Genomic DNA, 57,671 nt, shown 5'->3' on the forward strand with positions numbered 1-57,671 from the left:
GATATAGTCTAAATTTGTACGCTTTCAATCGTTCCATTAGATACACCACCTATCTATTTATGATTATTCGCTTGATTGGGGAAAACTTTGAACATAATGTGTATAGGGTCTTATCATAATTCCACGCAACTAAAGTAATCAGATATTTCATTATCAATTACTTGTCTACGCTATTTCGTTGCCAAAATAAGAGGATAGTGAAGAAGGTATTCTAAATGACTATTTGTATCTAATGCCATTGTTATACTAACGCTTTTTATGTAGAATGAAAATAACACAAGTAAAACCAAAAGGCAATTCGCAATGTATATCAATTTTCAAGTTACCAAAAGTAACCAATATACTGGACGGCATTCATCACCCACCTATCGAGGATGGGCGACTTCTGCCTAAACTAAGTTAAATATATGAAAACAAGACAGTCTTATCTAGATTGAGATAATGATTGTCTTGTTTGCGTTTAAACAATTATGATGGATCAGATTTGTCGTTTTTATTACTTTTGCTGGATAGCCATTGAATCAAAAAGCCACATAATATACCGAGCAGTACGCCAATAAATGCGCCGGCGATGAGTGGTAAATCGAATGCGTACTGTAATACAAAACTGAGGACAACCGCAAAAATAATAATCAACAATGAAAGATAGTTGTCTTTTAGTGTTTTCATCTGTTTCACTCCTATTTCTCTATTATAGCATCTCTCAATGAAAGGTAAATCCTTCATAAACAAGCTACGTGTCAAATTTCAACTTGACCATCTGTGTTAAATTTACTATGATAAGTCAGAAATCAAACGATAAAGGTGATGTCATGAATAAAAAGTTATCGATTGTGCTTGTTGCGGTTATCGCAATCATTGTGTTGGGGTATCAATATCTGAATCAAACTGGGCCATTTTCGGATATGAGTGCTGACGATACGGCAGAGACATACACGGTTAAACGTGTCATTGATGGCGATACGATTATTGTCAGCAAGCCGGGTCAAGAAGATATACGTGTTCGTATGATTGGCGTGGATACACCTGAAACAGTGAAACCGAACACACCTGTGCAACCATATGGTAAAGCAGCGTCGGACTTTACGAAGAAACATCTAACGAATCAGAAAGTGCGCTTAGAATATGACCGTGAAAAGACGGATAGATATGGTAGAACTTTAGCGTATGTATGGTTGGGTGATGATATGTTTAATGTGATGTTGGCGAAAGAAGGGCTTGCACGTGCAAAATTTTATGCACCGAATGATAAATACCGTATTTTAATTGAACAGGCACAAAAAGAAGCACAGAAAAAGCAATTAAATATTTGGGAACGTTAAAAAGTCTTTGTACGGCACAGTTTTGTGTTGTACAAAGACTTTTATTTTAGCTGTCCAGCAAAGCAAATGCAGATATTCAATAGGTTTATTTGCTGACTTGATAATACGTACATTATACGTCAGAAAGAATTGATTTTTGAATTTGATCAAAGTTTTTTAAGATTTCATCCATTTTTTCGTATTGCTCATCCGTAAATGTAATATAAACTTTACGTTCATCTTCCGTAGAACGTTCTTTACCGATAATACCCATTTCTGTTAAAGCTGTAAGAGATTTATGTACTTCCATTAAACTGAAATCGATGGATTGTTTCACTTTATGAAGTGAAATACGTTGACTATTTGCAGATTTTAAATGATAGAGAAATAAAATATCATTAAGTTTGAGACCATATTGCTTTTTAATTTCACTAATAATTTTTTTTCGATAGGATTCATAGAAAAAAATCAGTTCAGAATCCATTGAGTAACCGTTTTTCATTTCTTCACTCCTTATGCTTACAATATGCACTATACATCATATTATATTAAATTTTTTATACTTTTAAAAGCTTAACTTTCAATATTGCTAAAAGAAAGACATATATTATTAAAATATACAGAGGTATAATATATCTACACATGGAATTTTACACACAAAACAAATTAATTTCAATATTTTTATAATAAGATAGAAGAATTAAATATAAATTTTTAAAGAACAAATAATTATTGATGATTTATATTTTTATTAGAGATGACATTATTAAAAAATAATGTTGTATAGACAAATTTCTAAGATAATAATCTCGTTTTTGAATAAAATTTTAGAATATGCGTGGGCAAATGAAGCATCCTTTTAGGTGGGGGATAAGTGCGTAATTTTATTTGAAAAAGGTCAAATAAAAACGCGCCTTAAATTTTAATAAGACGCGTGTAATTTCATATATTATAAGTAACAATTTTCGTAACAAGCTTTAACAGCAGCTTCGGCATCTTTGTTTGAAATACCGAACATCATAGAGATTTCAGAAGACCCTTGGTTGATCATTTTTAAGTTTATATTGGCATTGGCAAGTGCAGTTGTGATTTTATTGGCTGTCCCAACCATGGCGCTCATTCCTTCACCAACGACCATTAAAATAGCAAGGTCATGTTCAACGTTAAGTTCATCAATATCACATTGTGAACGAATTGCGTTTAACACTTTTTCTTCTTTACCTGCAAGTTGTGATGTACGCATGATAATACTAATATTATCGATTCCAGATGGCATATGATCGAAAGAAATATTATTTTCGGCAAGAATATTTAGTATTTTTACAGAAAAACCGACTTGTCTGTTCATTAAATACTTTTTGATATTAATACTTGTAAAGCCTTTGTCGCAACTAATGCCTGTTACGACTCTACGACGGTTGATTTCTCTATCATGCACAATATAAGTCCCCGGATCATCAGGTCGGTTAGTATTTTTAATGACGACAGGAATACGATAGCGGTACAAAGGTTGTAACGCTTCGTCATGGAATACACCGAAACCTGCATAAGACAATTCTCGCATCTCTCTATATGTGATTTCACCGATAATTTCAGGCGATTTAATAACAGTCGGATTTGCGCGGAAAATACCTGAAACATCTGTAAAGTTTTCATACAGGTCAGCTTTAACACCACGTGCAACGATGGCACCAGTAATGTCTGATCCCCCTCTAGGAAATGTCACGATATGATTTGTTTCTGAATAGCCGAAAAAGCCTGGAATAATAATCTTCTCGGGAATATCTCGAATTTGTTTAATTTTATCGTAACTTGAAGGGAGAATTTGCGCATTTTCAGGTTCGTCTGTCACGATAATGCCAGCATCTTTAGGTGACAAATAAATAGTTGGTACACCTTGTTCGTTATTGTAAGCGGCAATAATTTGTGCATTGAAATTCTCACCGGAAGATTTTAACGCATCTAGCAAGCGTTCTGGTTGATCGGCAAGCGTTTGGATAAAATGTTCGAGCGTTTCATCAATTTGCTTTAAAAGATCTGTCTCAATGCCAAGCTCCGTAATAATATCATTGAAACGTGCTAATATTTCTTGTTTCTTTGATTGGTAATCCAAATCATTAATGACTTTTTCATATAGTCTGATTAAAAGGTCGGTTGCTTTGGTATCCTCAGCGTGACGTTTACCAGGTGCAGACACAATAATAATGCGTCTGTCTTCGTCACTGTTCACGATGTTTAAAACTTTTTTGATTTGTGCTGCTGTAGCTACTGAGCTACCACCAAATTTAGATACTTTCATAATCACTTCAACCTTTCGTTCATATTGGATTTCCTATTCAGTTTCAGACTGAAAAATGGTATGATATACATGAGTTTTTTGAAATTTTTAGAACTTTACAAACTTTGTGAATGAACTTATACTAAACTAAATTTCTGCATATTTCAATATGTAGTCAGAAAATTGTATCAAATAATCGGAGGGATATTACATGAAACAGCTCAATGTTGCATTATTAGGACTAGGTACTGTTGGTTCTGGTGTGGTCAAGATCATCGAAGAAAACCATCAACAGATTAAAGACACCATTCAGAAAGACATTCAAATTAAACATATCTTAGTCCGTGATAAATCAAAAAAACGCCCACTTAATATTTCCCAGTATCATTTGACCGAAGATGTGAATGATATTTTGAATGATGATGATGTGGATATTGTTGTTGAGGTAATGGGGGGTATTGAGCCGACTGTTGATTGGTTGAAAGCAGCATTGTCTCAAAAGAAACATGTAATTACAGCAAATAAAGATTTATTAGCAGTCCATTTACGTGTATTAGAAGATCTTGCGCAAGCGAACGGCGTTGCATTGAAATATGAAGCGAGCGTTGCGGGTGGTATTCCAATTGTGAATGCGATTAATAATGGTTTAAATGCGAATAATATTAGTAAGTTTATGGGTATTTTCAATGGAACATCTAACTTTATTTTAACGAAGATGACAGAAGAAGGTGCACCATACGAAGCAGCACTACAAGAAGCACAAGACTTAGGTTTTGCAGAAGCAGACCCTACAGATGACGTTGAAGGTATTGATGCTGCACGTAAAGTAGTCATTACATCGTATTTATCATTTAACCAAGTGATTAAACTAACAGATGTGACAACTGAAGGGATTAGCCAAGTGACGACAGGCGATATTGATGCGGCGAGAGCGCTTGGATATAAGATAAAGTTGATTGGTAAAGGGACATATACAAACGGACAAGTGCAAGCGTCTGTAAAACCAACACTGATTGCACACAGTCATCAATTAGCTGCTGTTGAAAATGAATACAATGCCATTTATGTTATTGGCGATGCGGTTGGCGAGACGATGTTCTACGGTAAAGGTGCGGGTAGTTTAGCGACAGGTTCTGCGGTTGTAAGTGACTTATTGAATGTATCATTACAATTTGAATCAAACTTACACACGTTACCACCACATTTTGAACTAACAACTGAAAAAACAAAAGAAATGATGGATACGACGGAACCAGAAGTCATTAAAGAAAAGGAAAGCTACTATTTCGTTGTGACGTGTCCTGACGTTTCAGAAAAACAAATAGAAACAGATATTAAAGGGAATCTGCCATTCCATAAAACGTTACAAATGAAACAGATAGAAGCGAATCAATATGCGGTCGTTGTGATAGGCGTGGATGCGCAACCAACAGCAGCGATTGATGCGTTGGAAGGTTACAATGTAGAAAAAATTTATCCGGTTGAAGGAGTTTGATGAAAGATGAAGTTATGGCAAGGTCTTGTAAAAGAATATGAAGCATTTTTACCAGTGAATGAACAAACACCGAATGTTTCTTTAAATGAAGGACATACACCACTGATTTATTGTCCATCTATGTCTGAAATGCTCGGTATTGAATTGTATGTTAAATACGAGGGTGCGAATCCAACTGGGTCATTTAAAGACCGTGGTATGGTGATGGCAGTCACAAAAGCGAAAGAACAAGGGCGTAAAATTGTCATCTGTGCTTCAACGGGTAATACATCGGCATCGGCTGCAGCATATGCGGCGAGAGCGGGTTTGAAAGCAATTGTTGTCATTCCTGAAGGTAAAATTGCGCTAGGTAAATTATCGCAAGCTGTCATGTATGGTGCGCAAATCGTTTCTATTGAAGGTAACTTTGATGAAGCTTTAGAAATCGTGAAAGAAATTGCACAAGATGGCGAAATCGAATTAGTAAACTCTGTAAACCCTTATCGTATTGAAGGACAAAAAACAGCAGCGTTTGAGATTGTTGAACAATTTGAAGGATCAGCACCTGATGTATTAGCTATCCCAGTAGGTAATGCTGGAAATATTACAGCATATTGGAAAGGCTTTAAAGAATACAATGACAAAACTGACAGCGGCTTGCCTAAAATGTTCGGTTTCCAAGCTGAAGGTGCTTCACCAATTGTTCAAAATAAAGTGGTTAAAAATCCTGAAACGATTGCAACAGCGATTCGTATCGGTAATCCAGCGAGCTGGGATAAAGCAGTCGATGCAATCGAGACATCTCATGGCTTGATTGATGCGGTTACAGATGATGAAATTTTAGAAGCGTATCAATTGATGACATCTAAAGAAGGAATTTTCAGTGAGCCAGCAAGTAATGCTTCAATCGCTGGTTTAATTAAGTTACACCGTCAAGGTAAACTTGAAAAAGGTCAAAAAGTGGTAGCGGTATTAACAGGTAATGGCTTGAAAGACCCTGATACAGCAATTGGTTTATTAGAGAACCCAATTCAAGCACTACCTAATGACAAAAACCAAATCATACAATATATTAAGGATGCATTAAAATGACAAAAAATAAATTAAGCCTCAAAGTGCCGGCATCAACAGCTAATTTAGGATGTGGTTTTGATTCCATCGGTATGGCACTGAACAAGTTTCTATATGTGGATGCACAACCGATTCGTGCACGTCAGTGGAAGTTTCATCATGAAGGCCCAAATCTCAACGGGTTACCTGAGGATGAAACACACTATATTTATAAAACGGTACAATATGTTGCAGAAAAATTTAATGTCCAAATACCAACATTAGAAATTAGAATGTATAGTGATATTCCACTTGCACGTGGATTAGGTTCTTCAGCTTCAGCACTTGTTGCCGGATTATACATTGCCAATTTTTTTGGTGACATTGAGTTGTCGAAATATGAGTTGTTACAGTTAGCAACTGAAATTGAAGGGCACCCAGATAATGTTGCACCTACGATATACGGCGGATTAGTGGTTGGTTATCATAATGCAGAAACAAATATTACAGATGTTGCGCATATTGATGTTCCAGATGTGGACTTTATTTTGACGATTCCCGAGTATGAACTAGAAACGAAAAAGTCACGTGCGGTTTTACCGGAAACGTTGAATCATAAAGATGCAGTGAAATACAGTGCGATTAGTAATACAATGATTAGCGCACTGATTCAACATAACTATGAGTTAGCAGGCAAAATGATGGAACAAGATGGTTTACATGAGCCGTATCGTCAACATTTAATTGAAGATTTTGAAGCGGTTAAACAAAAGGCACACGCGTTTGATGCGTATGCGACAGTGATGTCCGGCGCAGGATCAACAATCATGACGATGGTAAAAAAAGAAAAAAGTGGGCCACTTGTACGTGCGCTCCGTCAATCTTTTAAAAACTGTCATTCTGAGCTTGTAACAGTCAATACAGAAGGCGTTGTCAGCCAAGCAATTCATAATTATTAACAACCGAAGCAGTTTTACTTACATCATGTGAGTGAAGCTGCTTTGTTATTTTGACATTTTTATGGCTGAACTTTTTGAATGTATCGTAATTTGAAAAGCTGTTGTAAGATAGAGAGTGAAAAGGAGATAGAGACAATGAAACCAGACTTGATTATATTTGATATGGACGATACATTATTGACGTCACAAAATAAGGTATCCGAAACGACGAAAGATTATTTATTAAAAGTACAGCAACTTGGTTATAAGCTCACTTTGGCATCAGGAAGACCGACAGAAGGGATGTTGGCAGTTGCTAAAGCGCTTGAGCTGGATAAGTATGGCAGCTATATTATGAGCTATAACGGTGGTCAAACGATTGATATTGCCAATCAAACGGTTATTGCTAAACAAAGCGTGTCGAAAGCACATTTTGATCGTATTGTCGATTTTTGTCGTGAACATGACATGCTCGTTTTAACGTATTATGAAGGACAAATCGTTATTGAAGGCACACATAAATATATGGGCGTTGAAGCGGAACTAACGGGTATGCCGATGATTCAAGTAGATGATATTAAAGCACATGTTCAAACTGATGTTCCTAAAGCGATGGCAGTTGCTGATGAGGATAAAATTGCACATATGTTTGCAACAGAAGTAACGCAATTTGCAGATGATTTAGCAGTAACAATTAGTAAACCATTTTTCCTAGAATTTATGAGTAAAGGTGTTTCAAAAGGTGCAGCAATTCGACGTCTAGCTGAACAACGTCAGTTATCCGTTGATAATATGATTGCATTTGGAGATAGTGCGAATGATCTTGATATGATTGAAACAGTCGGTACAGGTGTTGCGATGGGAAATGCACTTGATATTGTTAAAGAGAAAGCGCAGTATGTGACGAAGAGTCATGATGAAGATGGAATTCCATTTATATTAGCGCAGTTATTAGACGTTGAAATTTAAAATGAGCCAAATAAAAACAGTGAAGTGTGATGTTGATGCATCGGCTTCACTGTTTTTTACACTATTTTGCTGTATGTGTCCATTCTTTTTGTCCGCGATGTCGTTTAATATGTGCATAAATATTGTCGGCGGCATATTCTTGATTTGTATAAATTGTAATCGCAAATGCAGATTGATTGTCTTCAAATGGTTCGTCTAAATAAAGTTCTTTAAGATGTTGATAGAGGTTGTCCATTTGTTCATGTGTCAAACTACTGTACTCGCGCAATGTGCGTTTAAGCAGCTGGCCATGTTTTTCTTCTAAAGACTGCACAACAATTACGAAACGTTCTTCCGTTTTAATTACATCATCGAAAAGGTTTGTTTGTCCAATCATACTAAAACCACCTTTATTTGTTGTTACTTTAATTATACCTTATTTAAATAGTGGATAAAATAAAAAAAGGAGCAACATTTATTTCAAATGCTACTCCTGTGTGTGCGTTATTGGTAAGATTCGTGCTCGCTTAAATCAATTTCTTCGAGTGGAATGACTTTTGTTTTATGAATCAACTTATGCACAAAATAAATCACAAATAGAATGATAATAGGTAAAAAGTTTTGTGCTAATACTGGTAAATCAAAATGCATAATCGCTTCTGCAGAACTTCCGAAGATAAGGAAGAGAATCGTTACAAAAACGATGATGGGACCTACCGGGAAAAATGGTGCTTTATATGGTAAAAGCTGATTAATATCTTTTTGCTGTACTTTAATTGCGCGTCTTAATCGAACTTGTGCTAACACACTAGATGCCCATACGAAAGTGATGAGTGCTCCTATAATATTCAATAAGCCGATAACACTTTCTGGATTGAAGTTTGCATAAACTGTCACAGATGTAATAAAAACAAATGTTGTTAATAACGCATTTAATGGTAATTTTGTTTGACGATTGATAACGCCTAAAAACTTTGGTGCTTGTTTGTCTTCACTTAAAGAATACAGCATACGACTTGTTGTGAAGATACCAGAGTTCGCTGCAGATAATAATGTCGTTAAAATAACAGCATTAATAACTGAAGCTGCAAATGCAATGCCAACTTTATCAAATACAATGGTAAAAGGACTTTGTGTAATTGAACTGTTTTTGTTTAACAAAGTTGGATCCGTGTATGCGATAATCCCTGAAATAACAGCAATCGACAATACATAGAATAGTAGTATACGCCAGAAAACTTGTTTAATCGCACGTGGCATAGATTTTCTAGGATTGTCAGATTCACCAGCAGCTACAGCAACAACTTCAGAACCACCAACAGAGAATCCTGCAATCAGCAATACGCTTAAAAAGCCTGATAAGCCACCGACAAAAGGTGCCTCGCCAACTGTATAATTTTCAAATCCGTAATATTTACCGCCTAAAATACCAAAAATCATGAGTATCCCTAAAATAATAAAGATAATAATCGTAATGACTTTGATGAGTGAAAGCCAAAATTCTGCTTCACCAAACGCTTTAACAGTAAATACGTTCAGTAGGAAAATAATCGATAAGAAAATGATACTCCATACTAGGGGAGAGAAGAAATGGAAGGCATCCCAATATGCAATGACATTAGATGCAACAATAATATCGATACTTGTAACAAGTGACCATATTGTCCAATACAACCAGCCCATCGTAAATCCTAATGAAGGGTCAACAAATCGCGTGGAATAACTACTAAATGATCCAGATACAGGATAAAATGTCGCCATTTCCCCTATGGATGACATCAAAAAGTATAACATCACACCGATGATTAAGTATGCTAGAATAGCACCGCCAGGACCTGCTTGAGCAATCACACCACCTGTTGCAATGAATAAACCGGTTCCGATTGCGCCACCGATAGCAATCATTGAAATGTGTCTGGATTGCAGCCCTCTATTTAATTTCTTTTCTTCCATAAACATCTGCTCCTCGTAAAAAATAAAAGATTTCTATCTATTGTACTTGCTATCTCAAGGATATTCAACAACAATTTACAACTTTAAAGCCTTAAAAGCAAAATTTTTCGAAAATTCAATTCAGAAAAGGTATTCAACTTACTTTTATTATTTTCAAAATAGGGTATAATGAACCAAAGGGGTAAATTAGAATTATTATAAATAAGAAAGAAGGTAATTCAAGTGGGTAATCATAATGATTCGAAATTAACAGGTTTATTCGGGCATCCAGTTGGTGACAGAGAAAACTCAATGACAGCAGGTGCACGTGGGCCGTTATTGATGCAAGATTGGTATTTCTTAGAACAAATGGCACACTTTGATCGTGAAGTTATTCCAGAAAGAAGAATGCACGCCAAAGGTTCAGGTGCATTCGGTACATTTACAGTCACTCATGATATTACACAATATACATCAGCAAAAATCTTTTCAGAAGTAGGTAAACAAACAGAAATGTTCGCGCGTTTTTCAACGGTAGCAGGAGAACGTGGTGCAGCCGACGCAGAAAGAGATATTCGTGGTTTTGCGTTGAAGTTTTATACAGAAGAAGGTAACTGGGACTTAGTAGGAAACAACACACCAGTCTTTTTCTTTAGAGATCCAAAATTATTTGCAAGTTTAAACCATGCAGTAAAAAGAGATCCTCGAACAAATATGCGTAGTGCACAAAATAACTGGGATTTCTGGACTTCATTACCTGAAGCATTGCATCAAGTGACAATTTTAATGTCAGATCGTGGGATTCCAAAAGGTTTTCGTCATATGCACGGCTTTGGTTCACACACGTATGCGATGATTAATGATAAAAATGAGCGTGTATGGGTAAAATTCCATTTTAGAACACAACAAGGGATTGAAAACTTCTCTCCTGAAGAAGCAGAACAAGTCATTGCAAAAGATCGTGAATCATCACAAAGAGACTTGTTTGAAGCGATTGAAAAAGGCGACTTCCCTAAATGGAAAATGTATATCCAAGTCATGACGGAAGAACAAGCACGCAATCATAAAGACAACCCATTCGACTTAACAAAAGTTTGGTTTAAAGATGAATATCCATTAATTGAAGTGGGCGAGTTTGAATTAAATAGAAACCCTGACAACTATTTTATGGATGTTGAACAAGCAGCGTTCGCACCGACAAACATTATTCCAGGTTTAGACTTTTCTCCTGACAAAATGTTACAAGGTCGACTTTTCTCATACGGCGATGCACAAAGATATCGTTTAGGTGTTAACCACTGGCAAATTCCAGTAAACCAACCTAAAGGCGTTGGCGTTGAAAATATTTGTCCATTCAGCCGTGACGGTCAAATGCGCTTCTTAGATGGTAATGGTGGAGGTAAAACACACTACTATCCAAATAGTACAGGTGCATTTGAAGATCAACCAGAATACAAACGTCAACCGCTTGCCGTAGAAGGTACAGCATATGAACACAACTTTAGAGAAGATGATGATAACTACTTTGAGCAACCAGGTAAGTTATTCCGTCTACAATCACCAGAACAACAACAACGTATTTTTGAAAATACAGCAAATGAAATGGATGGAACGACTGATGAAGTGAAACATCGTCATATCCGCCATTGTTATCAAGCAGACCCTAACTATGGTAAAGGTGTTGCAAAAGCACTTGGCATGTTAGATGAATTAGATACGATTTTAGGTGACTTAAAATAAGTTGATATGCAATTAAAACACAAAAAATGTTGAGAGCCTTGTTCTCTCAACATTTTTTACAGTTGTCGTATTTTTTGATTAGCAAGTATATGCCATTATTATTTTGTTTCTCTGTGCAACGTGTGCTTATTTAATCTTGGGCAATATTTCATCATTTCAATACGTTCAGGGTTTGTACGCTTGTTTTTTGTTGTAATGTAGTTACGATCTCCACATTCAGTACAAGCTAAAGTTACATTAATACGCATGGTTTTCCCTCCTTTAATGATTATATTTAAACTGAAACCATTACGATTTAATATTTTAGCATGCTTTTTCCAATTTGCCAATATTTTTATGTTGCATTGCTTTAAGAGATTGTGCTAGTATTTAAAACGTAATGATTACGATTTATAAAAAGGTGGTTAAAATATATGGCTAAAAAGTCTAAAATTGCGAAAGAGAAAAAGCGCGAGCAGTTAGTTGCACAATATGCAGAACTACGTCGTGAGTTAAAAGCGAAAGGTGATTACGAAGCACTTCGCAAGCTTCCAAGAGATTCTTCACCGACACGTTTAACGAGAAGATGTAAAGTCACAGGTAGACCACGTGGTGTATTACGCAAGTTTGAAATGTCACGTATCTCATTCCGTGAGTATGCACATAAAGGTCAAATTCCTGGTGTTAAAAAATCTAGTTGGTAATATTTTGCAACCCTTTGTTTACTTTATCCGCTAAAGATAGTATATTATCATATGGATAAAATAAATGAGGGGTTTTTTAAATGAAAATTTTTGATTATGAAGATATACAGTTAATTCCAAACAAAAGTATTGTAAAGAGTCGTTCAGAAATTGATACGTCTATCCAATTTGGCCCTAAACGTTTTAAGTTGCCTGTTGTTCCAGCGAACATGCAGACAGTCATGAATGAAAAATTAGCGGAATGGTTTGCGGAGAATGAATATTTTTATATCATGCACCGATTTGATGAAGCAGCACGTTTACCATTTATTAAACGCATGCAAGAAAAAGGCTTATTCGCCTCAATCTCAGTTGGTGTTAAAGACCCTGAATTTGAATTTGTAGAAAAAATTAAAGCAGAAGGCCTCAAACCAGAATATATCACAATCGACATTGCACACGGCCATTCTGATCAAGTAATTGATATGATCAAGCATATTAAAAAACATTTGCCAGAAACATTTGTCATTGCTGGTAATGTAGGGACGCCAGAGGGTGTTCGTGAGTTAGAAAATGCAGGTGCAGATGCGACTAAGGTAGGTATTGGACCTGGACGTGTATGTATTACGAAAATCAAAACAGGTTTTGGTACAGGTGGTTGGCAATTAGCAGCAGTAAACTTATGTAGTAAAGCTGCACGCAAACCAATTATTGCCGATGGTGGTATTCGTACGCATGGTGATATTGCAAAATCAGTACGTTTTGGTGCTTCAATGGTTATGATTGGTTCATTATTTGCAGCACACGAAGAATCACCAGGTGAAACTGTTGAGATGGACGGTAAAAAGTATAAAGAATACTTTGGTAGTGCGTCTGAATATCAAAAAGGTGAGCGTAAAAACGTAGAAGGTAAAAAAATGTTTGTAGCACATAAAGGTGCATTGCAAGACACATTAACAGAAATGCAAGAAGACTTACAAAGCTCAATTTCTTATGCGGGTGGTAAAGATATCGACGCATTAAGAAAAGTAGACTATGTGATCGTTAAAAACTCAATTTTTAACGGCGATAGAGATTAATTTAATAGAAATGAAAAAGCTCCGAAATCCAACGCTTTTGTGGATGATCGGAGCTTTTTACTGTTGTTTAAGAAGTGCTTATGAGAGTGTATGTGTCATAATGTATTGGTAGTTTCATGTTATGAATTGCTAAAACGCTTATGATTGTCTGTATAAATTACATCTCTCTGAAAAGACCTACTACTTTACCAAGTACAGTGACATGTTCTAAATAAATCGGACTTAACATGCTATTTTCAGGTTGCAAACGATAGCGGTTTTTCTCTTTGTAGAAACGTTTCACTGTCGCTTCGTCCTCTTCAGTCATCGCCACAATAATATCACCGTTCTCTGCAATAGACTGGCTACGTACGATGACTTTGTCACCATCTAAAATCCCGGCTTCAATCATACTATCACCGACAACGTTTAAAATAAAAAGTTGTCCATTATGTGTTGAAGTAAAATGTTCAGGCAATGGATAATACTCTTCAACGTTTTCAACGGCAGTGATTGGCACACCTGCAGTTACTTTCCCTATAACAGGAACAAAAATCGTCGCTTCCATATTAACGGGTTCTCCCATTAATTCATTCACAATTTCAATTGCACGGGGTTTCGTAGGGTCACGTCGAATATACCCTTTTTCTTCAAGGCGAGATAAATGGCCGTGAACGGTTGAACTTGATGCAAGACCGACAGCTTCTCCAATTTCACGTACACTCGGTGGATAGCCTTTAGATTGTACGACATGTTTAATAAATTCAAAAATTTCACTTTGTCTCTTTGTTAATTCTCTCATTGTTAGCACTCCTTCGTTGAATTTAAAGTTATTATAGCATACTACACGAACAAGAACAAACATTTGTTCGTCTTTTTGTTGACATGGAACGCTTGTTCTGATAAATTACTAATACAAACAAATGTTCTAGGAGCGTTGAGTAATGATACAACATAAAATGACTGAGATATACTTATTTATTATCGTCTTTGTGGCGTCAATTATACTATTTATGGCTTTCTTCATTCTGACAAGCCAAAACAATCAAACAGAACAAACGTACCAGATGACCGATCATTCTCTTAAAAATACAGAACAAACGGTCCCACATCATAATGATGAACAGAGTATGTTTGCAATTACGTTAAGCAAATAATGACTTATTATAGCTTATAGTATCAAGTGTTTGGTTTTTCGTGTCATATCTGATATATTCTTCTAAAGAAAACAACGGAGGTACTATGACATGCTTAGCCAAGAAAAATTAAATCGCATCAATGAACTTGCGAACAAGAAAAAAGAACAAGGTTTAACTGAAATTGAAGCAAAGGAACAATCTAAATTAAGAAGTGAATATTTAGAAACGTTCCGTGGTAGCTTTAAATCACAAATTGAACAAACTAAAATAATCGATCCACAAGGTAATGATGTGACACCTGACAAATTAAAAGAAATTCAAAAGCAAAAGAATTTGCGTAAATAGTTGTCACACATTATTCATGAATTAAATTTACGAATATATGGAATTTCTAGGTATCCGATAGCGCTTTCGGTTATAATATAGACGTGAAGAGAAAAAGAAGGGATGTTATTTTATGTTTGATAAAAAAGATAGTTTAGCAGTGAATACATTGCGTGCTTTGAGTATCGACGCCATTGAGCAAGCGAATTCAGGGCATCCGGGATTGCCAATGGGTGCAGCACCTATGGCGTACACATTATGGACACGTCATCTGAATTTCAACCCTAAAGCTGACAAATATTTTAACAGAGACCGTTTTGTGTTATCTGCTGGACATGGTTCTGCGCTATTATACAGCTTATTACATGTATCTGGCGATTTAGCTTTAGATGAGTTGAAGAACTTCAGACAATGGGGTTCAAAAACACCAGGTCACCCTGAGTTTCGTCATACACAAGGTGTCGAAATTACAACTGGACCATTAGGACAAGGTTTTGCGATGGCAGTTGGTATGGCAATGGCTGAAAAACACCTTGCAGCAAAATATAACAAAGATATTTCAATTGTAGATCACCACACATATGTATTAGCATCTGATGGTGATTTAATGGAAGGTATTTCACACGAAGCAGCTTCTCTAGCTGGACATTTAAAATTAGATAAATTGATTACATTGTATGATTCAAACGATATTTCATTAGATGGTAAGACGAATAAATCTTTCTCTGAAAATATTAAGCAACGTTTTGAAGCGTATGGATGGAACCACATTTTAGTTGAAGATGGTAATGATCTTGAAGCGATCGATCGTGCGATTACAACTGCAAAAGAACAAGCAGGACCTACGATTATTGAAGTGAAGACAATTATCGGTTATGGTTCACCAAATAAATCAAACAGTCACACATCTCACGGCGCGCCACTTGGTGCAGATGAGCGTGCATTAACGTTCGATAACTATGCACTAGATGCAAACAAACAATTCCATGTGGATGAAGTTGTTTATGAAGTGTTCAAAGAAACGATGATTGCACGTGCAGATGCACACGAACAAGCGTGGGAAGAAGACTTCAAGAAATATGAAGCACAATATCCTGAACTTGCGAAAACATTCAAAACCGCATTAGCAGGTGATCTTCCAGAAGACTATGCAGCAGCATTACCACAATTTGAAGTGGGTCACAATGCAGCCTCACGTGCTGATTCAGGTGAAGTGATTCAAGCTTTAAGTGCAGCAGTTCCTTCATTCTTCGGTGGTTCAGCTGACTTAGCGTCATCAAATAAATCAAACGTCAAAGCTGAAGGCGATTTTTCAGCAGAAGACGGTAGTGGCAGAAACATTTGGTTTGGTGTGCGTGAATTTGCGATGGCAGCCGCTGTTAACGGTATGGCAGCACATGGCGGTATTCATCCTTATGGTGCAACATTCTTTGTATTCAGTGACTATGTGAAACCAGCACTACGCCTATCATCATTAATGGGCTTAGGCTCAACATTTATTTTCACTCACGACTCAATCGCTGTTGGTGAAGATGGTCCAACGCATGAGCCAATTGAACAACTTGCTGGTTTACGTGCAATTCCTAACTTAAATGTGATTCGTCCTGCAGACGGTAACGAAACACGTGTTGCATGGAAAGTTGCATTAGAATCTAAATCAACACCAACTGCATTAGTATTAACAAGACAAGGTTTACCAGTGTTAGACGTTAAACCTGCGACAGTTGAGGAAGGTGTACGTAAAGGGGCGTATGTTGTATACGAAACTGAAACAGCACCTGAATACGTGCTATTAGCCACAGGTTCAGAAGTGAACTTGTTAGTTGATGTAGCAAAAGAATTAGCTGAGCAAGGTAAAGGTGTCCGCGTTGTATCTATGCCGAACTGGCACGCGTTTGAACAACAAACGAAAGAGTACAAAGATGCAATTTTATTACCACATGTTGAAAAACGTGTTGCAGCAGAAATGGGTGCAACATTAGGTTGGCATAAATATGTAGGTATGAACGGTAAAGTGATCGGTATTGATCAATTTGGTGCAAGTGCCCCTGGCGACCTTGTTATTGAAAAATACGGCTTTACAAAAGAACAAGTGTTGGCTGAAATCGAAAAATTATAAGCAACATACCGTTTGACTAGGATAAATGAGATAGGGCAATGAGAGTTGGGAAGTACCACTTTCTTGCCCTGTTTCTTTTGCTAGGCAGCTTGATCAATTGAAAAAACACATCTTCATCTGAATTATCTTGAAAACATATGTTTTTTCTAGTAAAATGCTAAAGGATAAAGAAAGTGGGTGAAACGATGGCTACATGGTTAGCAATATTATTAATTGCAGTTGCACTTATCATCGGTCTTGTTGGTGGATTCTTCTTAGCGCGTAAATATATGATGGACTATTTGAAAAAGAACCCACCTATTAATGAAGAAATGTTACGTATGATGATGATGCAGATGGGTCAAAAACCGTCACAGAAAAAAATCAATCAAATGATGACAATGATGAACAAAAATATGGATAAGAAGATGTAATATCCATTCTTTAAATAAGCAAGAGATCGATGTTTTATTGATGCATTGATTCTCTTGCTTTTTGTTATTATGTGTACTTTAATATAGTTATGATTATCGTGACATCTTTCAGTTTGAACGATGATTTGTGCATGTATCCAGTGCAAGCGTCATTGTTCAGCTTGATAGGGTGAGGAGGCAATATATTGAGCTATTTAGTGTTTTCCATAATAGTAGCTTTTATGATGGGGGCAGTTGTGATCGTTGTACGTATGAGGGCGCAACAATACCCAGTGAATGAAAAGAAAATAATTTTACCGCCAGTCTTTATGTCGACAGGTGCTTTAATGTATGTGGTACCTTATTTTAGATTAACGCATACAGAAATTATCGAATCCATTGTGATTGGGATGTTATTTTCAACGGTACTAATGATGACATCGCATTTTGAAGTGAAAGGGAGCGACATTTACTTAAAAAAATCAAAAGCATTTCCAATCGTATTGATTTCTTTATTGATTATTAGAACGGTGCTTAAAGTCTTTCTAGGAAGTTCTATTAATGCGGGAGAGCTTGCAGGTATGTTCTTCCTACTTGCATTTAGCATGTTGTTGCCATGGCGCTTAGCAATGCTATATCGTTATCAGCAATTAAAAAAACGTATGTTGAATAATTCAATTTAAGATTTAATAAATAACATTACTATAAAAAGAAAAACAAAGCAGTTTCATGAGCCGAACGGTATGTGAACTGCTTTTTCTATACTTATGAATGAAAAAAGGTTTTGAGGTGACAAACATGAAGATGATACATACAGCAGATTGGCACTTAGGTAAGCGACTGAATGGTCATAGTTTTTTAGAAGATCAACGCCATGTTTTAAAGCAGTTTGTTGACGCTATGGAAGAAGAACAACCGGATGTTATTGTGATTGCAGGAGATATTTATGATACTGCACATCCGAATAAAAGCGTGGTGACATTGTTTGAAGAGACGATTCAGCAACTTAATCTCAAGATGCATATTCCAATTGTAATGATTAATGGCAACCATGATAGTAAAGAACGTCTCAGTTACGGGGCATCATGGTTTAATAATAGTCAGTTGTTTATTCGTACGACGTTAGCGTCATTTTTTGAGCCGATTCTTTTTGAAGATGTTGCACTATACACGTTACCATTTTTTACAGTGTCAGAAGCACGTGAATACCTTGAAGAACAGGTAGAAAGTTATGAAGAAGCTGTGAAAAAATTTGTACAGCGTGTCCAATCACAACTTGATGTTACAAAGAAAAATGTATTAGTTGGTCACTTTACATTAAATGGCGCTCCTAAAAGTGACTCTGAACGTGATTTGACGATTGGGACGATTGAGGCGGTTTCTCCTAAATATTTAGAAGGCTTCGACAGTGTCTTACTTGGACATATTCATCATCCATTTGCATTAGATTATGATCATATTTTTTATAGTGGCTCGCTATTACAATATTCATTTTCTGAAGTGAATCAAGCGAAAGGGTATCGTGTGATTGAATGGCATGCGGATGGTATGCAACAAACATTCAAACGATTTGTGCCACAATACGAATTAGAAGTAGTTGAAGGAACGTATGAAGATGTGGTTAATGGCCGCTTCGAGCGTAAATCTGATAACAGTTATTTTCATTTTAAATTACGTGAGATGCATCATGTGACGGAACCGATGCAGAAGTTAAAACAATTGTATCCGAATACGCTAGCACTGACACCAGAAGTGTTTGTTGCATCGGTGTCGACAGAGCAAACGCCCCATATTAAGCAACTGCAACCGATGACAATTATTAATCAATTTTATGAAATGCACACAGATACATCATTATCTGACATTCAACAAGCGTATCTTGAAACATTGATGACTGAGCAAAGGGAGGGGAATTAAGTGAAGCCAATTTTGTTACGTCTTGAAAATTTTGGACCATTTGTAGATGAGACGATTGATTTTTCTAAAATACAAGAGAACCAATTGTTTTTAATATCTGGTAAGACAGGGTCAGGGAAAACAATGATTTTTGATGGTATTGTCTTTGCGTTATATGGACGGGCTTCTACAAAAGGAAGAAAAGTAGAGGATTTACGCAACCAGTTTGCGAATCCTAAACTACCACTTAAAGTCACTTTTGAATTTGAAGTGCGCGGACAACGTTACAAAGTCATTCGTACCGCTGCTTATAGAAAACCAGGGAACAAAAGTGATACAAATCCGACATTAGAAGTCTATGTTTATGATACGCATCAATATGTGTTAAAAGAAAGTAAGCGAACAGAAGGTAACCAATATTTATTAGACTTAATCAGGTTAAAAGAGGATCAATTTCGTCAATTGTTTATTTTGCCACAAGGTGAGTTCAAGCGTTTCTTAATTTCAAAAACATCCGATAAACAAGTGATTTTAAGAACGCTTTTCAATACACAGCTATATGATGTTTTAAATCATCAGTTACAAGATAAAACGAAAGATATCAAACATGATATTGAGAAGCAACAAGAAAGAATAGAAGATAGATGGCAAGATTTAGCAACTTTTGACAATGAAGTATTACAAGCATATCAAACATATGCGTCTCAGCAACATGACCGTCTTCTGGAAGTGTTACCAAAATATCGAGAAATAGGTCAAGAAGTCGTGCGCAATCTAGAAAACACGACGACTCAAATGAGTGCAAAAGTTGAAAAAGTAAGAGCTGAGATTGAACAACAAAATCAGCGCGTTGATTTGGAAAAGAAACTCAACGACGTTAATCATCATATTGAGACGTTAGAAGCGGAAAAAACTAAAATCCGTGTGCTTGAAGAACGACTTAAACGCATTACAGACAGTAAGTTAGCTGTGAAGTTATATCAAGATTTAACGAATGAAAAAGTGCAACTTTCTCATTATGAGAAGCAAATCGACGAACAAAAAGACATGCTTCAAGTAGCGCAACAATCATTAGAATTATTGAAGGCAGAACAAACGGACTTAGAAGCAAAAAATGAAACGATAACAGCGCAACGAACATTTGTAAATAACACACTTTATTATTATCAAAATGCGACTGTATATCAGACGCATCAAGCCAATCGTACGCAAAACATAAAAGCACTTGAAACATTAAACACCCAATTAGAAACGTATCAAAAGCAATATCAAGATTTAAAAGCATCGTTAAATGGCGAAGTTGTGGATATAGATAAAGAAAGAATGTATTTAGATCAACTGCAAGAAGCGACACAGGCATTTGATGAGCTGAAGCAAGCACAAAAAGAAGCCATGCAAGCGGAACAGTTAAAAGAGAAAATAGCAAAAGCAACTGCAGAGATTGAGTCATTAGAGGCGAAAATCACACTGAAGCAACAACAAGTGCAACATTTGTCACACAATGATCAAGCGTTGTTGAATCATGAAGAAGCGGTTCATATGTTACGAAGTGAATTGAAAACAGATGAACCATGTCCTGTGTGTCGTCAAATTGTTCGACATGCTGTTGAAGGTACAACAATTGAAGCATTAAAGTCGCAACAACAACAAAATGACCTGTTGGCACAAGAAATCCAACAGATGAGAGAAAAAGTGAATGCAGAACAAGGTTCATTACACTATTTAAAGTCTGATTATGAAAAGGTAGCACATGTTCAATTTGACGTCGCGCAATTTGAAACACAACAACAAAACATTGCGTCACTAACGAAAGCATATGAAACACTACGTGATAGCAACAAGAAGTTGGAAAAGTCATCTAAACGTTTAGCTGACATTGAACAGTCTATCAATCAAGTTAAACAAGAAATTGCATTGAAAACGCAACAACTTGCACGCGACATTGATGCAGTAGAGACATTTGAAAAAGACACGGGTTATGATGATATTCAAGCGTTTGTAAAGGCGCATAAGGCACAAGTGAAACAAATTGATGACTATGAGAAAGTAGTAGATGCGCAGCGAATAAAAATACAAAAATGTGAGAAAAAGATTTATGAGCATACCTCTCAATTAGATAGAACACAAATGATGTTAGAAAAAACGCTGAATGATGTCCAAAAGTTGACAACAGAGTTGGATGATGAACTTGGCCATTTGAAACTTAAAGATGTCCAAGCGTTAAAGCAAGTGGCCGATGAAGTACATTTAGAAGACGAAATAAAAGCTGAAATTAAGCGTCATTCAGATGACTATCAAGTTGCGGTTGCGAAACAGAAGGAATTAAAACAAAGTCTAGCGTCTATAGAAGTTGTTGATATAGAAATATTAAATACAACATTTAAAGCGTTAAAAACGGACTATGATCAACAGTTAAAACAATACAATCAAACAGAAGCACAATTGAAGGCGAATGAAGTGCGCATTCAAGAAATAGAAACACATATTCAATATTTAAAAGATCAACTTTCAGCGCAAAGTGAACTCGTCGAATTATCAGAAATCATCAAAGGGAATAACCATAGAAAGCTGAGTCTTGAAAACTATGTGCTCACATATTATTTGGATCAAATTTTAATACAAGCCAATAAGCGGTTGTTAAATATGACGGGAGATCGTTACCAATTAGTTCGAGGTGAAAAGGCAGGGAAAGGCTTTAGCGGTCTTGAAATAGAGGTTTTTGATTACTATGCCAATCAGTCACGCCCGATCACTTCACTGTCAGGTGGCGAAACATTCCAAGCGTCGTTAGCGTTGGCACTCGGATTATGTGAAATTGTTCAAAATGAGCAAGGTGGTATTTCGCTTGATGCAATGTTTATAGATGAAGGATTTGGTACGCTTGACCAAGAAACGTTAGAGACAGCACTTGATACGTTAATACAACTGCAATCAAGCGGTAGACTTGTTGGGGTGATTTCCCATGTGACGGAGTTGAAGGAGCGTATTCCAGTTATACTAGAAGTCATTTCAAATAATTATCAAAGCCACACAAGATTAACAATACGAGAATAAACAAAAAGGGGCTGGGACATAGGCATCCAGTTTCTTTGATAAAAAGTCGTTAAAATTCAGTTTTGGGATTTTAACGGCTTTTTTATCTTATGTATAAACAAAAAACTAGCACTTATCTGGCTAGTTTCCTAATGTTTACTGCCATAAGTGCTATTCCGAGTTCACATTCAACCTTTGATTGCGTGCGAACGGATAATTTTTGAAAACCCAAATTAGCCTTCAGGTTTCCAAAAGTTGATTCGACATCTATCTTTCTCTTTTTATAGATATCTTTTGTTTTTGGATCTGAAAGCTGCTTATTTGTGAATGCTTTAAAATAATCCCACGTCAGATTTTTATATAGTCGTTTGTTTGTATTAGGATTTGTACTGAATCTCATACACTCACTTCGTAGTGGACATCCAACGCAATCTTCACATTGATATAATTTAAAATCTCTTTGATGACCATATCTGTCTCTTCTTTTACTATAACTTCGGAAATGTAACTCCTTCTTATTCGGACATATATAGTAGTCATCTTTCTCATTGTATATCCAATTGGCAGTGATGAATGGATTCTTTTTGTATTTTCGCTTCTTCTCTTTTAGATACATACTGTAAGTGATTAATGGTGTCTTCTCAAAATCATCAAGTATCATTGTATAATTATATTCACTACCATACCCTGCATCTGCCACAATATACTCTGGAATGTCACCATATAATGCTTCAATTGATTTTAAGAACGGTTCAAGTGTCCTTGTATCGCCAGGGTTACTATAAACGCCATATGCCAAAACGAATTGATTATTTGTCGCTATCTGTAGGTTATAGCCAGGTTTCAATTGCCCATTTCTCATGTGATCATCTTTCATTCTCATAAATGTCGCATCATGATCTGTCTTAGAATAACTTTTTCTGTCACCATAAATTTCCATTTGTTTCTCGTATTTGGTTTTGCGTTCTTTAAAATCTTTGAATGCCTTTTTATGCTTTCTCACTTCGCTTCTTTGTTTTCTAAGTATTTTTCTTGTTTCAACATCTTGGGATGTTTCAATTTCAGAAGTGAGTGCGTCATTTTTGTCATCTAAATACATCTCTATACGATTTAATTCTTCTTTAGTTAAGTCATCTGAAGACTCTCGTTTAATTTCAGGAATAATTTCTTCTGTGATTAACTGTTCATACATAGCGGTTGATTTTTCAACAACAGATTTACTAAAACGTTTTGTATTAGCGAGCCATTGAAACGTATACTTATTCGCATTGGCTTCTATCTTCGTACCATCTATATAAATGGCGTCTTCTGTGATTAGTTTATCTTCTAATAGTTGTGCCCTTAAACCAACATAAAGGACATGCAGAAACTCCATCATATGTGGATTTACTCTAAAACGATTGATTGTTCTGTATGAAGGTGTTTGACCTTGTGCGAGCCACATCATTCGACAACTATCTTTAAGTAGAAATTCAATTCTTCTTCCTGAGAAAACAGAGTGTGCATAGCTATATAAAATGATTTTTAACATCATTTTAGGGTGGTAGGACGAAGGACCTCTATGATTGTAATATTGATTGAAAGTTTCTTGGGGAATAGATTCAACGAGTTTGTTGATAATAGATGCGATATCATTTTCTGGGAAAGAAATTTCAGTTTCGATTGGTAGTGTAAGCTGATTTATGTTATACTCTTTATACATATAAAGCACTCCTTTTTTGTTTTTGTCGTTATTAACAATTATAAAGGAAGTGCTTTATTTTTTTAAATAATATCTATAACGAAGGCCTGATTAAATGTCAAAAAACATTTAATCAGGCCTTCTTCGAAAAAAAGAGCCGGGAATTATGTCCCAGCCCCTTTTGTATGCTTAAACTTATTTGTTGCGTAATAAGTCACGGATTTCAGTTAAAAGAACGATGTTTTCTTCAACGATGACTTCTTCAACTTCTTCTTTAGGCTTCATAATTGTATTTGCAATTTTCACGAAGATGAATAATGCAACTGCAACGATCAAGAAGTCGATGATTGATTGAATGAAGATACCGTATTTAATACCAAATGCTGACCAGTTTTCAGCGAAGTTCACTTCACCGAATAATAATCCGATAAGTGGCATGATGATATTTTCAACTAAAGATGTAACGATTTTATTGAATGCAGCACCCATTACAACGGCTACAGCTAAGTCTAAGACATTACCTTTTAGTGCAAACTCTTTGAACTCTTGTAACATGATATTACTCCTTAATATAAATTATTTATTAAACATAATATATTATACATGATTTTGTTACGAATACAACATACTTTTTTTACAAATTTTTGTTTTCATTTTACACTACGTTGATTATAGTGGTCTATTTTGTTATGGTATATATTGTATTTGCATTTTTTACCTTTTAAACTCATTAAATTTGGGTATATATTTAAAAAGTGCACATTTGAAAATAAAATATTGAAAGGGAGTATGTTAATTTATGAATACTTCAAGTCCAGAACCAAATGGTAAGAAGTTTTCACCTGTTTTCTTAATTAGCGCTATTATTATATTTGTAATTGTACTAATTGGTGTATTTATCCCGACACAATTTGGTGATTTTACAAATGAGATAAAACTATGGATTACAGAAAACTTAGGTTGGTATTATTTAATTTTAACGACTATTATTGTTTTCTTCTGTATCTTTTTAATCTTTAGCCCGATTGGTAAGTTGAAGTTGGGGCGTCCAAATGATAAGCCGGAATTCAATACGGTATCATGGTTTGCCATGCTGTTTAGTGCTGGTATGGGTATCGGTCTTGTGTTCTATGGTGCAGCGGAACCGTTATCTCATTTTGCCGCACCGCCAACTGCAGATCCAATGACGAAGCAAGCTTATGCAGAATCATTGCGTTCTACATTTTTCCACTGGGGATTCCATGCATGGGCGGTATACGGTGTCGTAGCACTAGCACTTGCGTATTCTCAGTTTAGAAAAGGTGAACCGGGATTATTATCTAAAACATTGAGACCTATTTTAGGTGATCGTGTTGATGGACCTATCGGTATTTTTATCGATGTACTTGCAGTTTTTGCGACAGTTATTGGTGTAGCCGTATCACTTGGTATGGGTGCACTTCAAATCGCAGGTGGTTTGAATTATTTATTCGGTATTCCAAATAATATGCTGACGCAAGCTATCATTATCGTTGTTGTTACGATTTTATTCATTATGAGTGCATGGTCAGGTTTAAGCAAAGGTATTCAATACTTAAGTAACTTAAACATTGGTTTAGGTACATTGTTAATGCTTGCGGCTTTAATTGCCGGTCCTACAGTACTTATTATGAATATGTTTACAAGCTCAACGGGTGGCTTACTAGATTCTTTCCTATTTAGTAGCTTTGACACAGCAGCACAAAACCCTCAGAAGAACCAATGGATGTCTGACTGGACATTGTACTACTGGGGTTGGTGGATGAGCTGGAGTCCATTTGTGGGTGTATTTATTGCGCGTGTATCCAAAGGACGTTCAATCCGTGAATTCATTTCTGGTGTTATGCTTGTACCAGTTATTGTAAGTTTCTTATGGTTTAGTGTGTTTGGTGTGTTAGGTATTGAAACAGCTAAAAAACATAAAGAAATTTTTGACATGTCTGTTGAGACGCAACTCTTTGGTGTGTTTAACCACTTGCCAATGGGTATGATTCTATCAATTATCGCATTGTTATTAATCGCGTCATTCTTCATTACTTCAGCAGACTCAGCAACATTCGTTTTAGGTATGCAAACAACAAATGGTTCGTTAAACCCAAGTCAATTTATTAAAGTGACATGGGGTGTTGCACAATCACTTATCGCATTTGTTTTATTACTTTCTGGTAATGGTGATGGTGAAGCAGGCTTAAACGCATTACAAAGTGCGGCAATTATTAGTGCACTGCCGTTCTCTGTTGTTGTGATACTGATGATGATTAGTTTCTATAAAGATGCGAACAAAGAGCGTAAATTCTTAGGATTAACACTTACGCCGAATAAACATCGTCTGAAAGAATATGTAGCGCAAGCACAGCAAGATTATGAAGACGAACTCATTGCTAAGCGTAAAGGATTAAGGGAACAAGAGAAATAAACTTTATATAAGTAGTTAGGATGTTGACGCATTCTAACTGCTTTTTTTTATTTGGAATGACGCATTATGATTGTACGCTTAGATATTAAATATGATTTGAAAATAAAACGAGGTACTTTTATTTATTTACGCTATTGAAAATGATTCTCATTTAATAACTAAAGGTTATCAATAATGTTATATGTCATAAGTAAAAGTTATAACAACTAATTAAAAGAACAAAACTCAAATGCGGTCAATTTAGCGCTTACATAGTTGTTTTCATGCCACGTTAATAATACAATTGATTAAAAGGCATATAAATTTTTCAAGGGGGACATTCAAATGGCTGCAAATTTAAAAGAGCAAGCGAAGAAGTCATTTCAAGTAAACGGTCAAGACATCACGTACTATGACTTGAATGTATTAGAAGAAAAAGGCTTAACTGAAATTAGTCGTTTACCATATTCTATCCGTGTTTTATTAGAATCTGTATTACGTCAAGAAGATGGTTTTGTTATTACAGAAGACCACATTAAAACTTTGGCGACATTCGGAAAAGAAAACGACAAAGGTGAAGTACCATTCAAACCTTCTCGTGTTATTTTACAAGACTTTACAGGTGTGCCAGCGGTCGTGGACTTAGCCTCTTTACGTAAGGCGATGGATGATGTAGGTGGGGATCTAACAAAAATCAATCCAGAAGTGCCAGTAGACTTAGTTATTGACCACTCTGTACAAGTAGATAGCTACGGTAATTCAGATGCTGTTGCACGAAATATGAAATTAGAATTTGAACGTAACTATGAGCGTTACCAATTTTTAAGCTGGGCGACAAAAGCGTTCCAAAACTACAATGCGGTTCCGCCTGCAACAGGTATCGTGCACCAAGTTAACTTAGAGTACTTAGCGAATGTTGTGCATGTTCGTGATGAAGAAGGCGAAAAAGTAGCATATCCAGATACATTAGTTGGTACAGACTCACATACTACAATGATCAATGGTCTCGGCGTACTTGGCTGGGGTGTTGGTGGTATCGAAGCGGAAGCAGGTATGCTTGGTCAACCGTCATACTTCCCAATTCCAGAAGTAATCGGTGTGCGTTTAACAAACGAATTGCCACAAGGTGCAACAGCAACAGACTTAGCATTGCGTGTAACTGAGTTATTACGTCAAAAAGGTGTTGTTGGTAAGTTTGTTGAATTCTTCGGTCCTGGCGTAGACAAATTACCATTAGCTGACCGTGCGACAATCGCAAACATGGCGCCTGAATACGGTGCAACATGTGGTTTCTTCCCAGTGGATGATGAAACATTGAAATATTTACGTTTAACAGGTCGTTCAGCTGAACATATCGATGCGGTTGAACAATATTTAAAAACAAACCACTTATTCTTTAATGTGGAAGAAGTACCAAACTATACAGATGTTGTCGATTTAGACTTATCAACTGTTGAAGCGGCATTATCAGGACCGAAACGTCCACAAGATTTAATCTTCTTAAGCAATATGAAAGAAGCTTTCGAGAAGTCTGTAACAGCACCTGCGGGTAACCAAGGTCATGGCTTTGACGAAAGTGAATTTGATAAGAAGGCAACAATCGAATTTAAAGATGGCCGTAAAACTGAAATGAAAACAGGTGATATCGCGATTGCTGCGATTACATCATGTACGAATACATCTAACCCATATGTTATGTTAGGTGCAGGTTTATTAGCGAAAAAAGCAGTTGAAAAAGGCTTGAAAGTGCCTGAGTATGTGAAAACATCATTGGCACCAGGTTCAAAAGTTGTAACAGGTTATCTTCGTGATGCAGGTTTAACTGAGTACTTAGACAAACTTGGCTTTAACTTAGTTGGTTATGGTTGTACAACTTGTATCGGTAACTCTGGTCCATTATTAGAAGAAATTGAAGCTGCGATTGCTAAAGAAGACTTATTAGTGACTTCTGTATTATCAGGTAACCGTAACTTTGAAGGTCGTATCCACCCGCTTGTAAAAGCGAACTACCTTGCATCACCACCACTTGTTGTGGCGTATGCTTTAGCGGGTACAGTAGATATCGACTTACAAAATGAACCGCTTGGTCAAGATGCTGACGGTAACGATGTGTACTTAAAAGAGATCTGGCCATCAATTCAAGAAGTATCAGATACAGTGGACAGTGTTGTAACACCTGAACTGTTTAAAGAAGAGTATGCAACGGTATATGAAAATAACGAATTATGGAACGAAATCAATACAACAGAACAACCATTGTACGATTTTGACCCAAGTTCAACATATATTCAAAACCCAACATTCTTCCAAGGTTTATCTAAAGAACCAGGTACAATCCAACCATTAACTGGTTTACGTGTTATGGGTAAATTCGGTGACTCTGTAACAACAGACCACATCTCTCCAGCGGGTGCAATCGGTAAAGATACACCAGCAGGTAAATACTTGTTAGAGAATGGTGTATCACCACGCGACTTCAACTCTTATGGTTCTCGTCGTGGTAACCATGAAGTCATGGTACGTGGTACATTTGCGAATATCCGTATTAAAAACCAATTAGCACCAGGTACAGAAGGTGGCTTTACAACATATTGGCCAACAAATGAAGTAATGCCTATCTTTGATGCAGCAATGAAATACAAAGAAGACGGTACAGGTTTAGTCGTATTAGCAGGTAACGACTACGGTATGGGTTCTTCACGTGACTGGGCTGCAAAAGGTACGAACTTGTTAGGTGTGAAAACAGTTATCGCACAAAGCTATGAACGTATCCACCGTTCTAACTTAGTGATGATGGGTGTGTTACCTTTACAATTTAAAGAAGGCGAGTCAGCTGATACGCTTGGTCTTGACGGTCAAGAAACAATCCAAGTTGATATTGATGAAACAGTACAACCAGGTCAACTTGTTACAGTAACTGCAACAAAACCAGATGGCACTGTTGTGACATTTGAAGCGAAAGCACGTTTTGATTCAAATGTTGAAATGGATTATTACCGTCATGGCGGTATCTTACAACTTGTATTACGTAAAAAATTAGCTTAATACCAATAAATATGGCGAGTACAGCATATTGTATGTTGTACTCGCTTTTTTAGGTTGGAATTTTTATGACCATGAATGTCTTTGCTTATGACGAATGGTTGCTTTGTGATAAGATAGTGGATGAATAAGAATTCAGAAAGAGGGCACGCAGAATGATTTATGCATTAACGGAAATTGAAGTACGTTATCAAGAAACCGACCAAATGGGTGTTGTTTACCACGGTAACTATGCGACATGGTTTGAGGTCGCACGTACGGACTATATCCGCAAGTTAGGGCTCGACTATATGGAGATGGAAGCACAAGGGGTGGTATCGCCTGTCACAGAGCTTAACGTGCAGTATAAGAAGAGTGTAGGCTATCCTGAAAAGGTAACTGTAAAGACGTGGGTATCTAAGTTTTCAAGATTGCGCTCACGTTACCAATATGAAATTTATAATGAACAAGGGGAACTGGTGACAACTGGTTATACAGATAACGTCTTGATTACCAAAGATGAAGGAAAGCCAGTTCGTATTGATAAAGCTTTTCCAAATTGGTATGACGTATATAGTGACGTTGATCGACGAAATAAAGCTGGTGAAGCATTAGAAGTTAAAAAAACCAATCAATAAGCACAATGCCTATTGATTGGTTTTTTACTTGTATGTTTAATTTTTAACTTGTGCGTGATAAACGATCTCATCATCAACAATGTCAATCTTTAATTGATGATCTTCATAATACCAGACATCTTTCTCAGCGATAACGACATGTAAATCATCTACGATCGTTTCATAGCCAACTTCATCAATATCTTTGAGAAAGTCGACATTAAATGCAGGACTAAATCCTTGTTTTAATTGAAATTCGCCACCGTAACGGACGACAAAGTGGAGTACTTTACCAGCTTCAGGTAATTCAAGTTCCTCTTTGAACCATTCAACAGCCTTAGGGGTAATTTCTAAATGCATGCGCGAAACGCCTCCTTGTTCATATAAGTAAAGTACGCCTTAATTGTAGCGTGTTTTGTATTGAAATCAACTATCGTGCTTACATCCATTTGATTTTCGGTTCTGTGCCTTTTAAAATACGTTTAATATTACTCGTATGGCGATAGATGAGCAAGCTTGCGACGATAAAGCTAATGCCGAACAAAATGTAATCACGGACGATTAGCGCACCGATGACACAGCAAACTGCTGCAATAATGCTTGACAGTGATACATACTTTGATAAATAAAGAACGACAAAGAAGATCACCATTAGCACTAAAAATAATAATGGGTTAACGCCTAGTAGTACACCGGCACTTGTCGCAACGGCTTTACCACCTTTGAACTTTAAATAAATTGGATAGACATGCCCAATAATCGCGAAAATACCGACGATTAAGCCATGCACATCAACGTTGAACCATAATGGGAAAAATACAACGATGAATCCTTTGAAAATATCGAAAAATGTTACCGCAAAACCAGCTGGCTTCCCGAGTACACGAAAGCTATTCGTTGCACCCATGTTGCCACTGCCAAATTTTCTAATGTCTTTTTTAAAAAATAATTTACCAATAATGTAGCCGCTTGGAATGGATCCAATTAAATAGCTAGCAATAAATAAAAGGCATAATGCCATGTATTTTCACATCCTTTTAGTACCTGCTCTTATTTTAACATAAATTTAGTAAGCGTCATGTATTTTCTATTAACAATGTCATAAATGATTGGTATGGACGTAGAACAATTCCCTTATGTAAGAGATGAAAACATATGAGGGGATGATTGAGACATTTGACATTTATAAGGCATTTGTATACGCTTAAAGTAACTTAATGAGCGAAAGGGTGAACCAACTACATGATTTATTAATCCTATTTTATGAACGTTTTTAATTGAAGGTAAACGAATAATTCAGCAATGATTTGCTGTTTTTTAGACGTGCTTTCAATGACGCGATTCAGGATAGGATTGTACTTCTGTGGTTGCAAATAGCACATCATGCATTTAACGGATATGATGTCGTATTTTGTGCACCTGTATGGATTTTTGCCTCCTATTCTGAATGACAATAGGGGGCATTTATTGTCTCCAAATACGTCTAAGGAGATGATCATATGAGGATTTTATTAGAAGCAACACAACTCAAACACTACGTACAAAGTCGTTTACTCTTGGATATTGATAAACTGCAAGTGTATGAGGGCGAGCGTATTGGTTTGGTTGGGCATAATGGTAGTGGAAAAACATCATTACTGCAAATACTGGACGAACAGCTTTTATCGGATGAAGGGGTTGTAACGCAATATACGAAACGTGCATATATTCCGCAACTTAAGTCTTACGAGATGACGAAGAGTGGTGGTGAAGTGATGCAAAGGCATATTCAACAGGCGCTTGATCAACAACCGGAATTGTTGTTTGCTGATGAGCCGACAGCTAATTTAGACACGGCACATATAGAAGCGCTAGAGCGAACATTACAAGCGTGGACGGGTGCGTTTGTTATCGTTTCGCATGACCGTGCCTTCCTAGATACATTATGTACGACGATATGGGCACTTGAAGAAGGTCAGTTAAAGGTCTATAAAGGCAATTATAGTGATTATGTTGAACAGAAAGCACTGGAACGTCGACAATTACAGCAAGCGCATGAAAAGTATGAAAGAGAAAAGAAGCATTTGGAAGCGGCCATTAGGTTAAAAGAACGACAGGCGGAACGAGCGACGAAGAAACCGAAAAAGCTTACTAGTTCAGAAGCGAGAATCAAAGGGACAAATGTCTATTTTGCCAATAAACAAAAGAAGATGCGTCAAACCGTTAAGGCTATGGAAAAGCGATTGGATAGATTGGACAAGGTAGAGAAAGTGAAAGACGAACCACCACTCAAAATGACGCTACCAAATTCAGAGAAAATAAAACAGCGTGTCATCATACGTGCGGAAGATTTTTCAGGTCGTATGGGTGGACGTGTCTTGTGGCATGCTACAGATTTTAATGTAGTTGGTGGGGATAAGCTCGCCATTGTGGGTGCGAATGGCAGTGGGAAAACGACGCTAATTAAGCAATTATTACGCCAACATTCAACTGTTTCTATATCGCCATCGGTTAAAATTGGTTATTTTAGCCAGAATTTAGATATATTAGATGACGCAAAAACGATTTTAGAAAATATAAAACGTACATCAGAACATGATGAAACATTGATTCGTACGGTACTTGCACGTATGCACTTTTTTAAAGAAGATGTCTACAAACGTGTAGATGTACTAAGTGGCGGCGAACGTGTCAAAGTGGCGCTTGTGAAAATATTTTTAAGTGATGTGAATACGCTTGTGTTGGACGAACCAACAAACTTTCTCGATATGCAAGCGATTGAGGCATTTGAGGATTTATTGCGTGCGTATGCAGGAACGGTCATTGTTGTGTCGCATGATCGTAGGTTTATTGAAAACATAGCGACACGTATTATGATTATTGACAAGCAACAGATCAACTTATTTGAAGGGACATATCAACAATGGAACGAAGCACAAGTAATGGCACAAAACAGCGATGTAAATGATGACAAACTACTGCTAGAGTTAAAAATTGCTGAGGTGTTAAGTCGATTAAGTATGGACCCTTCAGAGGCATTAGAACAAGAATTTCAAGAATTGTTGAAGCAAAAGCGTACACTTGATGAATAAGTGACGCATAAAGTGTTTTAAAGCATCACTTTTTATAAGTTTTCACTTTGTATAATAGGGAGAAAATGGCTTAGGTTCGGCGTTATCTTTCATTTGTGGCTTGCATTTTTGCGGTTTTTATATAAGAATAGCTATTGTATAGTTTGATAAACGAACGTATGTTTGCAGGAGGGGAATTGTGTGTCGACGAAAAAGATGAATAATTATTCGGATGATGCGATACAAGTATTAGAAGGTCTTGAAGCGGTACGTAAAAGACCAGGTATGTATATAGGTTCTACAGATAAACGCGGCTTACACCATCTCGTATACGAAGTCGTTGATAACTCTGTCGATGAAGTTTTAAACGGCTACGGTAATGAAATTCAAGTGACCATTAATGCCGATGAAAGTATTACAATTGCAGACAATGGGCGTGGGATGCCAACAGGGATACATCAATCAGGTAAGCCAACGGTCGAAGTTATCTTCACAGTACTGCACGCAGGCGGTAAGTTTGGTCAAGGTGGCTACAAAACATCTGGTGGTTTGCACGGTGTAGGTGCCTCTGTTGTGAACGCTTTAAGTGAGTGGTTAACAGTTGAAATTCATCGTGACGGCAAAGTATTTGAACAGAAGTTTGCGCATGGTGGTGTGCCGCAGACAAGTCTCGTGAAAAAAGGAAAAACGAAAAAAACAGGGACAATCGTTACGTTTAAACCAGACCCAGAGATTTTTAAAAGTGCGACATCTTTCAACTTTGATACGTTAAGCGAGCGTTTTCAAGAATCAGCGTTCTTACTTCAAGGTTTAAAAATTGTTATGGAAGATAAGCGACATGGCAAAGAAAGACAAGAAGTTTATTACTATGAAGAAGGTATTAAAGCGTTTGTTAGCTATGTCAATGAAGGCAAAGAAGTGCTGCATGATGTTGCGCTATTCCAAGGCACGATGAATGATATTGAAGTCGATGTTGCTTTTCAATATAACGATCAATATTCAGAGAGTATTTTAAGTTTTGTAAACAACGTGCGTACAAAAGATGGTGGCACGCATGAAGTGGGCTTTAAAACGGCGATGACACGTGTCTTTAATGAATATTCACGCCGTATCGGTGAATTGAAGCCAAAGGATAAAAATGTGGAAGGAAACGATATACGTGAAGGTTTAACGGCAATTGTATCAGTGCGTATTCCTGAGCATCTTTTACAATTTGAAGGGCAAACGAAATCAAAGCTTGGTACGCCTGAAGCGAGAAGTGCGGTAGATGCATTGATTGCTGAGCAGTTACCTTATTATTTGGAAGAAAAAGGACAACTTTCCAAAGCACTAGTGAAAAAAGCAATTAAAGCACAACAAGCGCGTGAAGCGGCACGTAAAGCACGTGAAGATGCGCGTTCTGGTAAAAAGAACCGTCGCAAAGATACATTGTTATCTGGTAAGCTGACGCCTGCACAAAGTAAAAATACGGAGAAAAATGAATTGTACCTTGTCGAAGGTGACTCTGCTGGTGGTTCAGCAAAATTAGGACGTGATCGTAAGTTCCAAGCGATTTTACCATTGCGCGGTAAAGTGATTAATACTGAAAAAGCCCGCCTTGAAGATATTTTCAAAAATGAAGAGATTAACACGATTATTCATACAATCGGTGCGGGTGTGGGGAACGACTTTAATATAGAAGACAGTAACTACAACCGTGTTATTATTATGACCGATGCGGATACCGATGGGGCACACATTCAAGTGCTATTATTAACATTTTTCTTCAAATACATGCGTCCACTCGTGCGTGAAGGACATGTGTATATCGCATTACCACCTCTTTACAAACTTGAAAAAGGGAAAGGGAAGCAACGCCGTGTTGAATATGCGTGGACGGATGAAGAATTAGAGAAGTTGCAGAAAAAGCTTGGTAAAGGGTTTACATTGCAACGATATAAAGGTCTTGGTGAGATGAATCCGGATCAACTATGGGAAACAACGATGAATCCGGAGACACGTACGTTGATTCAAGTACAAATTGATGATGAAGTGCGTTCGTCTAAGCGTGTATCGACATTGATGGGTGATAAAGTAGCGCCACGCCGTGAATGGATTGAACGTCACGTGCAATTCGGTATGCAAGAAGACCAAAGTATTTTGGAAAATGATGAAGTCCAAATTTTAGTAAAAGATGAAGCTGACGGGGAGGATGCATAATGGCAGAAGTAATACAAAGTTTACCGTTGGAAGATGTAATTGGCGATCGTTTTGGCCGTTACAGTAAATATATTATTCAAGAGCGTGCCTTACCAGACGTGCGTGATGGTTTAAAACCGGTACAACGTCGTATTTTGTATTCAATGTATTCAAGTGGTAATACATACGATAAAAACTTCCGTAAGAGTGCGAAAACAGTCGGTGACGTGATTGGGCATCTTCATCCCCACGGTGACAGTTCCGTTTATGATGCGATGGTGCGTCTGAGCCAAGATTGGAAGTTGCGTCATGTGCTCGTTGAAATGCACGGGAATAACGGGAGTATTGACAATGACCCACCAGCGGCAATGCGTTATACGGAAGCGAAACTCAGTCAGTTGGCTGAACAGTTATTGCGTGACTTGAATAAAGAAACGGTGGACTTTATACCAAACTATGATGATACAACGATGGAACCAATGGTATTACCTGCGCGTCTTCCACATTTGTTAATCAATGGTTCGACAGGGATTTCTGCGGGGTATGCGACGGACATTCCACCACATAACTTAGCCGAAGTGATTACAGCGACTTTGAAGTTGATCGATAATCCGGATATGACAGTCAAACAGTTGATGAAGCATATTAAAGGCCCTGATTTTCCAACAGGTGGTATTATTCAAGGGATTGACGGTATTCAAAAAGCGTATGAAACGGGTAAAGGTAAAGTTGTTGTACGTGCCAAAACGGAAACTGAATCTTTACGCAATGGACGTAGCCAAATTGTTGTGACAGAAATTCCATACGAAGTGAACAAAAGTAGTCTTGTTAAAAAGATTGACGAGTTACGTGCGGATAAAAAAGTGGACGGCATTGTGGAAGTACGAGATGAGACCGATCGTACAGGTTTAAGAATTGCGATTGAGTTGAAGAAAGATGTCAACGCGACAGCAATTTTGAATTACTTGTATAAGAATACGGATTTACAAGTAGCATATAACTTCAATATGGTAGCGATTAGTGATGGTAGACCGAAATTGATGGGGATTAAACAAATTATTGATTGTTACTTGAATCATCAGATTGAGGTTGTCACGCGTCGTACGCGTTATGATTTACAACATGCAGAAGACCGTATGCACATTGTTGAAGGCTTGATGAAAGCATTGTCTATTTTAGATGAAGTCATTGCGCTCATTCGAGAATCAAAAAATAAGCGTGATGCGAAAGACAATTTAGTCGATAAGTACGCTTTTACAGAAGCGCAAGCAGAAGCGATTGTTATGTTGCAATTGTACCGTTTAACGAATACGGATATTGTCGCATTGCAAGAAGAGCACGATGAACTTGCGAATAAAATAGCAGCATTAAATAATATCTTGAATGATCATAATGTGCTATTAGATGTGATTAAAACAGAACTTTTAGAGATTAAAAAGCAATTTAAAGAGCCAAGATTATCAACAATTGAAGAAAAAATAGCAGAAATTAAAATTGACAAAGAAGTATTAGTACCAAGTGAAGTTGTGATGGTCAGTGTCACAAGTGAAGGGTACATTAAACGCACGTCATTACGTAGTTATAGTGCATCAGGTAAAGATGAAATTGGATTGAAAGCAAACGATTATGTGTTGAAATGTTTGGAAGTGAATACACAAGATACAGCGCTTGTCTTTACCAATAAAGGGCGTTACTTGTCGATACCGGTGCATAAGCTGCCTGAAATTAAGTGGAAAGATCTCGGCCAACATATTTCACAATTGGCATCAATAGATGAAGATGAGGTAATTGTCGCTTGTGATGTTGTTTCAACCATTGATGATAGTGAAGCGGTTATTACGGCAACACGTAACGGTATGATCAAAATGACGACGTTATCGCACTACAAAACAGCGCGACATCTTAAACCACTTGTAGCGATGAAGTTAAAAGAGGATGATGTTGTGATTGCAGCGGTCAAAACAAATGTATCCGCAGTAAGTGATTTTGTGACGCTGTTAACACATAAAGGGATGTCGCTCACATATCCGATTTCAGAGTTGCCGGCGACAGGCTTGCGTACAGGTGGTGTGAAAGCCATTAACTTAAAAGCGGAAGATTATGTCGTAATGGCTGACTTAGTAGGTGAACAAGATACGATTTTAATTGCGACACAACGCGGTGCATTGAAACGTATTGGCTTTAACGTCTTACAACCAGCAAAACGTGCACAACGTGGTCTTACGTTGCTGAAAGAACTGAAAAAGCAACCGCATCGTATTGTTGCGGCACGTGTCTGTCGTGAAGCGGACACACAATACCATTTAGTGTCTGATGAATCTGTTCATGATGGGCAAATTGACAAAATTCATTTATCTGAACAATATACGAACGGCTCATTTGTTGTTGATACAGCGTCATTTGGCGAAATACGTCATCTCTTTATTAGCGAATAATAAAAAAAGAGATAGTCACTTTTGCACAACAATGATAAAATACTACTAGTTGTGTTTATTGAAATATATGAAAATCTAATAGTAAAGAGTGATAACAATGAGAGATTTTGATAGTTTAATTCCTGATTGGTTCAAAGCATTCGTGCAAGTCGGGAATGATTTGATTTGGTCGCAATACTTAATCGGTCTCCTTCTAACAGCTGGTATCTTTTTTACAATCAGCTCTAAGTTTGTTCAAATTAGGTGGATTCCTGAAATGTTCCGTGCGATCAAAGAAAAACCGGAAACATTAGATTCGGGTGAAAAAGGGATTTCATCATTCCAAGCTTTTGCCATCAGTGCAGGGTCTCGTGTAGGGACTGGTAACATTGCAGGTGTTGCAACTGCAATCGTACTTGGTGGTCCTGGTGCGGTATTCTGGATGTGGATCATTGCGATTGTAGGTGCAGCAAGTGCATTTATAGAGGCAACATTAGCACAAGTATACAAAGTACCAGACAAAGATGGTGGTTTCCGTGGTGGTCCAGCATACTACATTACAAAAGGACTTAATCAAAAATGGTTAGGTGTTGTATTCGCAATATTGATCACCGTTACATTTGCATTCGTTTTTAACACAGTTCAATCGAATACTATTGCAGAATCACTCCAAACTCAATATAACGTTAGTCCAGTCATCACAGGTGCAATTCTTGCTGTTATTACAGCCGTTATTATTTTTGGTGGTGTTCGTAGCATCGCAAACTTATCTTCAGCAATTGTGCCTTTTATGGCAATCATCTATGTGGCGATGGTATTGGTCATTTTATTAATGAACTTTGATCAAATTATCCCGATGATTTCTACCATTATTAAAAGTGCATTCGGTATCGATCAAGCTGCCGGCGGTGCTGTAGGTTTTGCGGTATTACAAGGGGTTAAACGTGGTTTATTCTCTAACGAAGCAGGTATGGGTTCAGCGCCGAATGCTGCCGCAACAGCAGCTGTATCTCACCCAGTGAAGCAAGGTCTTATCCAAGCTTTAGGTGTATTTTTTGATACGATTCTTGTATGTACAGCGACAGCCATTATGATTTTACTGTACTCAGGTTTAGAGTTCGGTGAAGGTGCTGTCCAAGGTGTCGCAGTGACACAATCAGCATTGAACGAACATTTAGGTAATGTTGGTGGTATTTTCTTAACAGTTGCGATTACATTATTCGCATTTTCTTCAGTAATTGGAAACTATTACTATGGTCAATCCAATATGGAGTTTTTAACGAAAAGTAAAGCAGCGCTATTTGTTTTCCGTTGTTTAGTCGTTGTACTTGTATTCATCGGAGCTGTTGTTAAGACAGAAACGGTATGGAGTACAGCTGACGTATTCATGGGATTAATGGCAATCGTCAACATTGTTGCGATTATCGCTTTATCTAATGTTGCTTTATCTGTTATGCGTGACTATCAACGTCAACGTCAAGCAGGTATCCGTCCAATTTTCAGACCAGAAGAATTAGAAATTAACTTATTTGGTATTGAATGTTGGGGAAATAAGGCACAAAACCAAAAAGACACAACAGAAAAAATGAATCAATAATTCGTCTATAAGTTGAATGTGGAAAGCATATTGCATTTCTGCATTCAACTTTTATTATTTTTGTTATGCCATACAGTAACAATTGATATGTTTGTTGATGCTATAGTTAAAATAAGGGTTACATATACATTGTTGATATGAATTTCTAAGATTAAACTTTTCAACTGCGCTAAGAGCCGATATAATTTGATTTGAGTGTTAAGAGAGAGATGGTGATAAAGTGAGCGCATATAAAATCGTAAAGGTCCTTAATAATAACGTTTTAATTTGTAAAGATAATGGGACAGAAGTTGTGCTAGTCGGTAAAGGAATTGGATTCAACAAAAAACCGGGAACGATGATGAAAGATTCGGATACGATTGAAAAAGTTTTCAAGTTACAAAATAAATCTGAACAAGATCATTACCTGCAGTTAATGGATCAATCGAACGACGAAGAAATTCGTGTCGTTATTGAATCCGTGCAAATCATTTTGGCACACTTTAATATCGAAAATAATGAGTCCTTTATCGTATCGTTAACCGATCATTTAATCTTTGCGTTGAAACGTGTAAAAAATGGCCAGTTAATCTCGAATCCATTTCTAAGTGAAACGAAGTATAGTTATCCAGAAGCGTATCAAATTGCGAAACGCGTTGTTGCACGGCTAAATTTACAGTTGAATATTGCTTTTCCTGAAGATGAGGTTGGTTTTATCGCCTTACACATTGCGTCACAAATTGAACATGTCAGTGTTGAAAATACGAAACAAGTGACGGAATTGATTAATCGTGCGGTTCGCTTGATTGAGCATGATAGAGACATACGTATTGATGTAACGTCTCTGCAATACCAACGATTTATTCGTCACATGCACTTTTTATTGCAACGTTTAAAAAAAGGCGAACGAGCAACAATTGAATTAAGTTTTGAAAGACTATTGAAAGAACAATATCCGCTATGCTATAATGTGGCTGTAAAAATAATTAAAATGATTCAATCACAAATGGACGTTGATGTTTACGAAGCTGAAGTGGCATATTTAACAATGCACATACAGCAGCTAGTTCGTATGTCTCAACAACCTTAAATCTATAAACGTGTTACTAAGTGAGATTAGGCATGAGTTAAAAAATTGTGAATACTCCTATTCGCAGTTTCTTTACTCATGCCTTTTGTGTTGAAATCATTCAAAATGGAGGTTAGTACAGTGAGAAAAAAGCTTTTTGGTCAATTGCAACGAATTGGTAAAGCGTTAATGTTACCTGTTGCGATCTTACCTGCTGCCGGTTTACTTTTAGCTATCGGTACAGCAATGCAAGGGGACGCATTGCAAGGCTACTTACCATTTCTACAAAATGGTGGCGTACAAAGCGTAGCAGAAATGATGACAGGTGCAGGTGGCGTTATATTTGATAACTTGCCAATTATTTTCGCAATGGGTGTCGCAATTGGTTTAGCTGGTGGTGACGGTGTAGCAGCTATTGCAGCACTTGTCGGTTACTTAATCATTAACAAAACGATGGGTGCCTACTTACACGTAACACCTGAACAATTAGAAAATCCAGCCAATGGTTATGCAAGTGTTTTAGGTATTCCAACACTTCAAACAGGTGTGTTCGGTGGTATCATTATCGGTGCATTAGCTGCATGGTGTTATAACAAGTTCTATAACATCAACTTACCATCGTACTTAGGATTCTTTGCCGGTAAACGTTTCGTGCCAATCGTTATGGCAACAACATCTTTTATTTTAGCATTCCCAATGGCATGGATTTGGCCAATCATTCAAAATGGCTTAAACGCATTTAGTGAAGGATTATTAGATGCAAATACAGGTATCGCAGTATTTTTATTCGGATTTATTAAACGACTATTAATTCCGTTCGGTTTACACCATATTTTCCACGCACCATTCTGGTTTGAGTTCGGCTCTTACACAAATGCTGCTGGTGAAATTATCCGTGGTGACCAACGTATTTTCTTAGAGCAAATTCAAGAAGGTGGCAAGCTAACTGCTGGTAAGTTTATGCAAGGGGAATTCCCAGTTATGATGTTCGGTTTACCAGCTGCTGCTTTAGCAATCTATCAAGCAGCAAAACCTGAAAACAAAAAAGTTGTTGCAGGTTTAATGGGTTCAGCTGCGTTAACATCATTCTTAACTGGTATTACTGAGCCTTTAGAATTCTCATTCTTATTCGTAGCGCCTTTACTATTCTTCTTCCATGCGGTATTAGATGGTTTAGCGTTCGTTACATTGTATTTCCTTGATTTACATCTTGGTTATACATTCTCAGGTGGTTTCATCGACTTCTTCTTATTAGGTATTTTACCGAATAAGACAGCGTGGTGGCTTGTTATTCCAGTTGGTTTAGTTTATGCAGTCCTTTACTACGTTGTGTTCCGCTTCATGATTAAGAAGTTCAACTACATGACACCAGGTCGTGAAGATAAACAAGTATCTGCGCAAACAACAGAAGCTGGCGACTTACCATACGCTGTTTTAGAAGCAATGGGTGGTCAAGAAAACATTAAACATTTAGACGCATGTATTACGCGTCTTCGTGTTGAAGTGAAAGATAAAGCTGAAGTAGACGTTGCACGTTTGAAAGATTTAGGGGCATCAGGTGTCCTTGAAGTGGGTAACAACATGCAAGCAATCTTCGGTCCTAAGTCAGACCAAATCAAACACGAAATGCAACAAATCATGTCAGGTAAAGCTGTTAAATCAACAGTTAACTTAGATGACAAAGATGAAGCAACAGTGGTTGATGCGGCAACAGCTAACAAAGAAAAAGTAAATCACGTTGTCGCGGCGCCGTTAAAAGGTGATGTATTACCATTAAGCGAAGTACCTGACCAAGTGTTCAGTGAGAAAATGATGGGTGATGGTATTGCGATTCGCCCAACAGAAGGTAAAGTTTACGCACCATTTAATGGACGCGTACAGATGGTATTCCCAACGAAACATGCGATTGGTTTAACATCTGAAGACGGCTTAGAACTATTGATTCACGTTGGTTTAGATACAGTGAAATTAGAAGGTCAATGTTTTGATGTACTTGTTGAAGAAGGACAAGAAATCAAAACAGGCGATGTTTTAATGACATTCGACTTAGACTACATTCAAGCACATGCGAAAAGTGATATTACGCCAATTATTGTGACACAAGCAGATGTAACAAACTTGGATTACACAACAGCAACAACTGTTACAGCAGGCGACAAACTTTTTGAAACAAAATAGTAAATAATTAGAGAAAGCTGGGATACGGTGTTGTATGCATGACGTATCTCAGTTTTTCTGTTTTTATGGCGTGTGTTACACTAGGTAATCAAGCGTTTACGTCGTTTTTTTGTCAAATTTCTGTTAGTAGTTTGAATTTGAGGAAAAAAAGTATAAACTATAATTACTTTCCAAAAGGTTGGGTGAAATTTTATGTCAGAACAAGTAACGGAAAAAAAGGAAAAAAAAGCGCATTTTAAAATGGGTGAGAGCCGCTTCATTCAGTTTTTTGGCGGTAGAGATTTATTGTTTGCGTTAGTCGTATTTATTCTTTTCGGTGTCGTTATTTTTATCTTTGATCTTGTGTCTTACATATTTCAACCATTTATTATTATTTTTAACACGATTGCTGCACCGATTATTGTCGCACTCATTCTCTATTATTTATTCAACCCGATTATTAATATATTAGAACGTTACAATATTAAGCGTGTATGGGGGATTACACTTCTCTTTTTAGGTATTATCGGTTTAATTACATTGGCCGTTAATCTCTTGATTCCGATTGTGTCTTACCAATTTGATCGCTTAATGCATAACTTCCCAGCTTATATTAATAAATTGACAAACTTTGCGAATAATATGATGCACATCCCATTTTTATCTGATTATTATGGGGAAATTGAAAAATGGTTGCACAGTTTACAACAAAAAATTCCAACTTTGGCAGATGGTTTTAGCGATAAAGTTCGCGTATTTGCTGAAGCTGTTGTCAATGTAACGGTTGTTATTGTTACTGTGCCATTCGTCTTATTCTTTATGTTAAAAGATGGGCATCGCTTTAAAAACTTTTCAAATAAAATCGTGCCACCGAAGTTTCGTAAAGATGTACATGATTTGTTAGATAAGATGAGTGAACAAGTCGGTTCATATATTCAAGGGCAAATTATTGTATCATTTTGTATTGGTGGCTTACTCTTTATCGGCTATTCAATTATCGGATTAGATTATGCGTTGATTTTAGCAAGTATTGCGGCTGTAACGAGTGTTGTGCCTTATCTTGGACCAACGATCGCTATTTCACCAGCCATTATTATTTCAATTATTACTTCACCGTTTATGTTAGTGAAGTTGATTATAGTCTGGACTGCGGTTCAATTTATTGAAGGGCATTTCATTTCTCCTAATATTATGGGGAAAACCATGCGTATTCATCCATTGACAATCATCTTCGTCCTGTTATGTGCAGGGAACTTACTCGGTGTCGTCGGGGTCATTTTAGGGATTCCAACGTATGCGATTATTAAAGTATTGGTATCACATATTTTCATGTTATTTAAAAGACGCTATAACAAGTTTTATGCAGACGATGCGGGTCCATACGAAATGGTAGAAGACCCAAAAAATCGTGAATATCAAGGAGAATAAATACGTGTGAAAGTTACGTCGATATTTTCTTGATATGATGAGCAGGTTTGTGTGTGCTTAAAATAAGCAGTGGAGCTTAGTTAAAATGCTGTCATTAAGTAAAATATGGCAGTAGGGGTTTGAAGTGAAACGGACGTTTAGCAAGCGCGTTTCACTTCTAGTTACCCTTGTCGGAGCGTATTCCGCTCCCACCATCATGTGTTATTTTCAGAGAGGAGTCGTGTTGTGAGCGTTAATAAGCAACTATTATTGAAGTATTTAAAAGTCATTTTTATTATCGCGTTATTAAGCGTTGTGACGTTCGTTTTATGGAAAGAACTGTCGCATATTGATTTTAAACGTACATTTTTACTGTTCAATCGCATTAATAGCTTTGAGATTGTAGGCCTGTTCTTACTAGGTGCTAGTTCAATTATTTTGTTATCGCTGTATGATGTGATTTTAACGATGCGCTTTCGTCTAAAGCTGTCAAAGTTCAAAGCATTAAGAGTTGGTTATATCATTAATGCGTTTAATAATATCATCGGCTTTGGTGGCTTTATCGGTGCGAGTGTGCGCCTATGGTTTTACCAACAATATACAGATCGCAAAAAGAAACTCGTTCAATTTGTGTCGTATATGCTAACATCCATGTTGACAGGTTTAAGCTTTTTATCATTACTTGTTATTACACATGTGTTAGACGTGCGTTTTCTTGATCAAACGTCTGTCTGGGTAACTGTATTTTTATATGTCATTGCGGCATTGTTGCCAGTGTTTATTATCGTTTCATGGGTTTGGCCAATTGATAAGACGGCACGTTGGCTCGGCGCGAGCTTTACATTGATTTCCAGCGTGGAATGGTTGATGGCGACGATTGTATTTTATTATGCATTGCAATTAGTAGGGGCATCTGTTTCGTTTTCAATTGTTTTAGGTGTCTTCATAGTCGCAGCGATTTCCGGTTTGCTGTCATTTATACCAGGTGGTTTCGGTGCGTTTGACTTAATCATTTTATTAGGCTTCAAATATTTTGGCTTACCAGAAGAAAAAATTGTATTAGCTTTATTGTTATATCGTATCGCATACTACTTCTTCCCATTATTTATTTCATTAATTTTAACAGTATTTGAATTTGGGACAGTGGCGAAAAAATACGTATCAGAGTCTAAATATTTTCAACCAGCAAAAGAATTTTCGGCATTTGTGTTGTCGTTCCAAAAAGATACAGCGAGTTATATCCCTTCCTTTGCATTAAGTATTCTCGTATTTATTATGAGTATTGTGTCTTTACTCAATAACTTTGGGATTATTTTTGACGCAGCTGAATCGAAGCAACATATTTGGTACATCACTTTGTTTATTTTAAATGTGAGTGCCGGAATGATATTATTTCTTAACTTAAAAGGGATTATTTTAAGAAGTAAACGTGCGATATTATTCGCAATTGTTGCGCTAACGATTTTTGTCATATCGAATGTTTTTGTATATGGAATTAAAGGTGTTTCTATTACGACAGTTTTAGCATTATTACTACTCGGTGCACTCATTTTTGCGTATCGTAAATCGCGTATATTAAAACGGCCTATTCGATTAAAAGCTTTCATTTATATGGGCTTTGTTATCGCATTCGTTTTATATCTTAACCAATTGTTGATGAAAGGATTTTTAGAACTAATAGATGTTGAAATGCCGAAAGTGGACATCTTTTTATTAAAATCTGCATTTTGGTTGTCGCTTATCGGTATGTCCTTACTTGTTGTCGCAATCATTAAGTTCTTCCAATGGCGTTATCTTCGACCAAATACGTATAATGATTTTAATGTCGCACAGCAGATTATGGAGACACATGGCGGTCATTTACTAAGTCATCTATTACACAGTGGCGATAAACATGTTTATGTGAATGAGGCACAAAATGCTTTCTTAATGTATCGTTATACACGAGATGCTTTTGTTGTATTAGGCGATCCTGTCGGTGATAAAACGGGATTCTATTCGTTGCTGGAAGAATTTTATAACCATGCAACGTTTCTTGGTGCGGATGTGCTGTTCTACCAAGTTTCGGAAGGACAGCTGCCACTTTATCATGAATTCGGCAATCAATTTTTCAAATTAGGCGAAGAAGCGTTGATTGATGTACCAAACTTTACGGTAGCTGGGAAGAAAAGACGTGGTTTCCGTGCGACGTTAAATAAGTTTGAAACGCAAGGCTATACATTTGAAATTTTAGATACGCCGCTAGATGAAGAAACGTATCAACGATTGCGAAAAATTAGCGATATTTGGCTCGGTCAGCAGTCAGAGTTCTATTTCTCGGTCGGTCATTTCAATCGTACGTATGTCAACAAAGCACCTGTTGCGGTGTTGAAAAATGCTGAAGGACAAATAGAGGCGTTTGCGACGTTAATGCCAGTCGATGGTAAAACAACGATTTCTGTCGATTTAATTCGTTGGAATAGAGACATTGATTTACCGTTTATGGATGGTTTGTATTTACACATGATTTTATGGGCACAAACAGCAGGATATGAGCGATTTAATATGGGTATGGCAACGTTGTCGAATGTCGGTCAAGTACCATACGGTCATATGAAAGAGAAGCTTGTTGGACGCTTTTATGAACATTTCAATGGTTTGTACAGTTTCCAAGGTCTACGTCAATACAAAAGTAAATTTGGACCGAATTGGGAATCACGTTATCTCATTTATCATCGTTCACAAACTGTCTGGGAATGTTTGTTAAGAGTGACGCGTATTATACGTAAAAAATATAGAGTATAGAACAAAAGGTTTTAATCTTTTATGGTGGGATGGCATAGGCTGTCTCACCTTTTTACATATAAAAAATGGGCAGCAACCTTAATCCATGAGATTAGGTGACTGCCCATATTGTATCAGTGATTATTTAAGATGATGTGCTTTCGCAAACGCAGCGCGGTCTGCTTCTTCTTGTGCAAAACGTTCAGGCTGTTTTTTATAAAAATCTTGATGATAGTCTTCCGCTTCATAAAAATCCGAAACAGGTAGGACTTTTGTTGCGATCGCTTTATCATGATCGAATGTATCTTTCAAGCTATCGATATAAGCTTCAGCCATTTCTTTCTGATCCTCATTCGTATAGAAAATAGCTGTGCGATATTGTGAGCCACGGTCTTGAAATTGACCGTCTGCATCAGTTGGATCGATGACAGAAAAGAAAATTTCTAATAGTTTGTGGTAGGAAAAAAGTGCTACGTCATACTCAATTTTGACAACTTCATAGTGACCTGTTTCGCCGGTTTTCACTGCTTCATAAGTAGGATTACTTACATGCCCACCCATATAACCGGAAGTGACTTTCTCAATACCTTCATGCTGATCAAAAGGTTTCGTCATACACCAAAAGCAGCCACCTGCAAAATAAGCTGTATTTATATTCATTTAAACACCCTTCCTGCATATATAAATTTCACAATTTACATGGTTTTCACTTGCTTTTTAAATTGAATTTATATACCGTTAATATGTGTTTATTATAGTACATAGATACCTAATTTTGAAGATATAAGGTTGAGAAGATAATGGAAAATAATTTTAAACGTAAAAACGCCAGTGCACCAGAGCAAAGTTTGAAGCGTACGAAGAAGAGACGTGTACGCAAATTACCTTTTGTTATTTTGGCAGTCGTTCTGTTACTTGTATTGCCGATTGTTTACAGCGTGAGAAGTTATCATCAAGGTTTGGAAGTCGCAAAGGAACATAATCAAGCACCTAAGCTGCATAAGTTTAATGGGGTCTCTAAAAATGATGGTAAAGCAACCGTTTTGATTTTAGGTACCGATTTAGAAGATGGCGGCGTATCTCGAACAGATTCTATTATGATTGCACAATACGATTACATAAAAAAAGATATGAAAATTGTTTCTGTTATGCGTGATATTTATGCAGATATTCCAGGATACAATAGCTATAAAATTAATGCGGCCTATTCGTTAGGCGGTGCAGAATTAATGCGTAAAACATTAAAAGAAAATCTCGGCGTTGAGCCAGAATACTACGCAACATTGGACTTTAAAGGGTTCGAAGCGATGATTGATGAACTAGAACCTGAAGGCATACCGATTGATGTCGAGAAAGATATGTCAGAAAAAATTGGTGTTTCTTTGAAAAAAGGACATCATCGCTTAAACGGTAAGGAATTACTAGGTTATGCAAGATTCCGTAACGATGAAGAAGGCGACTTTGGTCGTGTGCGACGTCAACAGCAAGTGATGACCGCACTTAAACAACAATTAACGGAACCTTCTTCAATCTTGAAAGCACCGAAACTTGCGGGAATTATGCGTGGCTACGTCGGAACGAACATGCCTGACTCAGCGATTTATCAAACGGGTCTGAGCTTTATTTTGCGTGGCGACAAAGACATTAAGACGTTAAGTGTCCCTGTCAAAGGCAGTTACGAAAACATCACAACGAATGATGGTGGGGCAGCGCTTGGCATCGACAAAAAAGAAAATAAAAAACAAATTCAAGCATTTTTAGATTAAAGGGAAAGCCATTACATGACGGTGATTGTCGTGTAATGGCTTTTGTCATTTCTACATATCTGATTTACGTGTACCACCTAGACCGTAATGTGTCGGTTTCATTTCTTCAACAACGACTGAAATGGCGTCACGTTGTGCATTTGTTGTTTTTTCAACAGCATCTGTCACTTCTTTAACTAAGTTTTTAAGTTGATCGTCTGTACGTCCTTCTAATAACTTTACTGTAACGATTGGCATATCATTCGCTCCTCTCTTATGAATAATCACTTATATTATAACATCTTTAGGGGTTGCGGACATTTGTAAAAAACACGTATGATAGAGTTAAGACATGAAAGAGAAAGATGGAGGGTTTTTGAATGGGCTTTGATAATATTTTGACATCATTAGGAATTGAAGGAATGAAAGTATTCGTTCATCTTGATCAAAAGACATATACCGTAGATGATACGATAACAGGCTATGTGAAATTAAAAGCAGGACTGAGTGATCAAAAAGTAACACATATTGAATTAAAGTTGCTTGAAAAATATGAAAATACAGACGAGACAAGTGAATTTACGTATCTTACAAATGAACTTGATCGCTTCGTGATTGATGAGACCTTTACAATTGATGAAAAAGAACAGAAAAAAATTATGTTTCGTTTAAATCCGGAGAAACTGGACTTTAAATCACCTACAAGTAAAATTTATTTGAATACGCACGTTTATATTGATATGGGGATTGATGAAGAAGTAGAAGCAGAAGTCGCATACCAACGCTAAAGCTATATCGTTATTTGAGAGTCGTTCACCACTTATCATTTTTTGTTAGGTGGTGACGATTTTTTACTTGAAAATAGAACGTATGTTCGGTAATCTTAATACAGAGGATAAAATAAATAGGTGATGGAAATGTATGATTATCATTTGTTAGAAGATAGGGACATATTATGTATTGACCAAAAAAGTTTTTTTGCCAGTGTTGCGTGTATTGATAAAGGGCTAGATCCGATGACAACTAAACTGGCAGTTGTCGCAGATACGAAGCAACAAGGTGCGGTTGTACTCGCTGCCACACCACCATTAAAAACATTGGGGATTAAAACGGGGTCACGTTTATATGAAATACCACAGCGCAACGATATTTATATTATTAACCCAAGTATGCGCAGATATTTGGACGTATCTTTACAAATTTCAAAAATCGCATTGCGCTATGTCCCTGCTGAAGACTTACATCAGTACAGTATTGATGAGTTTTTTATGGACGTGACGCAAAGCTACCATCTCTTTGAAGATGATTTACATACTTTTTGTCAGCGGTTGATTAAGGAAATTTATAACGAGACAGGTATTCAATGTACGATAGGTATTGGTTCTAATATGTTATTGAGCAAAGTAGCATTAGATAATGAAGCGAAATCGAGCGAAACACTAATTGCTGAATGGCGCTATGAACATGTGCCTGAAAAGCTGTGGCCGATTGCGCCATTGGAAAAGTTTTGGGGGATTAGTCATCGTACTGCCAAAAGGTTACACAAACTCGGTATTTTTAGTATTGGGCAGTTGGCAAAGTATCCACATGAACGGTTAAAAAAAGAATTTGGCATTATAGGGACGGATCTACATTTGCATGCGAATGGTATTGATGAGAGTCGTATCAATGAAAAGCATATCACACGTATACCATCGATTTGTAAAAGCCAAATTTTAATGCGTGATTATCGCTATGAAGAAACGCTCGTTGTGATGCAGGAGTTGGTGGAAGATGTAGCGAGTCGTTTAAGAGAGAAAGGACTCTTAGCCAAGACGATTCACTATTCGTTTGGCTATAAGAATGGGGGAGGTGTCTCCAAACAATATACATTGCGAGAGGGGACACATTTAGAACGGGAGATTATGCATGAAATTAAGCGTCTCGCTGATAGAGATTGTGATCGTCATGAATGGTATCGGACGTTGAGTGTCTCAGCAACGAATTTAATGCCTGAGCAAGCACAACAACTGAATTTATTTGTAGACCCCATACAGCAAGAACGGGAAACACGTCTGGCGAAAACAATTGATGCATTACATCGAAAGTACGGTAAGGGCATTGTGTCAAAAGCAATCTCCTATACAGATGCAGGCACGAAACATAGTCGACTCGGCTTAATGGCCGGTCACAAAATGTAATCTAAACAGACTAAGCATGAAAAAGTCACAATGCTTAGTCTGTTTAGACAGTTATTCAATATACGTGTCAAAATCTTTGAGTGCTGTTCGTCCGCGATCTCGATCATCCGGATTTTTAAAGCTAATGCGCAGTGCACCATAAATATCTTCACGCAATTCTAAAATTCTTAGGTTGCGTATAGATATATTATGTGAACTTAAAATATCAGTAATTTGTGAGATGGTACCTGCTTTATCGGGAATATCAACGTAAAGATCGTATGTACTTGTTAGTGCGCCTTTACCTCTAATAGGCAGTGCATCACGATACGCTTTATTTTCCGCAAAGAAGTCGTACAAATCGGTCTCGTTTTCCGTTTCAAGGGTGTGAATGACATCAGTTAATTGGGCTTGAAATTGCTTCATAATATTTAAAATATGTGTTTTGTTCTCTAATGAAATATCGCGCCACATCTCGGGATTGCTACTAGCGATACGTGTAATATCTCTAAATCCACCTGCCGCAAGTGCTTGTACGAGTGGGGCTTCTGATGCATAGTGTGCATTGAGTGAAACTAAACTAGACGCAATCAAGTGTGGCGCATGACTCACAATACCGACAACACGATCATGTGCATCTGCCGTCATTTGAATCAACTTCGCACGTGTCGATTCAAGCAGTTGTGCGATACGCGCGTGCGCATCTGCGTTTTCAGGCAAATCATGCACAAGGATATAATAGGCATTTTCAAATAAATGTTTTTTAGCATTCAACACACCGGACTTATGACTTCCTGCCATTGGATGCCCACCAATTAAATGAATATCGTGTTGCAACAAGTTCGCTTCATGTGCTTGGATCGTTGATTTCGTACTGCCCGTATCCGTCACAATGAGTCCTGGTTTCGTTTGAAGTGTAGGTAATGCTGCTAAATATTTAACCGTTGTTTGAACAGGTGTTGCAAAGACCATGATATCTGCCTGTTTTGCGCCTTTTCTAAAATCATCCACTGCTTTATCAATAATCCCGATTGATTGGGCACGCTCGAGCTGTTTTGGATCAGCGTCATAAGCACTTACAATCATGTCGGGGTTTGCATCTTTTAAATTACTGGCTAGGCTACCACCAATTAATCCTAAGCCTACAAAGAAAATCTCTGTCATGTCCTTGCTCACCTCATCAAATTAAATTAATTTTCAGACATTTTAACATTTTAAAGCGGTATATTGCAATGATTGTTTTTCAGAATATACAAATGTACGAAAATGAAAAGGCTATCTCAAAAAATTTGAGAAAATAAAGGGGATTTATTAACGTGTTATTGGCTAAATTGAACATGATACGTTAAAATATAGCTTGGTTAGTTATGTGACTTAAAGTAATAAAATACGTCACACAAGCTATGGAATGAGATTAATGAAATAATGAATGCTAGTGTTGCATGAGCGACATGTGCATTTGAAACATTACATTAAGGGGCAGTCAAGTTTATTTATATGCCATAAAATAATGAGCTGAAAATGAAGATTGAATAGAGAAATTAGGAGTTTTTATATGAAGTTTACAAACTTAACAACAGCAGAATTTGAACAGTTTACAGAGAAGATGCCATACAGTCACTTCACACAAATGACTGGGAACTATGAACTGAAAGTTGCAGAAGGGACAGAAACCCATCTAGTAGGTATTAAAGATAACAACAATGAAGTATTAGCTGCATGTTTATTAACAGCAGTACCTGTTATGAAGTTCTTTAAATATTTTTATTCAAATAGAGGTCCTGTAATGGATTTCGAAAACGAACAACTTGTGCATTTCTTTTTCAATGAGTTATCAAAATATGTTAAAAAGCATCAAGCATTGTATTTGCGTGTAGATCCGTATTTACCGATTTACAAACGTAACCATGAAGGCGAAAAGCTAGAAGACTACAACATGGGTTGGATGTTTGACAAGATGGCTGCACTTGGTTACGCACATGAAGGTTTTACAACAGGTTTTGATACGGTGCGTCAAATTCGTTATCATTCTGTGTTAGACTTAACGGATAAGACTGCTAAAGATGTTTTAAATAACATGGATAGTCTGCGTAAGCGAAATACAAAAAAAGTACAAAAAAACGGTGTGAAAATTAGATTTTTATCTGAAGAGGAATTGCCGGTATTTAGAGCATTTATGGAAGATACATCAGAAACGAAAGATTTCGTAGATCGTGAAGATGACTTTTATTACAACCGTATGAAGCATTATAAAGACCGTGTTCTTGTACCGCTTGCTTATATCGATTTCAATGATTATATTGCCGAGCTTGAATCAGAAGCAGCACAATATAAGAAAGAAATCAATAAAGCGGAGAAAGATATTGCGAAACGCCCAGAAAATCAAAAAGCCATTAATAAAAAGCAAAATCTTGAAAAGCAATTAGAAGCAAACCAAGCAAAGTTAACAGAGGCACATACATTGCAGGAACAACACGGTAATGAACTGCCTATTTCAGCTGGTTTCTTCATCATTAATCCATTTGAAGTTGTATACTATGCGGGTGGTACAGCCAATGCATTCCGTCATTTTGCAGGAAGTTATGCGGTTCAATGGGAAATGATTAACTATGCGATAGATCATCACATTAATCGTTATAATTTTTACGGTATTAGCGGTGATTTTACAGAAAATGCCGAAGATGCCGGTGTGATCAAATTTAAAAAAGGGTATAACGCAGATGTCATTGAATACATTGGTGATTTTATTAAACCGATTAATAAGCCAGCCTATGCCTTATATACAAAGTTAAAAAATTTAAAGCAAAAGTTATAGTAGAAGAGAGAAGGGAATTAACGGTATGAAATTCACAGAGTTAACAGTTGAGGAATTTGATCAATTTGTTCAAGATCCTTCTTTAGAAAGTCATTATTTTCAAGTACAAGAGAACATTGCACTACGTGAAGAAGATGGCTTTCAAGTCGTTCTATTAGGTGTTAAAGACGAAAATAACCAAGTAATTGCAGCAAGTTTATTTTCAAAAATACCGACTATGGGAAGCTATGTTTATTACTCTAACCGTGGTCCTGTGATGGATTACAGCGACCTTGGATTAGTCGACTTTTACTTGAAGTCATTAGATGCATATTTAGCAAAAAATAAATGTTTGTACGTGAAATTAGACCCATATTGGATGTATCGTATTTACGATAAAGATGTTCAGCCAATCACAGATAATGAAGTAGGCGAAAAGCTTGTTCAACTGCTGAAATCACACGGCTATATACATCACGGCTTTACAACAAAATATGATTCATTAAGCCAAGTGAGATGGATGGGTGTTTTAGACTTAAAAGACCATACACCACAAACGATTAAGAAAAACTTTGATAGCCAGCGTAAACGTAATGTGAATAAAGCGGCTAACTTTGGCGTGCAAGTGCGTTATTTAGGCGCAGAAGATTTCAATCAGTTTTTAGAATTGTACCGTGAAACAGAAGCGCGTACAGGATTTGCCTCTAAAACAGATGAATATATGGAAAGTTTCTTCCGTCATTACGGTGATAAAGCGATTGTGCCATTAGCGTATATCGACTTAGATCAGTATATTACAACGTTACAGCAAAGTTTGAATGACAAAGAAACAAGACGTGATCAAATGATGGCAAACGAAAATAAATCTGATAAGCAATTGAAGAAAATTGCGGAGTTAGATAAGCAAATTGCACATGATCAACAAGAAATGTTAAAAGCAAGTGAACTTAGAAAAACAGATGGTCCGGTATTGAACCTGGCATCAGGTATTTTCTTTGCCAATGCGTATGAAATCAACTATTTCTCAGGTGGTTCTAGTGAGAAATACAATCACTTTATGGGACCATACGCGATGCATTGGCATATGATTAACTATTGCTTTGAGCATGGTTACGAGCGTTACAACTTCTATGGCGTGTCTGGTGACTTTACAGAAGACAGTGAGGACTATGGCGTGTATCGCTTTAAACGAGGTTTTAACGTACAAATTGAAGAGTTGATTGGTGATTTCTATAAACCAATTAACAAACCGAAATATGTATTGTTCCAAATGATGAATCGTATTAGATCAAAAATTAAAAAATAGTATAAAAAGAACCGATTATTACCATGACAATTGTATATCCCAAGCATGTATGATAATAATCGGCTTTTATGAGCGTATGAGCAGAATTGACATTCTGTCTCATACGCGTTTTTGTAGTGTTACTGAAAAGATAGCTGTTTTGAATATGTCGTGTCATACACGAGCGGAGCAAAATTTCTCTAAAAATTAGCCAACATGCAAGCTTAGCCCATAACGAGTAATACTGAAGCAAACGGGCTAAGTGTATGATGACTGATAGCAACATCAAGAAGTTGAAATTGCTAGTTGAAAGAAAAAACGTATTACTTGAGTAGAAAATTACAATAGAAACAACTATATGTAACACTACAATCACATCTTAGCAAAACTTTTTACTCACGACAATTGGTTTTTATAGTGCGATAATCCTTTTCTAAAAGAGTATTTAAGGGTATTTTCGTGTAGATATAAAATGATGATATAAATTCAATAATTGAATACGCAAAGAAGTTTCGAGAACTAAAGATAAATATAATAATATTATGTAAACCTAAAAAGAAGAAAGTGAGTTTTTAAGCGTCTTTCAGTAAGGTATGATTGACATTAACGTATATGAAAGATATTTTATCGCTATTAAAATATATGTCGATTAAATAGCTTACCATTGTTTATAACTTGTAACATCACTTAATTGTAATGATTTTGTAGTGTAATTAATCGTATACGGTGTAAAAATGATAGAAAAAACTTTAGTGAAGTATGTCAAAACTTTAATTCACAGCTGTGTACAGCTAAGCTTTTAAGGTTCAGTTATGTTTGTATATGTGTATGAATAGATTTGTTTAGCATTAGATTTGAATCAACACAGCTACAAACTATAGATAAGTCAGTAAGTCTGATACAAAGATTTAAATAATACATAAACGCGTCTAAATTATAGGCATGCTTAAAATAATGATATATAGCGTTGGATAATTCGTTTTCGTTTTATTAGTTTACATAATATATATTATAGGAAGTTACGTGTTGAACTAGAAAAGTACCCTGTTACATACAAAAACACTTGCAAGTACGACAAACCATACTGACAAGTGTTTACGCTGTTATTTACGATCATATTCTTTTTCTAAACGTGCCAGCTCTTTTTCGTATTTCTTTTGTTGGTGACGTTTGCGCATGTCACGTGTTAAGAACCATAAAATTAAGCTAATGATTAAGCTTAAAATTGCAACGAATGCTGCATAACCTAGTAATGGTTCATACGTAATGCTATAAAAGTTCGGTAAAATAAACGATAAGATGCCTAATCCTACGAACATGATGATCGCACTGACAAACCATTTATTGAGTACGAGTGTACAAAATAATGTCAATACGAGCATCACAACGAGTGAAATCCATAAGTAATTCGGCATTTCTAAAATAGCCATTGAGTATAACGCTCCTTAAATCATTTAGTGTTTACAATTCATTATACTAAAAATTAATCAAACGTACATTAAATAATTGCTACAGTAAATATGGTATGATATTAACAACACAATTAAGGGGGTTATTAAATGGAACAACCATTAGTTGCAAGATCTGAAGTATTACAACAAGAAACTTGGGATTTGGGAGATTTATTTGCAGATACAGCCACTTATGAAGCATTTGTAAAGGCGTTACCCGAACGTGCACAGCAATTTAAGGCACAATATAGCGGTACTTTGCAAGATGTTACGTCGATACAACGTGCGTTAGAGGCCTATTGTGAATTATCTATTGACATTGATTGTGCTGGTAATTATGCACAAATGCAATTAAGTGTAGATGCAACAGATGCTGAGCGTCAACGACTTGCTGCACTTTTTCAAACATTGTATGGCAAAGTTTACGGTAATTTAACATTTATAACGTCTGAATTGTTAGAACTGGATGATACATATTTAGACGAAGCGATAGCCCAAACACCGTACGGTCATTATTTGACGAAATTAAAACGTTTAAAGCCTTACCAACTGCATCCACAAGCTGAAGAAGTATTGGCGCGTATGTCCCCTGTTTTAGATGCACCGAGCGATATTTATGGCATTACAAAGATGCTCGATATTGATTTTGGTAACTTTGAAGTGAACGGCAAGTCTTATGCGATGGATTATACAACGTTTGAAGGACTTTATGAAGATCATTCGGATACAGCGTTACGTCGTGCAAGTTTCCGTCATTTTAGTGATATATTGCGCAAATATGAAAATACAACAGCGGCGGCGTATAACGCACATGTGCAAGCAGAAAAGCTTGAAGCAGATATGCGTGGCTACGATTCTGTCATTGACTTTTTACTGGCAGAACAAGATGTGACACGTGACATGTATGACCGTCAAATAGATGTTATTATGTCAGACTTGGCCCCTATTATGCGTCGTTACGCGAAAGTGATTCAACGTGCAAATCACTTAGATGAAATGCGCTTTGAAGACTTAAAGATTTCAATTGATGACACGTATGAACCGAATATTACAATTGAAGACTCTAAAAAGTATATTTTTGGCGCGTTAAATGTATTAGGACCACAATACCGTGAAATGTTAGAAAAAGCATACGATGACCGTTGGATTGACTTTGTTCAAAATAAAGGGAAAGAAACGGGTGCTTATTGTGCATCGCCGTATGCGTCACATAGCTATATCTTTATTTCATGGACGGGTAAAATGACAGAAGTGTTCGTGCTAGCACATGAATTAGGCCATGCAGGTCATTTTAATTTAGCGAATCGTCATCAAAATTACTTGCAAGCAGATGCGTCGATGTATTTTGTTGAGGCGCCGTCAACGATGAATGAAATGTTGATGTTAAACTATTTATTAGACAGCAGCGACGATAAAGCGTTTAAACGTTGGGCAATTGGCTCAATCATTGCGCGTACGTATTATCATAATATGGTGACACATTTACTTGAAGCAGCTTATCAACGTGAAGTTTATTTACGTGTAGATAACGGGGAATCGTTAACTGCTCCACTGCTTAATGAAATCAAACGTCAAGTAATTCATGACTTCTGGGGAGACGATATCGC

Annotated in this window: 47 protein-coding genes (1 of these 47 running past the window's edge); 32 read left to right on the forward strand and 15 right to left on the reverse strand. The window is 36.8% G+C overall.

Annotated features, from left to right (window positions below; genetic code table 11):
• Positions 1-468: 468 nt before the first annotated feature.
• Positions 469-669: a membrane protein gene (locus TP70_RS11180; protein WP_044361682.1), complete on the reverse strand. Its 201-nt coding sequence runs from the start codon at positions 667-669 to the stop codon at positions 469-471.
• 143 nt (positions 670-812) lie between these two features.
• On the opposite strand from TP70_RS11180, the gene nucI reads away from it, so the two are divergent.
• A complete protein-coding gene (gene nucI, locus TP70_RS11185; protein ID WP_044361684.1) occupies positions 813-1,322 on the forward strand; it encodes a thermonuclease NucI in 510 nt (169 codons plus the stop codon).
• A gap of 112 nt (positions 1,323-1,434) precedes the next feature.
• Here nucI and TP70_RS11190 read toward each other — a convergent pair whose 3' ends face one another.
• Positions 1,435-1,803, reverse strand: coding sequence for a transcriptional regulator, SarA/Rot family (locus tag TP70_RS11190; RefSeq protein WP_044361685.1), 369 nt, complete (start codon positions 1,801-1,803; stop codon positions 1,435-1,437).
• Between the two features lie 447 nt (positions 1,804-2,250).
• Entirely contained in the window at positions 2,251-3,600 is a 1,350-nt protein-coding gene (locus TP70_RS11195; protein WP_044361686.1) for an aspartate kinase, read from the reverse strand.
• Positions 3,601-3,790: 190 nt separating this feature from the next.
• Between TP70_RS11195 and TP70_RS11200 the strand changes: the two genes are divergently transcribed.
• From TP70_RS11200 to TP70_RS11215, 4 genes are all read left to right on the forward strand, one after another.
• The gene (locus TP70_RS11200; protein ID WP_044361688.1) at positions 3,791-5,074 is read left to right on the forward strand and encodes a homoserine dehydrogenase; all 1,284 of its coding nucleotides are present in this window, start codon (positions 3,791-3,793) and stop codon (positions 5,072-5,074) included.
• A gap of 6 nt (positions 5,075-5,080) precedes the next feature.
• Complete coding sequence (gene thrC, locus TP70_RS11205) at positions 5,081-6,145, forward strand: threonine synthase (RefSeq protein ID WP_044361690.1); 1,065 nt, start codon at positions 5,081-5,083, stop codon at positions 6,143-6,145.
• Positions 6,142-7,062, forward strand: coding sequence for a homoserine kinase (gene thrB, locus TP70_RS11210; protein WP_044361691.1), 921 nt, complete (start codon positions 6,142-6,144; stop codon positions 7,060-7,062). Before thrC ends, thrB begins: the two co-directional genes overlap by 4 nt.
• A 135-nt stretch (positions 7,063-7,197) precedes the next feature.
• Positions 7,198-8,010 (forward strand): Cof-type HAD-IIB family hydrolase, encoded by an 813-nt coding sequence (locus TP70_RS11215; protein WP_044361692.1) that lies wholly within the window; start codon positions 7,198-7,200, stop codon positions 8,008-8,010.
• A gap of 61 nt (positions 8,011-8,071) precedes the next feature.
• On the opposite strand, the gene TP70_RS11220 is transcribed toward TP70_RS11215, so the two are convergent.
• Positions 8,072-8,386, reverse strand: coding sequence for a hypothetical protein (locus TP70_RS11220; RefSeq protein WP_044361694.1), 315 nt, complete (start codon positions 8,384-8,386; stop codon positions 8,072-8,074).
• 107 nt (positions 8,387-8,493) lie between these two features.
• Entirely contained in the window at positions 8,494-9,942 is a 1,449-nt protein-coding gene (locus tag TP70_RS11225; protein ID WP_044361696.1) for an amino acid permease, read from the reverse strand.
• A gap of 222 nt (positions 9,943-10,164) precedes the next feature.
• Here TP70_RS11225 and TP70_RS11230 point away from each other — a divergent pair, with 222 nt between their 5' ends.
• The gene (locus TP70_RS11230) at positions 10,165-11,661 is read left to right on the forward strand and encodes a catalase (protein ID WP_044361698.1); all 1,497 of its coding nucleotides are present in this window, start codon (positions 10,165-10,167) and stop codon (positions 11,659-11,661) included.
• Between the two features lie 98 nt (positions 11,662-11,759).
• Here TP70_RS11230 and rpmG read toward each other — a convergent pair whose 3' ends face one another.
• Entirely contained in the window at positions 11,760-11,909 is a 150-nt protein-coding gene (gene rpmG, locus TP70_RS11235) for a 50S ribosomal protein L33 (protein ID WP_044361700.1), read from the reverse strand.
• 165 nt (positions 11,910-12,074) lie between these two features.
• Between rpmG and rpsN the strand changes: the two genes are divergently transcribed.
• Together rpsN and guaC are read left to right on the forward strand one after the other, a co-directional pair.
• Positions 12,075-12,344, forward strand: coding sequence for a 30S ribosomal protein S14 (gene rpsN, locus TP70_RS11240; RefSeq protein WP_044361701.1), 270 nt, complete (start codon positions 12,075-12,077; stop codon positions 12,342-12,344).
• A gap of 80 nt (positions 12,345-12,424) precedes the next feature.
• Complete coding sequence (gene guaC, locus TP70_RS11245; protein ID WP_044361702.1) at positions 12,425-13,402, forward strand: GMP reductase; 978 nt, start codon at positions 12,425-12,427, stop codon at positions 13,400-13,402.
• A 157-nt stretch (positions 13,403-13,559) separates the two neighbouring features.
• Here the strand turns inward: guaC and lexA are convergent, their stop codons facing one another.
• Positions 13,560-14,183 (reverse strand): transcriptional repressor LexA, encoded by a 624-nt coding sequence (gene lexA / locus TP70_RS11250; protein ID WP_044361703.1) that lies wholly within the window; start codon positions 14,181-14,183, stop codon positions 13,560-13,562.
• A 142-nt stretch (positions 14,184-14,325) separates the two neighbouring features.
• Here lexA and sosA point away from each other — a divergent pair, with 142 nt between their 5' ends.
• From sosA to sbcC, 7 genes are all read left to right on the forward strand, one after another.
• Positions 14,326-14,538: a DNA damage-induced cell division inhibitor SosA gene (gene sosA, locus TP70_RS11255; protein WP_044361704.1), complete on the forward strand. Its 213-nt coding sequence runs from the start codon at positions 14,326-14,328 to the stop codon at positions 14,536-14,538.
• Positions 14,539-14,628: 90 nt separating this feature from the next.
• Positions 14,629-14,865: a DUF896 domain-containing protein gene (locus tag TP70_RS11260; protein ID WP_044361705.1), complete on the forward strand. Its 237-nt coding sequence runs from the start codon at positions 14,629-14,631 to the stop codon at positions 14,863-14,865.
• Between the two features lie 112 nt (positions 14,866-14,977).
• Positions 14,978-16,963, forward strand: coding sequence for a transketolase (tkt, locus tag TP70_RS11265; protein WP_044361706.1), 1,986 nt, complete (start codon positions 14,978-14,980; stop codon positions 16,961-16,963).
• A gap of 185 nt (positions 16,964-17,148) precedes the next feature.
• Positions 17,149-17,376, forward strand: a complete 228-nt coding sequence (locus tag TP70_RS11270; RefSeq protein ID WP_263009870.1) for a YneF family protein — start codon at positions 17,149-17,151, stop codon at positions 17,374-17,376.
• Between the two features lie 185 nt (positions 17,377-17,561).
• Positions 17,562-18,038 (forward strand): CcdC family protein, encoded by a 477-nt coding sequence (locus TP70_RS11275; RefSeq protein WP_044361708.1) that lies wholly within the window; start codon positions 17,562-17,564, stop codon positions 18,036-18,038.
• A gap of 115 nt (positions 18,039-18,153) precedes the next feature.
• Positions 18,154-19,272 carry an exonuclease subunit SbcD gene (sbcD, locus tag TP70_RS11280; RefSeq protein ID WP_044361709.1) on the forward strand — a complete coding sequence of 373 codons (1,119 nt, stop codon included), beginning with the start codon at positions 18,154-18,156 and terminating at the stop codon, positions 19,270-19,272.
• Positions 19,273-22,305, forward strand: coding sequence for an exonuclease subunit SbcC (gene sbcC / locus TP70_RS11285; RefSeq protein WP_044361710.1), 3,033 nt, complete (start codon positions 19,273-19,275; stop codon positions 22,303-22,305).
• 112 nt (positions 22,306-22,417) lie between these two features.
• Here sbcC and TP70_RS11290 read toward each other — a convergent pair whose 3' ends face one another.
• Both TP70_RS11290 and mscL read right to left on the reverse strand, forming a co-directional pair.
• Positions 22,418-23,986: an IS1182 family transposase gene (locus TP70_RS11290; RefSeq protein ID WP_044361711.1), complete on the reverse strand. Its 1,569-nt coding sequence runs from the start codon at positions 23,984-23,986 to the stop codon at positions 22,418-22,420.
• Positions 23,987-24,160: 174 nt separating this feature from the next.
• On the reverse strand, positions 24,161-24,520 hold the full coding sequence (mscL, locus tag TP70_RS11295; protein ID WP_044361712.1) for a large conductance mechanosensitive channel protein MscL: 360 nt from the start codon (positions 24,518-24,520) through the stop codon (positions 24,161-24,163).
• A gap of 244 nt (positions 24,521-24,764) precedes the next feature.
• Here mscL and TP70_RS11300 point away from each other — a divergent pair, with 244 nt between their 5' ends.
• The 3 genes from TP70_RS11300 to menI all read left to right on the forward strand — a co-directional run bounded on the left by TP70_RS11300 (position 24,765) and on the right by menI (position 30,037).
• Positions 24,765-26,399, forward strand: a complete 1,635-nt coding sequence (locus tag TP70_RS11300) for a BCCT family transporter (protein WP_044361713.1) — start codon at positions 24,765-24,767, stop codon at positions 26,397-26,399.
• A gap of 324 nt (positions 26,400-26,723) precedes the next feature.
• The gene (gene acnA / locus TP70_RS11305) at positions 26,724-29,423 is read left to right on the forward strand and encodes an aconitate hydratase AcnA (RefSeq protein WP_044361714.1); all 2,700 of its coding nucleotides are present in this window, start codon (positions 26,724-26,726) and stop codon (positions 29,421-29,423) included.
• A 152-nt stretch (positions 29,424-29,575) separates the two neighbouring features.
• Positions 29,576-30,037, forward strand: coding sequence for a 1,4-dihydroxy-2-naphthoyl-CoA hydrolase MenI (gene menI / locus TP70_RS11310; protein ID WP_044361715.1), 462 nt, complete (start codon positions 29,576-29,578; stop codon positions 30,035-30,037).
• A 36-nt stretch (positions 30,038-30,073) separates the two neighbouring features.
• Here the strand turns inward: menI and TP70_RS11315 are convergent, their stop codons facing one another.
• Both TP70_RS11315 and plsY read right to left on the reverse strand, forming a co-directional pair.
• A complete protein-coding gene (locus TP70_RS11315) occupies positions 30,074-30,376 on the reverse strand; it encodes a HesB/YadR/YfhF family protein (RefSeq protein WP_044361716.1) in 303 nt (100 codons plus the stop codon).
• 79 nt (positions 30,377-30,455) lie between these two features.
• Positions 30,456-31,037 carry a glycerol-3-phosphate 1-O-acyltransferase PlsY gene (gene plsY, locus TP70_RS11320; protein ID WP_044361717.1) on the reverse strand — a complete coding sequence of 194 codons (582 nt, stop codon included), beginning with the start codon at positions 31,035-31,037 and terminating at the stop codon, positions 30,456-30,458.
• A 478-nt stretch (positions 31,038-31,515) separates the two neighbouring features.
• Between plsY and TP70_RS11325 the strand changes: the two genes are divergently transcribed.
• The 8 genes from TP70_RS11325 (at position 31,516) to mprF (ending at position 46,651) form a co-directional block, all read left to right on the forward strand.
• A complete protein-coding gene (locus tag TP70_RS11325; protein ID WP_044361718.1) occupies positions 31,516-33,087 on the forward strand; it encodes a Vga family ABC-F type ribosomal protection protein in 1,572 nt (523 codons plus the stop codon).
• Between the two features lie 195 nt (positions 33,088-33,282).
• Positions 33,283-35,265 carry a DNA topoisomerase IV subunit B gene (gene parE, locus TP70_RS11330; RefSeq protein ID WP_103369443.1) on the forward strand — a complete coding sequence of 661 codons (1,983 nt, stop codon included), beginning with the start codon at positions 33,283-33,285 and terminating at the stop codon, positions 35,263-35,265.
• Entirely contained in the window at positions 35,265-37,679 is a 2,415-nt protein-coding gene (gene parC, locus TP70_RS11335) for a DNA topoisomerase IV subunit A (RefSeq protein WP_044361720.1), read from the forward strand. Before parE ends, parC begins: the two co-directional genes overlap by 1 nt.
• Before the next feature lie 97 nt (positions 37,680-37,776).
• The gene (gene alsT / locus TP70_RS11340) at positions 37,777-39,255 is read left to right on the forward strand and encodes a glutamine transporter AlsT (protein ID WP_044361722.1); all 1,479 of its coding nucleotides are present in this window, start codon (positions 37,777-37,779) and stop codon (positions 39,253-39,255) included.
• Positions 39,256-39,475: 220 nt separating this feature from the next.
• Positions 39,476-40,324: a glucose PTS transporter transcription antiterminator GlcT gene (gene glcT / locus TP70_RS11345; protein ID WP_044361724.1), complete on the forward strand. Its 849-nt coding sequence runs from the start codon at positions 39,476-39,478 to the stop codon at positions 40,322-40,324.
• Positions 40,325-40,444: 120 nt separating this feature from the next.
• The gene (gene ptsG, locus TP70_RS11350) at positions 40,445-42,481 is read left to right on the forward strand and encodes a glucose-specific PTS transporter subunit IIBC (RefSeq protein ID WP_044361725.1); all 2,037 of its coding nucleotides are present in this window, start codon (positions 40,445-40,447) and stop codon (positions 42,479-42,481) included.
• 192 nt (positions 42,482-42,673) lie between these two features.
• Positions 42,674-43,888 carry an AI-2E family transporter gene (locus TP70_RS11355; RefSeq protein ID WP_044361727.1) on the forward strand — a complete coding sequence of 405 codons (1,215 nt, stop codon included), beginning with the start codon at positions 42,674-42,676 and terminating at the stop codon, positions 43,886-43,888.
• A 225-nt stretch (positions 43,889-44,113) separates the two neighbouring features.
• Positions 44,114-46,651 (forward strand): bifunctional lysylphosphatidylglycerol flippase/synthetase MprF, encoded by a 2,538-nt coding sequence (gene mprF, locus TP70_RS11360; protein ID WP_044361728.1) that lies wholly within the window; start codon positions 44,114-44,116, stop codon positions 46,649-46,651.
• Positions 46,652-46,771: 120 nt separating this feature from the next.
• Here mprF and msrA read toward each other — a convergent pair whose 3' ends face one another.
• The gene (gene msrA / locus TP70_RS11365; RefSeq protein ID WP_044361729.1) at positions 46,772-47,290 is read right to left on the reverse strand and encodes a peptide-methionine (S)-S-oxide reductase MsrA; all 519 of its coding nucleotides are present in this window, start codon (positions 47,288-47,290) and stop codon (positions 46,772-46,774) included.
• Between the two features lie 140 nt (positions 47,291-47,430).
• On the opposite strand from msrA, the gene TP70_RS11370 reads away from it, so the two are divergent.
• Positions 47,431-48,396, forward strand: a complete 966-nt coding sequence (locus TP70_RS11370; protein WP_044361730.1) for an LCP family protein — start codon at positions 47,431-47,433, stop codon at positions 48,394-48,396.
• Positions 48,397-48,447: 51 nt separating this feature from the next.
• Here TP70_RS11370 and TP70_RS11375 read toward each other — a convergent pair whose 3' ends face one another.
• Positions 48,448-48,633 (reverse strand): 2-hydroxymuconate tautomerase, encoded by a 186-nt coding sequence (locus TP70_RS11375; RefSeq protein ID WP_044361731.1) that lies wholly within the window; start codon positions 48,631-48,633, stop codon positions 48,448-48,450.
• A gap of 122 nt (positions 48,634-48,755) precedes the next feature.
• On the opposite strand from TP70_RS11375, the gene TP70_RS11380 reads away from it, so the two are divergent.
• Together TP70_RS11380 and TP70_RS11385 are read left to right on the forward strand one after the other, a co-directional pair.
• Positions 48,756-49,163, forward strand: coding sequence for a sporulation protein (locus tag TP70_RS11380; protein ID WP_044361732.1), 408 nt, complete (start codon positions 48,756-48,758; stop codon positions 49,161-49,163).
• A gap of 129 nt (positions 49,164-49,292) precedes the next feature.
• Positions 49,293-50,555 (forward strand): Y-family DNA polymerase, encoded by a 1,263-nt coding sequence (locus TP70_RS11385; protein ID WP_044361733.1) that lies wholly within the window; start codon positions 49,293-49,295, stop codon positions 50,553-50,555.
• A 51-nt stretch (positions 50,556-50,606) separates the two neighbouring features.
• Here TP70_RS11385 and TP70_RS11390 read toward each other — a convergent pair whose 3' ends face one another.
• Positions 50,607-51,698, reverse strand: coding sequence for a prephenate dehydrogenase (locus TP70_RS11390; RefSeq protein WP_044361735.1), 1,092 nt, complete (start codon positions 51,696-51,698; stop codon positions 50,607-50,609).
• Between the two features lie 391 nt (positions 51,699-52,089).
• On the opposite strand from TP70_RS11390, the gene TP70_RS11395 reads away from it, so the two are divergent.
• Both TP70_RS11395 and TP70_RS11400 read left to right on the forward strand, forming a co-directional pair.
• Entirely contained in the window at positions 52,090-53,349 is a 1,260-nt protein-coding gene (locus TP70_RS11395; protein ID WP_044361737.1) for an aminoacyltransferase, read from the forward strand.
• A 25-nt stretch (positions 53,350-53,374) separates the two neighbouring features.
• Positions 53,375-54,634 (forward strand): aminoacyltransferase, encoded by a 1,260-nt coding sequence (locus TP70_RS11400; RefSeq protein WP_044361739.1) that lies wholly within the window; start codon positions 53,375-53,377, stop codon positions 54,632-54,634.
• 1,082 nt (positions 54,635-55,716) lie between these two features.
• On the opposite strand, the gene TP70_RS11405 is transcribed toward TP70_RS11400, so the two are convergent.
• Positions 55,717-56,043 (reverse strand): hypothetical protein, encoded by a 327-nt coding sequence (locus TP70_RS11405; RefSeq protein WP_044361740.1) that lies wholly within the window; start codon positions 56,041-56,043, stop codon positions 55,717-55,719.
• Positions 56,044-56,172: 129 nt separating this feature from the next.
• On the opposite strand from TP70_RS11405, the gene pepF reads away from it, so the two are divergent.
• Positions 56,173-57,671, forward strand: partial view of an oligoendopeptidase F gene (gene pepF, locus TP70_RS11410; protein ID WP_044361741.1) — the 5' portion only. Its footprint extends 304 nt past the window's final position; 1,499 of the gene's 1,803 nt are visible here — the first part of the coding sequence; its start codon is at positions 56,173-56,175; its stop codon lies beyond the right edge, outside the window.

The organism is Staphylococcus microti (assembly GCF_000934465.1).
GTDB lineage: Bacteria > Bacillota > Bacilli > Staphylococcales > Staphylococcaceae > Staphylococcus > Staphylococcus microti.

Coding starts and splice junctions, on each gene's coding strand:
- TP70_RS11200 (WP_044361688.1), top strand. CDS start 3,791: ATGAAACAGCTCAATGTTGCATTATTAGGACTAGGTACTGTTGGTTCT.
- rpmG (WP_044361700.1), bottom strand. CDS start 11,909: ATGCGTATTAATGTAACTTTAGCTTGTACTGAATGTGGAGATCGTAAC.
- TP70_RS11225 (WP_044361696.1), bottom strand. CDS start 9,942: ATGGAAGAAAAGAAATTAAATAGAGGGCTGCAATCCAGACACATTTCA.
- TP70_RS11190 (WP_044361685.1), bottom strand. CDS start 1,803: ATGAAAAACGGTTACTCAATGGATTCTGAACTGATTTTTTTCTATGAA.
- TP70_RS11220 (WP_044361694.1), bottom strand. CDS start 8,386: ATGATTGGACAAACAAACCTTTTCGATGATGTAATTAAAACGGAAGAA.
- alsT (WP_044361722.1), top strand. CDS start 37,777: ATGAGAGATTTTGATAGTTTAATTCCTGATTGGTTCAAAGCATTCGTG.
- tkt (WP_044361706.1), top strand. CDS start 14,978: ATGTTTGATAAAAAAGATAGTTTAGCAGTGAATACATTGCGTGCTTTG.
- thrC (WP_044361690.1), top strand. CDS start 5,081: ATGAAGTTATGGCAAGGTCTTGTAAAAGAATATGAAGCATTTTTACCA.
- TP70_RS11385 (WP_044361733.1), top strand. CDS start 49,293: ATGTATGATTATCATTTGTTAGAAGATAGGGACATATTATGTATTGAC.
- lexA (WP_044361703.1), bottom strand. CDS start 14,183: ATGAGAGAATTAACAAAGAGACAAAGTGAAATTTTTGAATTTATTAAA.
- parE (WP_103369443.1), top strand. CDS start 33,283: ATGAATAATTATTCGGATGATGCGATACAAGTATTAGAAGGTCTTGAA.
- msrA (WP_044361729.1), bottom strand. CDS start 47,290: ATGAATATAAATACAGCTTATTTTGCAGGTGGCTGCTTTTGGTGTATG.
- TP70_RS11325 (WP_044361718.1), top strand. CDS start 31,516: ATGAGGATTTTATTAGAAGCAACACAACTCAAACACTACGTACAAAGT.
- TP70_RS11375 (WP_044361731.1), bottom strand. CDS start 48,633: ATGCCAATCGTTACAGTAAAGTTATTAGAAGGACGTACAGACGATCAA.
- TP70_RS11370 (WP_044361730.1), top strand. CDS start 47,431: ATGGAAAATAATTTTAAACGTAAAAACGCCAGTGCACCAGAGCAAAGT.
- acnA (WP_044361714.1), top strand. CDS start 26,724: ATGGCTGCAAATTTAAAAGAGCAAGCGAAGAAGTCATTTCAAGTAAAC.
- TP70_RS11400 (WP_044361739.1), top strand. CDS start 53,375: ATGAAATTCACAGAGTTAACAGTTGAGGAATTTGATCAATTTGTTCAA.
- menI (WP_044361715.1), top strand. CDS start 29,576: ATGATTTATGCATTAACGGAAATTGAAGTACGTTATCAAGAAACCGAC.
- mscL (WP_044361712.1), bottom strand. CDS start 24,520: ATGTTACAAGAGTTCAAAGAGTTTGCACTAAAAGGTAATGTCTTAGAC.
- TP70_RS11395 (WP_044361737.1), top strand. CDS start 52,090: ATGAAGTTTACAAACTTAACAACAGCAGAATTTGAACAGTTTACAGAG.
- TP70_RS11390 (WP_044361735.1), bottom strand. CDS start 51,698: ATGACAGAGATTTTCTTTGTAGGCTTAGGATTAATTGGTGGTAGCCTA.
- rpsN (WP_044361701.1), top strand. CDS start 12,075: ATGGCTAAAAAGTCTAAAATTGCGAAAGAGAAAAAGCGCGAGCAGTTA.
- TP70_RS11215 (WP_044361692.1), top strand. CDS start 7,198: ATGAAACCAGACTTGATTATATTTGATATGGACGATACATTATTGACG.
- TP70_RS11180 (WP_044361682.1), bottom strand. CDS start 669: ATGAAAACACTAAAAGACAACTATCTTTCATTGTTGATTATTATTTTT.
- TP70_RS11300 (WP_044361713.1), top strand. CDS start 24,765: ATGAATACTTCAAGTCCAGAACCAAATGGTAAGAAGTTTTCACCTGTT.
- sosA (WP_044361704.1), top strand. CDS start 14,326: ATGATACAACATAAAATGACTGAGATATACTTATTTATTATCGTCTTT.
- guaC (WP_044361702.1), top strand. CDS start 12,425: ATGAAAATTTTTGATTATGAAGATATACAGTTAATTCCAAACAAAAGT.
- plsY (WP_044361717.1), bottom strand. CDS start 31,037: ATGGCATTATGCCTTTTATTTATTGCTAGCTATTTAATTGGATCCATT.
- thrB (WP_044361691.1), top strand. CDS start 6,142: ATGACAAAAAATAAATTAAGCCTCAAAGTGCCGGCATCAACAGCTAAT.
- TP70_RS11260 (WP_044361705.1), top strand. CDS start 14,629: ATGCTTAGCCAAGAAAAATTAAATCGCATCAATGAACTTGCGAACAAG.
- TP70_RS11195 (WP_044361686.1), bottom strand. CDS start 3,600: ATGAAAGTATCTAAATTTGGTGGTAGCTCAGTAGCTACAGCAGCACAA.
- TP70_RS11405 (WP_044361740.1), bottom strand. CDS start 56,043: ATGGCTATTTTAGAAATGCCGAATTACTTATGGATTTCACTCGTTGTG.
- nucI (WP_044361684.1), top strand. CDS start 813: ATGAATAAAAAGTTATCGATTGTGCTTGTTGCGGTTATCGCAATCATT.
- TP70_RS11270 (WP_263009870.1), top strand. CDS start 17,149: ATGGCTACATGGTTAGCAATATTATTAATTGCAGTTGCACTTATCATC.
- TP70_RS11290 (WP_044361711.1), bottom strand. CDS start 23,986: ATGTATAAAGAGTATAACATAAATCAGCTTACACTACCAATCGAAACT.
- TP70_RS11380 (WP_044361732.1), top strand. CDS start 48,756: ATGGGCTTTGATAATATTTTGACATCATTAGGAATTGAAGGAATGAAA.
- TP70_RS11355 (WP_044361727.1), top strand. CDS start 42,674: ATGTCAGAACAAGTAACGGAAAAAAAGGAAAAAAAAGCGCATTTTAAA.
- sbcD (WP_044361709.1), top strand. CDS start 18,154: ATGAAGATGATACATACAGCAGATTGGCACTTAGGTAAGCGACTGAAT.
- parC (WP_044361720.1), top strand. CDS start 35,265: ATGGCAGAAGTAATACAAAGTTTACCGTTGGAAGATGTAATTGGCGAT.
- TP70_RS11315 (WP_044361716.1), bottom strand. CDS start 30,376: ATGCATTTAGAAATTACCCCTAAGGCTGTTGAATGGTTCAAAGAGGAA.